Here is a 57567-nt window from a genome sequence, read left to right as displayed (position 1 = left end):
AATATGCCGACTACATTTTTGCAATGAAAAACGGAAAGCTTTTAGCCGAAGGCACCCCAAACGAAATCATCACCACCGATTCCGTCAAGCAAATATACGGCATCGACAGCGTAGTCATCGAAGACCCAATGTCCCTAAGCCCCTTCGTAATCCCAATAAGCGCCCACGACAACCTACAGAGGTCCTAGCTCGCCCCGCCCGCAGCACTGCCGCCCTCACTCTAGGGGTATCATTGGAGCAGATTTTTGGATTACCTTAATGTGTAAAGTCGCCCATATGTAGGTGTACTTACGAAGCTTTTACTATTCGAAGGTAATGTATGGGTGGGACGGACAATTGTAATATACGTAATCATCTAGTCTTAACTAGTCTTTGTATTATTACTTTTGCTACTACATTCACTAAGTAAAACTTAAAAAGAGATATTTGTATGTATTGGCACCGTGGCACATTCAACGTCCTGTTTCAAGTGACCACTGCTGCCGCCGTCCTAGCGGCAGCTGCCAATCCATATCAAATATCTCTTTTTGTTTTACTAACTTCATTCCAAAGCAAAGAGTAATAAATACAAAGCTAGTTTAAGACTGATGATTACTTAGTGTAGTGTTTGTCCGTCTCCCCCCATACCTTACCGATAGAATTGTAAAACTTTGTAAGAACACCTACTAATAAATATGGGCGACTACACATTTAGATAATCCAAAATCTGTGACGTACCCCCTAGAGTGAGGGCGGCAGCGCTGCGGGCGGGGCGGGCCAGGGCCGGGACAAATCTAGAGGGGCAGACCCTACACATAAACTATAAAAATGTGTAAATAGTAGGTTTGTGGGGCGTGATATGTGGTATTATAGTGGAGGTTGCGAAATTATATTTGTTGGGAAAGGACTTATACTATGTTGGAAATTGGGATGAAGAATACCGCTGAGACGGTTGTTACAATTGATAATACTGCAAAGGCTTTTACTAGTGGGGCTCTTGAGGTGTTTGCAACGCCTGCAATGATCGCTCTTATGGAGGAGACTTGCTGGAAAATGGTTCAGCCAGAGCTTGAGGAAGGCCTGGGTACTGTAGGCACAAAGGTAGATGTTAGCCATATGGCTCCTTCAGCTATTGGAAAAACTATTATTTGTGAGGCTACTCTTATTGAGATTGACGGCCGTAAGCTTTCTTTTGAGGTTGTATGTTCGGATGAAAGCGGTGTTGTTGGAATGGGTACTCATGAGAGATTTATCATCAATAACGAAAAGTTCCTTGCAAAGGCAAATAAGTAATAAAAACGGCTAGCCAAATGGCTAGCCGTTAGTTTTATTCTTCGTCTGCATTTAAAGCAGCATCAATGATTGACATTAATTCCATGGCACTGCGAAAGCTAAGCTTTTCATCCCGGTCAGCCCATGTGACCTGGCCCTGCCATGTGTCGTTTTCGCATTTATTAACATGTACTACAAATGTACCTTCTTTTTTATCTGCCATAATAAGCACCTCCCACTGATATACTCTATGATAGCATATTGCCTGCCTAATGCCTATTCAAAATCTAATTCTATTGGACAATGATCTGAGCCCATAACGTCTGTATGTATCTTGGCGTCCTTCATTCTGTCTTTTATATCCTCTGATACTATGAAATAGTCTATGCGCCAACCTGCATTCTTCTCTCTTGCATGGAATCGGTATGACCACCATGAATAGATTTCTGCCTGGTCTGGATAAAAGTGTCTGAAGCTGTCTACAAATCCAGAATCCAATAGCTCTGTCATCTTGCCACGCTCCTCGTCAGTGAAGCCTGCATTACGACGATTTGTCTTAGGATTCTTGATATCGATTTCCTCATGGGCAACATTTAAATCGCCACAAAGGATTACGCCCTTTTTCTTGTTAAGCTCGCACATGTAAGCTCTGAAATCGTCTTCCCATGTCATTCTGTAATCCAGACGCTTAAGCTCATTCTGAGAATTTGGTGTGTAGCATGTGATAAAGTAATAGTCCTCGAACTCGAGAGTAATAACTCTTCCTTCGTGGTCATGCTCTTCTATTCCTATACCGTAGCTTACAGAAATAGGCTCTTTCTTTGTAAAAATAGCTGTGCCTGAATAGCCTTTCTTTTCTGCATAATTCCAGTAGACGTGATATCCTTCCTTTTCGGAATCAAACTGTCCCTCAGAAAGCTTGATTTCCTGAAGGCAAAAGATATCTGCATCCACCTCATCAAAGTATTCCCAAAAGCCTTTTCCTACCACTGCTCTAAGGCCGTTTACATTCCATGAAATAAATTTGCTCATATAACCTCCGGGTCAAATTAGTTAGTTCTTAATGCATCAATAGGATTAAGATTTGCAGCCTGATGACTTGGTAAAATACCAAATACAATACCGATTACCATTGAAAATATCACCGCAATAAAAGCGGCTGGCCATGATATTGCAACAGGTGTGCCACTCATAATTGAAATGATTTGAGCAAGTCCAATACCACTGGCAACTCCAAGCACACCACCCATAGAAGTAAGTACGGCAGCTTCTGTAAGGAACTGTCCCATGATTTTTCCTTTTCTTGCTCCAATGGCTTTCTTCAGACCTATCTCTGCAGTACGCTCTGTAACTGATACTAGCATAATGTTCATTACACCGATACCACCAACTAAAAGAGAGATTGCTGCAATCCAAATAAGCATTGAATTTGTTGATGATGAAAGCTGCTGAAGCTGCTGTGCCTGCTCCAGCAAATCCTTTGATTGATACTTGATCGTGTCATCAGTTGGACTGATGTATGAATTCATAATATCTGCAGTCTTCTTTCCTGCAGCTGTCATATCATCAGTAGAATTAGCTCTAACTAAAACATTTTCTGGCTCGTCATATTTGTAGCTTATAGGCCAGGTTGAAAGTGGGATATAAACTGTTCCAGATTCATCCTGCATGTATGTTTCATAGTCAGAGATTGAGTTGATTGTAGGCTCAAAGTTTGAACGTGATGCAACAACTCCGATTACCACATATGAATCTCCCTGAATCTCAAGGATTTTTCCAATAGGCTCATCATTGTGAAGAAGATCTTCCACAACGCCATCATCAATTACACAAACCTTTTTATAATCTTTTAACTCATCTACTGTGAAAAGTCTACCTTCTTTAACTGTAAGGTTGGCTGTTGAAAAATAATCTGTTTCAACGCCTTTTACGTATCCACCATTCATTGAATTGTTCAAGTAATAAACTCCATCATAAATCTGTCTGTTGGCATATTTACTTGCAGATTTGACCTCATCCAAATCTCTGATTTCAGATAAAGCATCATCGCTTACCTGAGGAACTCCAAATGGTGCCTCGCTATAGCTTAAATCAAGTGGCCAATCATTTTGATAAAGCTGAATATCAACAGTGTTGGAGCCAGAGCCAATAAGATTTTCTTTAATCTGTTGGTTGGTTCCTTCGATAGTAGATACTATGGCGATAATAGCCGCAATACCAATAATGATACCCAGCATTGTCAAAAAGGATCTAAGCTTATGTGTCCATATGCCTCTAAAGGCCAATCGTAAATTTTCTAACATAAGTCCTCCCTTAATACGCAAAAGAATCCACTATTTTGCAATTCATACCTTCCACTGCTCCATTTCCATATGGGAATGCAAGGTAATCATCCATAGTGACACCGCTTTTAATCTCAATCATTGAACCCCAAAGGCTTTTTCCAACCTTTACATAAACTTTTTCAAGCTTATTGTCAGAGCCCATTTTCATAACATAATTACCGCTGGCATCCTTACGAACAAAATATGTAGAAATATAAAGTCCGGTATCTTCCTGTCCAGCCGGAGTAATTGTAATATCTACCCCAGAGCCAATTTCAATACCACTGCTTCTATCGAAACTAGCCTTAAATTCATAGTTACTGCTGTTTGTGTTTCCATCTCCAGAATAGAAATTGTTGTTATCTGTATTTGGAGTATCACTGATATAAGTAATAACAGCATCTGCTGTAAGTCCAGTATCCCAGGAAGAAATAGTAACTGTATCTCCAACATTAACACTATCAAGATAGAACTCTCCAATACTGCCTGAAATATAGTACTCATCAGTAGCGGTAACTATCATGAATGGTTGAGTGTTATTGTAATTGTCCTTGTTCTGAACCTTGGAAACTGTACCTGAAACCTTTGCCAGAATCTCACCATTGTCATTGGTGTTCTTCATAACCTCAAGCTCATTTTCCTTCTTTCTAAGATCAAGATCATGTTTCTTGAGGGTGTTGGAAACCTCTTCTATTTTATCTTTAAGCTGAGTAGGTGTATAACCTTCTGGAGCATTGTATCGTTCTACAACATTTCCTTCTCCATCAACACCTTCGTGGCCAATCATCTCTCCTGTTTCTGCATTGTAGTAGAAGGTACCTACAGTAACTTCTGTTGTTTCATAATTATCGTAACATTCGAAAAGAGAATGGTCCGCATTTACGATAGCATTAATCTTGTCTGTATCATCAGTTTCATCCAGGGAATTCCCCTTTTCATCATAATAGAGAGTAGATGTAAGATTTCCAGACTGATCATAGTATTCCTCGTAAACAAGATGGTCTTCCTTGTATTCACCAAAGGTAGAGCCCAGCTTTAATCTATACTCTTTACTAACAAGAAGCTCCCTTGTTCTGGTATCTGGTGAGCTTGAAATGTATTCAGGAATAGGTGTTGTATTCTGCAGTCTTTCAAGAGTAACTGTATCAGCAACGTAAGCTTGTCTAGCTTTTTCTACTTCAAGCTCTTTGCCTTTAATATCCTGTGTTTCTTTCTTGACTGTCATCAGCACATCGCCTTCGTTAACATGGTCGCCAGGCTGAACATTAACAGATAATATCTCTGTTCCTGATGAAAGGTAAGTGGTCTGAGACTTATCTGAGGTTACATCTCCGTAACTATTTATTGAATCACCCCAGTATCCATCCATGGCATACATGCTTACGGCAACAACCTCAGCAGTCTTTTTGCTTTGGCTGTATCTGTATCCTCCATACAAACCGCCACCAGCCAAGGCCACAATAATAACTATTATGAGGATAGGTTTAATTATCTTTTTCATTCCTTATCCTCCTCTAATCCATGGTAAAGCTTGCCGTCGACAATTCTGTATGTCTTTTTCGCATGGCTGGCAATATTGGCATCGTGAGTAATCATTATAATGGTTGTGCCTTCTTCATTGAGCTTTTCAAAAAGGTCCATGATAGCGGCGCCAGACTTTTGATCAAGGGCACCTGTAGGCTCATCCGCCAAAAGAACCTTTGGATTATTAACAATGGCTCTAGCTATAGCAACTCTTTGCTTCTGACCTCCGGAAAGCTGGTCAGGACGGAATTTTACTCTATCCGCAAGGCCAACCCTTGTAAGAGCTTCAATCGCTCTTCTTTCTCTTTCTTTTTTAGGAACTCCTGCATATGAAAGAGGAAGGGCTACATTTTCAATTGCATTCTCCTCGTTCATAAGATAGAAGCTTTGGAAAACGAAACCAATAGAGTGAAGTCTTAAATCAGACATCTGCCTATCTTTAAGCTTTAGAACATCCTTATCTTCAAAATAATAGACACCAGATGTAGGTTTATCCAGGCAACCAATAACATTCATCAAAGTACTCTTTCCAGAACCTGATGGCCCCATGATTGCCACGTATTCACCTTCGTTTACAGTAAGTGACACATCGTTCAAAGCTGGAACCGAGGTTTCTGTGCCAGATTCACCGTAAACCTTGTAAATGTTTTCAAGTTTTACAATCATTCTTATTCTCCCTCGTATTCGCTAACAGTCTTCATTCCCTCAGAGTAATCCTCCATTGGGAAAGCGATTAATGTGTCATTATCAATACCAGAAACAGAATATACCATCTGCTCCTCATAATAATCTCCAAGCTCGATAGGAACCTTTGTTAAACGTCCTTTATTGTCTGCCCATACAAATGGATTGCCCTCTTCATCATAGGCAATATAGTAATCATATAAATATGTGCCATCTGTAAAGTCCATCTCTGGTGCATCTGTCTGTCCAAGTTCGATGTATAGATGCTGTCCCATCATTAGACCTTCACTATCCTCAAGTGTGATATAAAAAGGATATTTTGTGGAACTAGAATCAGAAGAACCACCACCATAATATGACGAATCATTGTTTTCCTGCTTTGATTCAGTATCAATCTTGGTAATTGTTCCTTTCCATGTCTGACTGCTGTCCACACGAGAACGAAGTGTTACAGGCTCATCCACATTGATTGCCCATACGTTTTGCTCATTGATTTGTCCCTTAACTCTCATCTCCTTAGATGCAAGAATTGTGATAAAAGAACCATCTGTTGTGTATGGGTTTGTATCATCTGCAATCTTTGTGATTGTGCCATCAACTGTAGAAGTTACAGTAGAATTTGCTATTTTATTGTTGTTAGCTTCAATCTTTGCATTTACCATCTCGATATTATTCTGAGCAATGGCAATGTCTGTATTTAATGAATTAATCTGATTGGTAAGCTCTTCCTTTTTAGTTTTATCCTCATCTGTGTTGCCCTTGATTTTATCAAGCTCTGCCTGAGTCTTGGTAATATCGTTGTTGTAATCAGCAATACTAAGGTTGTAGCCTTCAATTTCAAAGCCATACTGAGTATTCTCTGATACCAGAGAATCAGTTTTATACGAAAAAAGAGGTGTTCCAACTGTAACAGTGTCGCCCTCAGATACAAAAAGCTGATCTAACTCTCTGTCAGAACTTTTTGTGATACCTGTAGACTCCTGACCTTCCACAACGCCCATAAAGACATTAGTAGAATATCCACTGTTAGTTCCCATGATATCAGACAAAGACATAACGTATACCTCCGCTGAATCATCAGAACCAGTTGCACCTCCTGATATAATTCCTGATTTCCACACGAAAATTCCTGCAGCCGCAATTATCGCTGCAAGCACAATAGCTATAACCTTTTTTTTCATATCATTCGTCCTTTCGATGAACATTAACTGTTCTATTTCCCTTAATACAGTTATAGCATTAATATAGGGCCATTGCAAGCAAATACAACGGCCCTAATATAATATATTCTTGATTTAATTTTTATCTGCAAAGCAGTGTTTCTCGGGTTGATACGCATTTATCAGCAATACATACAATCCATGCTGCTCTACTTTTGGGAACCTTGGTGATATTAAGTGGCCACATATGGCTTTCAATAACATCTTGAGTCCTTTTTCCTATCCCAAAGTCGTTAATGGCATTTTCTTTTGCAGTGTTTGAATGAGAAAAACCGTGAAGTCCATGTCCATCATCAGTAACATGCCAATCATATAAATAATAGTCGTGTAAAAAAGCTCCTATTGTAAGAACTCTATCATCTGCTCCTATATGAAGTCTTTTATTAATCCAAAAACTAAGTCTAGTGACACTTTCCACATGATCAAAAGTTGTTATTCTCCCATGTTGAATGTAGTTCTTCATTTTTTGAACTCTCAAGTCACTTCTAATTGGCGCCAAGATACTATTTAATCTTGCCTCTTCATCTGGTCTAAGTCTCATAAAAACCTCCGAGATAACCATATTCATTACAAATCGCAGTTGAAATAGTACCAAAGAATTATGTCCAGGCTGTGAATGTAATATGTAGAATATGATAATTCTATCTGAATTTGTAGAAGGAGTCTGTACGTCGTCCATCGTTAAACGAACCTTCTATCAAGATAGAACCTGCATGGTTTACCTCGGCAATCCCCACCTTTCCTGTATTCTCCTCTAAATATGAAATATAGAAAACATAAACATCTTCTTTAAAGAAATAATCGTATCTTTCTTCATCAGTAAGATTATCTTCTATTTCCAAACAACAGTCTCCAGGATTAAGCAAAAACCTTCCCACATAATCTGCATCCTCTCTGGAATATGTAACCGTGTATCCCTCCTCCTCAGGAAAATCCAGTAGCAGCTGAGCATAAGCATCATCTGCGGACTCCACAGGGACCACTTGATTTGAAGAAACCCTAGCTTCTTCAGTTGGATTATAGTCTGGAATAGAGAGCCATAATCCCAATATCCAAATCTGAATAAATAAAATCAAGGTTAAACAAAATACCAAAATACCTTGTACATAACGTTTTACTCTTCCAAGACTAATCCTGTCATGAACTTTTTCTTTAATTTCTTCTTTTGTTTTATCTTGTTTGCTAATAGACTTTATTTTATCTATTAGCTTCTTAAAATCCGGAATTCTAAGTTTTTTATTATTTTCTTTATTCTTGATTTTATTTTTAGCATAATCGCTTTCACCTATTGTTGAAAGACAATGCTGGCATATTACTTTATTATCAGCATGCTGTCCGCAAATAACACAATTCTCATCTACGGCTTGGCCAGCTGCTATATCAAATATTCTTGTTTTGAATCTCTTACCAAAAACAGAGCCTAGAATTTGTCTTTCATTTTCTAGCCTCAGTATACCTTCAACAACCTCCATACGACTGAAATCGTATTTAGAAGTAAGTCGAACCATATATAGTAGCTCTTGTCGTAACTTATCGTCTGCCATATAATTCGTCCCTATCGCTATCTATCTAACTTTTCGTCCATGCCTTTAAAGCATAGATACGCTAAAAGCTTATTATCTCTCTCTAAAATTTTACCAGCGTACAATATGCCATTGTTTTCAGCTTCAGCTCTATTTACACGAGCCTTTACTGCCAAGCTAAAATCTGAATTATGAGCATTATCAGCAAAGTTAACCTCTACAATGTCACCTATTGTGACTCTATTAGCATTACCAATAAAGGAAACTCCACTGTCGCTAATATCCAAAACTGAGATGGAGAAACGTCGACCATCTTCCATAAGAGCAGAGCCTGGCTTTTTCACATGCACTCTAACATCCTCTCTTCGTTCACTGGATGCTGCGATTTTACCAAAAGCCTTGGCATCTACGGCATAGTAATCCACACCTCTGAATTTAATAACGTTAACAGCTACATTTTTCCACACAACTCTACCGCCAGTGTGTGGATCTATGCAATGAAGTGAGAATGTCATGCTCTGTGGAGATCCATTTGTAAAATCCACAACCTGTCCGTTATACACGTATGGCTTAACCAATGCTCCTGTTTCAGCATTGGTACCAACCACCTCTGTCTTCAATTCAAATGATGAGCCACCAATAAGTACTTCTAGTGTGACCTCCTGTCCTGCCCTTAGCTGCTCAATAATCATAATTCGTCTCCCTTAACCACTTATAAAACTATTCTACATAATTAATCGGAGTTTTTGTATAAAAAATTCATACATTTTGAAAATTAAACAGTCTTTTTTGCTGCCGCTTCAACAACATGCTTTACAAGTATGCTTGTTGTAACACCTCCAACACCACCTGGCACTGGAGTAATAGCATCTACAATTGGTTCAGCTTCGTCAAACTTAACATCGCCGCAAAGCTTGCCTTTTTCATCATTCCAGCTAATACCAACATCAATTACAGTCTGGCCTTCTCTCAAATATTCCTTTCCAATGCTTTCCATCTGACCAGAAGCCACCACTACAATATCTGCATCCTTTGTAATAGAAGGAATATCAACTGTTCTTGTATGGCAAATTGTAACAGTTGCGTTTTCGTGCATAAGCATCATTGCAACTGGTCTACCAATAACAAGTGAGCGACCTATGACAGCAACCTTCTTGCCAGAAAGTGCAATATCATAATGCTTTAAGATTTCCATGGCTGCCTCAGCTGTACATGGTGCAAAACCAAGATTTGTGTTTGTAAATACACCGGCAAGAGATAAATCAGTGCATCCATCCACATCCTTTTCAGCCTTCAGCATATTTCTGGCTTTTTCACCATCGATATGCTTTGGAAGTGGTCTAAACATAAGAATTCCATGAACAGAGTCATCCTCGTTTAACTCAGTAAGCTTCTCAAAAAAGGCTTCTTCAGAAACATCCTCCGGAAGTGCCTCCACTCTAACTGTCACACCAACCTGCTGACAGCGTTTGATTGCGCCTCTTTCATAAGAAAGATCATCTGCTCTCTCCCCTACTCTAAGGATAGCAAGTGTAGGATTAACTTCCTTTTCTTTGAGCGCCTCTACCTGATTAGCCATTTTTATATTTAATGCATCAACTACTTCTTTACCTTTTAATAACTTTGCCATGATACCTCCAGTTTATAATCTTTCCATAACGCTTTTGTATATTTCATCAGCTTTGCTTACATACTCATCTACTAATGCTTCCACTTTAGAATCTAAATCTGAAGCATACTCTCTATCCTTCATAGATTTAGTATTTATCTTTACATTAACAGCTGCCCCTTTGATTGCTCCCTGAAGCATTGCAACACCTGTGGCCGCATCACTAATCATAAGCACTGAGCCTTTATCTGCAAATTCTCTTTGTAAATCCACTGCTTCACAGGCAAGCTGAAGAATCTGAAATGGAACCTGTGCAGCATCTTTCAAGCACTTTTCCATTATTTCGTCTCTGGTAGGATCTTCCTTTGGAATAGAGTAAGCCTTAGAAAGTGGTTCAAAGGCTATAGCATCATCATCGATGCATTTTAAGAGTTTAACTCTAATGTCCTGAGCTTTTTCCATTAAATCCTTTATTTCTGGCTCCACATCTGCGTATTTCTTTTTCCCAACAGTGAATTCGCCAACCATATCTCCAAGAGCGATTCCAATGCTTGCAACCATAGCGCTTGCACCGCCACCTCCTGGTACGGATGTCTTTGAAGCAAGCTTCTCTGTGAATTCCTGTAATGTTGAATTAGTTAAACTCATAGTATTCTCCTTTTATATAATGCAAAAAAGACCTTGGTAATCCAAGGTCTAATCAGTAATAAAGTCAAAAATAGTCATTTGGTCAGAATCAGCTACTAAATTGTCGTAGTTCTCCTGCTCCTCTGGTGTTAATTCTCTGTGATATACGTATGTCTCTTGCTTGATAACACCATCCATATCAAAATACATCTGTCTGTATTTTAGATTATCATTTTCTAACATTACTCTAGCCCAATCAATTATCCTAAATTATTCATGACTATTCTATCATACTTCTAAGCCGAACTCACTAGGTAAAAATCGTGGACATACATTATCTGAAGTAACAATAACAGATGCTGCTAAAGTAGATCCGATTTCACAAGCCTCTTCGATTGTTTTGCCATATGTAAGACCGATTGTTACACCGGCGAAGAATGAATCTCCTGCACCTGTAGTATCCTTTACATCTACCTTTCTAGCAGGTACAAATCCTGTATTTCCATCAATGTCTGCGTAAACAGCTCCCTGACCACCAAGAGTTACAATCATCTTTTTGATCTGCGCACCCTGGATTTTCTTTGCAAGGATTTCTTCCATCTCCTGAGGTGTTTTCTCTGAATAATCATCCATGAAAAGGATGCCCGCTTCCTGCTGATTGCATACAAAGCATTCTACATTCTTTAAGAAATCTCTGCGTTCAACAGCAATACTCATGTTTGATACAGCTGCATAAACCTTAAGGTTATATTTCTCTGCATATTTGAATACTCTTTTGATTGAATCCTTTTCCATATCAATCTCAAGAGCAATACTATCTGCATCTTTGAAGATTTCGTCTCCTTCTTCATCAAGAATATCATTGATTACAGAAAGATCAGGACGTTTTGAAATAGATGCAACTACGTCTCCGTGATTATCAAAAACTGCAAGCCACTTTCCCATTCCATCAGGAGTACGGCGAACAAATCTTGTATCGACCTTGTGATTATTAAGCTTCTCAAGTACGCCTGTACCAATACCGCTTTCATCTACAAGGCTAACAAATGTAGGACGAAGCTCAACATTTGCAATGTCCTCTACTACATTACGGCTAACACCACCGTGAACTTCCTCTACAGTACCAACATTTCTACCTGCTGGAATATAGCTTGCTGTAGAGTGACCTTTAATATCAATAAAAACTGCTCCTAGTACTACAATTCCCATTATTAATTACTCCTTTTTAAACAATGTATAAATACTATCACATGCTTTTAGAATTTTAAACAATAATTTACTACCAATGTGTTGTCCTTTATAATATACCTAAATTGTTACATAACTATGATACGAGGTATACCATGATTAAAGTAGACTTAATTACAGGATTCTTGGGTAGCGGCAAAACTACCTTTCTTAAAAAATATGCAAATTACTTCATTTCCCAGGGCAAACGAATTGGAATACTAGAAAACGATTACGGCGCTGTTAATGTTGATATGCTTCTTCTAAATGATTTGCGTGGAGACAATTGTGAGCTTGAAATGGTAGCCGGTGGATGTGACGCTGATTGTCATAAACGCCGTTTCAAAACAAAGCTTATTGCCATGGCTATGAGCGGTTATGACAGAGTCATCATTGAGCCATCTGGTATTTTTGATGTGGATGAGTTTTTTGATGTTCTTAGAGATGAGCCCCTTGATAGATGGTATGAAATCGGTACAGTTCTAACTATCGTTGATGCAAGACTTGAGGATAATCTTTCTGATGATTCCGATTTCTTCTTAGCCAGCCAGATAGCAAACGCCGGCCGCATAATTCTTAGTAGAACTCAGCTTACTGATTTAGATCATATCGCAAATACGAAGGCCCACTTAAAAGCTGCAGCAGAAAAGGCCAACTTAAATATAAATGTAGATTCTCTTGTCCTCGATAAAAACTGGGATGATTTTGATGATGGGGATTTTGAAATGATTTCAAATAGTAGCTATGCTACAAGATCTTACATAAAAAAATTAACCACTGATGACAGTGGTTATAAAACAGTTTATTTTCTTGAGCTTCCATTAAAAAAAGAATATCTAAAAGAAAGAATCGATACTCTTATGTCCGACTCTTCTTTTGGTGAAATCCTACGTGCAAAAGGCTTCTTTAATGAAGACGGCACTTGGTATCAGTTCAACGCCACTAAAAATGAATTTGAACTAACACCAATGTCCGTAGGTCAGCAGGTCTTCATTGTCATTGGTGAAAACCTTAATGAAAGTAAAATCCGTGAATTCATGGAAGCAAATAATTAAGCTTCTGTAATCTTGCCTGCAATTGCTGTAGCTGCAGCTGTTGCAGGGCTGGCAAGATATATCTGAACCTTGCTAGTTCCCATTCTTCCAAGGAAATTTCTATTGTTTGTGGCAACCACCACTTCGTTATCTGAAAGAATTCCTCCACCTCTTCCACAGCACAAACCACAACCTGGAGTAGTTATAATTGCGCCAGCGTCAGAAAGAATTTCAAGGGTGCCATCAGCTAAGGCCTCTCTATAAATCTTGCGGCTAGCAGGAGTGACAATCATTTTCACAAATGGTGCAACATGCTTTCCCTTTAAAATTGTAGCTGCCGTTCTAAGATCTTCTAATCTGCCATTTGTACATGAGCCAAGGAATACCTGATCCACCTTTGTCCCCTTAAGCTCAGAAACCGGATGAATGTTATCCACCAAAGATGGACAAGCCAAAACAGGAACCATATCCTCTGCTCTATATCTGAGTATTCTTGAATACTTAGCATCATTATCTGGCTTCAGTGCCTTGATACTATCGTCATATTGTATTTTGCAGTAATCACATGTCTTGTCATCTGGAACAAACAAACCGCATTTTGCCCCAGCTTCCACCGCCATATTAGACATAGTCATTCGGCTGGCTACACTCATAGCCTCTACTGTGCTTCCAGTAAATTCAATAGCCTGATATGTAGCTCCAGAGGCAGTCAAATCACCAATAATTCTAAGAATGATATCCTTTGATGTAACATTTCCAGGTAGCGTACCATCAATTTCTATTTTGATTGTCTCAGGAACTTTTATCCAAAGCTGACCTGTTCCAAGTATGCCTGCCATCTCCGTATATCCGATACCTGTTGAGAAGGCGCCAACGCAACCATATGTAACTGTATGGCTGTCTGTTCCAAAAGCAATATCACCAGGCTTTACGTATCCAGCCTCTGTCATAAGCTGATGACATATTCCATCTGTTCTGTGGACATTTTTGATGCCATATTTCTTTGCAAATTCATCACCTTCTCTGAAATGACGAGTGTCATCTACCTGAGTAGCAGGAAGGAAATGATCATATATAAGAACAACGCTGTCAGGATTTTTAACTTTTGAAAAGCCCATCTCCTCAAACTTCTGTACAGCAAAAGGAACCATGATGTCATCTATCATGCACCAGTCAACATCTACAGTGACAATGTCTCCCGGTTTTACATCATGCCCTACTTTATTTCCAATTATTTTCTCTACTAATGTCTTTCCCATTTTTCCACCATTAATCCAATCCATTACGCTTTCTCATAGCTTTTACCAAGCCGCCTGCTTCGAGTATTTCCAGAAGATTATCTGGAAGTGAGGCTATTTCGTAGGATTTACCATTTACAACGATTTCCTTGCCTGGTGTAACCTCAGCAATATCTCCTTCTTTAACCTCATCATACAAATCCTGATTTTCAATTAATAGCAGGCCATTGTTAATGGCATTTCTGAAAAAAATTCTGGCGTAAGATTTTGCAACAACACAGGATACTCCAAGAGCCTTTACAACCTCTGGAGCCTGTTCTCTTGAAGAACCGCAGCCAAAATTGTTGCCAGCTACAATCATATCTCCTGGCTGAATCTGTGATGCCAAATCAGGCCTAAGTGGACTAAAGGCGTAAGGCTTCATTTCCTCCACCGTCTTAAACGCCAAATACTCTGTAGGTAAGATTATATCTGTATCTATGTCATCCCCAAGGACCCAAATTTTCGCAGTAAATTTATCACTCATAAATTTTCTCCAATCTAGTCTATGCACATAATCTTACATTAACAATCATTAACTCTCTTCCTTCGACTACATGTCTCATACAGAGAGCAAATAGATTGTTAATTAGATTATGATCTATAGTTTATCTGCAGTAGTTATAAATCCTTCTACCGCGGATGCAGTTACAGTTGCCGCTGATGCAAGATATACAAATGAATCCTTGTGGCCAGCACGTCCTTTGAAGTTACGAGTGCCTGTAGAAATAAGTGTTTCACCTTCACCGATGACACCCTGGCATGCGCCCCAGCATACTGAACAATTAGGATTCATAACCATTGCTCCAGCTGCCATAAAAATATCAAGAAGCCCTTCCTTTAGTGCCTGCTTATATACTTCTCGACTGGCAGGTACCACTAAAAATCTAACTCCCTCTGCAACATGCTTTCCTTTGATTACTTCTGCACCAACTCTTAAATCCTCGATACGTCCGTTGTTGCAGCTACCAAGAAATGCCTCGTTAATCTTTGTACCTTCACATTCAGATGCTGGTACAACGCTATCTACAAAATGAGGCTTTGCAACTATTGGCTGAATCTCAGATAAATCAATATCAAAAACTTTCGCAAACACTGCATCTTCATCTGATGAGAACAGTGCTTTGGGCTCACGTCCATGGGCCTTTAAATACTCCATTGCAACATCATCAACCTCCATAAGAGCAGTCTTTGCACCTGCCTCAACACACAGATTGCAGATTGAAATTCTGTCAGCAATTGAAAGATCATGCAATCCCTCTCCTGCAAATTCCATTGCTTTATAGTTGGCTCCATTAGCAGAGATTCTACCAATGATGGTAAGAATTAAATCCCTTGCGTATACCCCCTTATTAAGCTTTCCATGAAGATTAAAGCGAATTGTCTCTGGAACCAATAACCATGAAGTTCCAGTAACCATAGCATACAGATAATCTGTGCAACCAACGCCCGTACCAAAAGCGCCTAACGCTCCATATGCACAAGTGTGAGAATCAGCACCAAAAATCAACTCTCCTGGACGTACGTGCTTTTCCATCATAACCTGATGGCACACTCCTTCTCCCTCATAAAAAGTAATTCCATGCTCTCTGGCAAAGTCTCTCATCTTTTTATGACTTGCTGCTGTTTTAGGGCTATCAGCAGGAATATTGTGATCAATAACCCACACAAGCTTATCCACATCCGCAATACGTGGATGCTTAAGGTTGTTATACATGTCTATTGTCAGATGAGTAGTTCCATCATTACTCATCAATCTATCAAGTGTAACTGTCTCAATATCGCCAGCCTTACAGCTCTCCTTGCCAGCTGCTGCGGCGATAATCTTTTCTGCCATTGTCATTCCCATATCTAATCCTCCTTATCCAAAGATGCTATAAGACCACCTTGATCCAAAATTTCCTGCATCTTTTCAGGTAGCTTAGTACAAGAATATTCTTTTCCATTTGCTTTGATGATGCCAGCATTCAAATCCAGTTCCATTTCATCTCCGTCTTTTACTACATCATAAAGCTCTTTACTGACAATAACCGGCATGCCAATGTTTATAGAGTTTCTATAAAAAATACGAGCGAATGATTTAGCTATAACAGCTTTCACACCTAGTGCTTTTAGTACGCTTGGCGCCTGCTCTCTTGATGAACCACAACCAAAGTTTTCATCAGCCACAACAAAATCACCAGGCTTAACCTGAGATGCAAAATCGCCATTTAGGGACTCAAATGTATGCACTTTCATTTCGTCTATTGTGGGAAAAAGTAGATACTGTGAAGCGATAATCTGATCTGTATCTACATCTTTGTGAAATCTAAATACCTTGCCCATATTTCCTCCTTTTACATGTTGTCACATTTTCTAGTTAATCTATTCTACCTTAATTCTTTAGCGATTTAAAGAGGTAAAAACTTTAAAAAATCATAAGATTGTTTTATTATATGTAAATATGATTTTTGATAGGAGTTAATAAATGAATTTAGTTTTAGTTGGACGAATCTTTTCAATTTTGGCTTGTATCCTTATGGTGTTAATCGGATACCTTAAGCACAAAAAAACAATCCTATGGGCACAGAACCTACAGTTTGTTCTTTTTTCTATATCCTACGCTTGCCTTGGTGGTATTGCAGCAGTTGTAGGAAACATGGTTAGCTTGCTTAGAAACCTTATCTGTCTTAAATGGAATCTTTCTGTTCCACTTCAGATTTTTTTCATTGGCTTTCAGGGAGTATTCACCTTCATAACTACTCAAAACAGATGGATTGATTGGCTTCCTTTTGCCGCAGCTACTATGATTACACTTTCACTTAGATCTAAAAAGGATTTAATGATAAAGCTTGGATGCATCGGCAGTATTCTTTGTTTTGGAACTTATGATTTCTTCCTTAAGAACTGGGTTGTATTTGCATTCGATGTTTTCTCACTTATCACAAGTTTAATTGGTGTATATAGAATTCTATTTGATAAAGAAAAAGAGGCCTTTTAAAAGGCCTCTTTCTTATTCTTCAACTTTTCTTGAAAAACCTATCATCAATACATCTTCCTTGTGTGGATGTTTCATAAGATGAATTATAGTTCTAAACTTTTGTGGAACACCTGCTACATTGTGCTCTACAACAACCTCTACCCTTGTTTTTCCTTTATTATAAGCTTTTAAAAGAGCAGGTCGTGTGAGATTTTCCTCATAGACTTTATATGACTCTCCTACACATATTGCTAATGCATTGTGAGTCATATCGTCAATAACACCTGCTGTAGGCGCATCAAAGAAAATCTCTGGGTTCTGGTACATCATATAATAGCTATTCTTATACAGATTTCCGAACATTATCATGTCATATTCTGTCTTCATAGCTCTTAAAAGCAGGCTGTGAGTACTGAATGTTCCCTGCTTCTTAAGGAAATCATCATCATCAACCATAGGAGCATTGTCTATCATTGCAAGAACCAGGAAATCCTCTTTTTTGAGTGGTCTAGAGAATAAATACCCCTGAACTCTATCACAATCCATATTCTGCAAAAACTTAAGCTGCTCCATGGTCTCTACGCCTTCAGCTATAGTCTTTAAGCTAAGACGTCTTGCAAAGAAAAATACAGTTTCAAGGGTACCACGTCCCCTTTCATCCTGACAATTATCTTCCAAGAATGCTTTATCAACTTTCAAAAAACTAACTGGCATATTCTTTACAAACTGTAAGGATGTAAAGCCTGCACCGAAATCATCTATAGCGATTTTAACACCGGTGTCTGCGATGTTTGTAGCCCACTCCTCTATGGATTTTAAATCCTCAACAGCAAGAGCAGATTCTGTAATCTCGACCTCAAACATCTCTGGCTTTACTTTATATGTTGTAAGAATGGCCTGTAACTTGCGATAGAAATCTTTTTCTTTTACATGCCATCTAGAAAAATTGACAGCAATTGGAACTGCCTTATCTCCCATTTCATGGATAGTTCGACAGGCTTCCTCTGCCATATACCAATCTAAGATATTTATATCATCTGTCTTTTCAAGTCTCGGTATGAATTTGTCTGGGCTAATTATTTCGCCATTAGGCTTCACCCATCTAACAAGTGCTTCTGCACTAACAATTCTACCAGTACTGGCATCATACTGTGGCTGATAATACGCTTTGATTTCTCGATTTTCAATAGCATTTACTACTTTATCTAAGAAAGAAGTACTCATATAATCCTCAATTACTACATCCTAAGCATTAACTCACGATCAATAACTTCCCCATTTCGATAATAAACACGAGGAACACGCTTGCTAACTGCACAAGTTAATTCGTAAGGAATAGTACCTGCACAAGCAGCTAAGTCATCAATACTGTTCTTCTCCCCAAATATTTCAACTTCACTTCCTACATCTACAGTAGGCATATCTGTAATATCAATCATACACATGTCCATGCAAATTTTACCCCTAAGCTTTGCAGGACCTTCCTTTGTGTAAAGTGAACATTTATTAGAAAGACTTCTAAGAAATCCATCTGCATAACCATATGGCAAAACACCAATACGAGTTGGCTTGTCTGTAACAAACATTCCGCCGTAGCTGACAGCAGTTCCTTCTGGATAAATCTTGATTGTGCTGACAGTTGTCTTCATGGTCATGGCTGGACGAAGTCCCATCTGATGAGCGAACTCACCATAACCATATAATAACAGGCCTGGACGCACCATGTCTAGATAAGTTTCTGGGAAACGAGCAACTGCTCCTGTGTTTGCGCAATGTCTAATTTTAAACTTGTGATTAAGCTGCTCTTCAACTGCAGAAATGACTCTGGTGAATAACTCAAACTGATGCTTTGTATAATCATCATTGGCCTGACCAAACTCATCTGCCTCAGCAAAATGAGTAAAGATTCCTTCTGCCTCAAGACCTGGCATCTGGCATGCTTCTACAATGCCGCTGACACCAGTATCAAAATAGCCATTGTCGCAAAGGTATCCTAAACGAGACATTCCTGTATCCACTTTGATATGAACTTTTAAAACGCCTCCGGCCTTTACTGCTTCTGCACTATACTCATCTGCTTTTGCCTTGCAAGTGATGGCCTGTGTGATTCCATATTCAATAAGACGTGGAACCTGCTCCTTTGGAGTATGCCCCAAAATAAGAATAGGCATCTTGATGCCGTTTACTCGTAATTCTAAAGCTTCATCTGCACTGCTGACAGCAAGATAATCAGCTCCTAATTCCTCAAGGAGCTGACTAACTTGAATACTTCCGTGTCCATATGCATCGGCTTTTACTACGCCAAGAAACTTGACATCACTGCCTATCTTTTCACGAATCTTTTTGTAATTATATGCGATGGCGTCGAGATTTACCTCGGCCCATGTACGTCTAAGTGTTGATTCCATAATCGTATTGCTCCATTATCATTTAATGTTCAATACTATTATAGTCATTTATCTTAAAAACTAAAGTACTTTTGACAAGAAGTCCTGTAATCTCTGAGACTTTGGAGAATCGAAAATTTCTGCTGGAGTTCCCTCTTCTTTGATTCCCATTTCGTCGAAGAAAAGTACTCTATCTGCTACTTCTCTTGCAAATCCCATTTCGTGTGTAACAACTACCATTGTCATACCATCATCAGCAAGCTCTTTCATAAGATTGAGGACCTCACCAACCATCTCTGGATCTAGTGCAGATGTAGGCTCATCAAATAAAATAACCTCTGGATTCATAGCAAGTGTACGGGCAATTGCAATACGCTGCTTTTGTCCACCTGAAAGGCTGTCAGGATATGCTGTCGCTTTATCTGCAAGACCAACTCTTTCAAGAAGCTCTGCTGCTTTCTTGTTTGCCTCTTCCTCGCTCATAAGTCCAAGCTTTACTGGAGCAAGTGTAAGATTCTTTTGAATTGTAAGATGAGGGAAAAGGTTGAAGTGCTGGAACACCATACCCACACGACGTCTTACATCATTTATATCTACTCCCTTTGCAGTGATATCCTCGCCATCAAGATAAATCTTTCCGTCTGTAAGATTCTCAAGCTGATTTAATGTACGAATGAATGTAGATTTACCACAGCCTGATGGTCCGATGATAGCAATAACCTCACCCTTTTCAATCTGCATATTTACATTTTTAAGAACTTCATTCTTTCCAAATGATTTTGATAAGTTTTCTACTTTAATTAATACTTCACTCATGCTATCTCTCCTTAATCAGCCTTTCTTTCTGTTTTGCGTAAGCTCTTTTCCCATTTACCAACAAGCACTGTAAGCAACTCTACGATAATAAGGTAAACGAATGCTACAGCAACAAGTGGAATGAAAGCTTCGTATGTCTGGCTTCGAATGATATCTCCACCACGAGTTAAATCTGTAAGACCGATGTATCCACAAATTGATGTCTCTTTGATAAGCATGATGAACTCGTTTGCCAAAGCTGGAAGTACATTCTTGATAGCCTGTGGAAGGATGATAGCGGTCATTGTCTGCTTGTGCGAAAGACCAAGGCTTCGTCCTGCTTCCATCTGACCATTGTCGATGGACATGATACCACCACGCATAATCTCTGCTACATAAGCACCTGAGTTAATAGCAAATGCAATAATTGCAACAAGTACCTTTGAAACATTAACTGACTTAAATACAACATAGTAAATAATCAAAAGCTGTACCATCATTGGTGTTCCACGAATGATAGTAAGATATACTTTACAAATTCCGTTAAGAATTACATGTGCTCCTGTTTTATCATATGAGACACGGATAATCGCTACAAAGAAACCTATAAGCACACCGATGATAACCGCACATAGAGCAATCACAAGTGTATTTCTAAGACCTGTTAAAAGATACTGATATCTTCCATCCTTTACAAAGTTTGCATAAAGCTTCTCTGTAAATGTCTGTCCGTCAGCTGCTGCATTAGCATCCTTAACAATCATAACCTGCTTTGATGTGATATATGATGTAGAGAAATTAATTGATTTCGCACGCTCTTCTGTCATTGTCATGCCTGCAATACCAACATCAGCCTTATGAGAGCTAACTGCGTTGATAATAGAATCGAACTCCATGTCCTCGATTTCAATGTTCATACCAAGCTTATCACCAATGGCATGCATAATATCCATATCGATACCTACAACTTCACCACTCTCATAGTATTCGTATGGCTTAAAAGTAGCATTAGTTGCAACTACGATTGTTCCATTGTCATATGTAACTCCCTCAGGTGACTCATATGGGAACTTACCTTTTGTATCATCTCCAATGTAGTTAGAAATGATTGCATCCAATGTGCCCTCTTCCTGAAGCTCAGCAATAGCGCCATTAACCTGCTCTAAAAGCTCGTCATTATCCTTAGCAATACAGATTGCATATTCTTCCAAAGCGAATGGCTCATCCAAAATAACTAGTGAACCTTCGTTTTCAACACTTGCAATTGCAGGCTGCTCATCAGCAATAACGCAATCAATCTTTCCCTGCTTTAAAGCCTGAACCGCATCAGTAATTTTATTGTAACGCTCAACTTCTGTTCCAGCCTCGTCTCCTTCGTAATCACTGGCATAAATATCACCAGTTGTTCCAAGTTGAACACCAATTTTTGAGCCTTCTAAATCATCGATAGATGAAATAGTTTTTGTGTTGTCAGCACTTCCACAGCCAATGAAAAGTGCGGCAAGCATACATGCAAGAATTGTAGCTTTCTTTTTCATATAATCCGTCTCTCTTTCGTATAATTATTCTTTAATAATGTATTTTTATACTAAAACATAATACCACATAATTATAAAAAATAAAGGGGAAATTAAATAAATATATAAAAAAATAGCCTCGATATTCATCGAAGCTATTAATAATATGCATGACTTCTTGCTGACAGAAAAATGAAATTGTCAGCAAGAATCCTGCTTTGCAGGACAAGAAAATAGATGAATCTATTTTCTTGGTATTTACGATTTCTGTTTTTCTGATGAAAAACAAAAATCTATAATATTCATTTTATTCGTATCTTAATGCATCAATCGGATTCATGTTTGCTGCATGCTTTGCTGGTGAATATCCAAAGAATACGCCTATGGCCATAGAGAATCCTACCGACATGTATATACTTGCAATTGAAACCTCAGGTGTATAACCCATAAAGTGAGCAGCTATATTTCCAAGTAATAGTCCTACCACTATTCCAATCAAGCCACCTATCAGACAAATAATAATAGCTTCGCTTATAAACTGAAGCATTATCATTCGATCAGGGGCACCTAAAGCTTTTCTTGTACCGATTTCTTTGGTTCGCTCAGTGATTGAAACTGTCATAATATTCATTACACCAATACCACCTACAATAAGGGCAATTGCCGCTATCATAGAGATAGCCAGTGTCATCTGATTCATAGTCTTTGTATTTTCCTGAATCATAGTTTGATTACTATATGCATCCACATAAAACTTATCACCTAATGTGTTTGCCATAACATCTGTCAAATATGTTTTAATCTCTGTAGACAAAGCTACCGGATCCTGTCCTTCTGCTGCAACCACAGTAGCATCAAAGATTGTTTCGTCATGAGAATAATTCCATGCAGTCTTAAGTGGAATATATACATTGGTGCTGATATTTTTATTGCTACCACGCATCATACTGCCTGACTGCTGATACTCATACACTCCTATTACTGTAATATTCATGTATTCATCATTAATATTGACTTCGAACTCTTTTCCAAGCACATCATCCAATGAATAATTAGCTCCAAAAAGCTGCTCTGCAAATTTGTCTGCCACAATAGCAGTATTCTTTCCCTGTTCATATGCAAACTCGTTAAATAGATTGCCGCCTTTAAGCTTTATGTTATTAGCTTTAAAATAACCAGCACTGACTCCTGTAATATCTACATTGGCCTTGTTTGCATCCTTGATGACTGTCCCCGAGCCTGCACTAGCCTCAACAGAGATTGCACTTATCTTACCCTTATACTGATTGGCAAGTTTATGAAGTGTTTCCGGAGTGATTTTCATAGTTTGATAATCTGCCTCTGAAAGCTCCTGGTTATAATCAATTGGATTAACATATATGGTAATGTTTTGAACGCCATAGCTTTCCAGCTGCTTTTGTACGCCCTTTGTCATCGAATTGCCCACTGTCATAATAGCAATAACTGCTGCAACACCAATGATGATACCAAGCATTGTAAGAAAAGCTCTCATTTTGTTAGCTTTTATACTAAGCAAAGCAAGCTTACAGTTTTCTTTAATCATATCTATTCCTTTCAAGCCACTTAGGCCATCTTTTTCTCAGCAATAATATTTCCGTCGCTAATAGTTACAATTCTCGGAGTCTCTGCTGCAAGTTCATTTGAATGAGTAATGAGCACAATAGTCTTTCCCTGTTTTTCATGAAGCTCGTGGAATATATCCATTACCAGTCTACCTGTTCCCGAATCGAGGGCACCTGTTGGCTCATCTGCCAGAATAATATCAGGGTCATTCGCCATAGCTCTTGCTATAGCTACACGCTGCTTCTGTCCACCTGATAGCTCGTCAGGAGTATGGTGCATACGCTCTTCCATTCCTACCATTTTCAAAAGCTCAATGGCTCTTTTTCTGCGTTGCTTTTCTGGAACACCTGCATAAAGCATTGGCATCTCCACATTTGCAATAGCATCTGTTCTAGCTATTAGATTATATGTCTGAAAAACAAATCCTATATGCTTGTTTCTAAGGGCAGATAAGGCCTTGTTTGGAGCCTTTGAAATATCAATCCCGTCAAGAATATATTCTCCCGAAGTCTGTCTATCCAAAATACCTAGAATATTCATCAGAGTACTTTTACCAGAACCTGATTGGCCAACAATGGAAACGAACTCTCCTTTGTGAATATCCAAATCTATTCCATGCAAAATCTCCAGCTCATTTGGAGTTCCAATATAATAGCTTTTTCTTATATTTTTTGCAGATAATAAAATATCATTACTCAAAATATATTCCTCCATCAGTTCCCATTGACTCTAATGTTGCATCGGCGCTGTTTTCATCCATATCAGACTCAACTATCATTTCACCTTCCTTAAGGTCGCCACCTGTAATCTCTGTATAGAAGTCATCTGAAATTCCTGTTGTCACTGTAACGTTCTTTGTGCTTCCGTCTTTTGTCTGAATCACCACATACTTGCTTCCATCATCTGAAGTCTTAATATCTGATGATGGCACAGCAATTGCATTTTCGGAAGATGCAGTAATAAATGTCATTTTGGCTGTCATACCAAGTCTCAGGTTTTCATTGGAATCATCTATCTGTACGTCTACTCTGTATGTAGCTCTGCTCTTTGATACAGAAGCTGTAGTAGATGTGGCGTCTGTAGTTTTAGTGCTGTTCTTTGTTGCTGTAGGTGAAACAAATACAACTGTACCGTTTAATACCTCATCTCCTGTAGCATCTGTTTTTATCTGTACCTTCTGGCCCGCCTGGATGCTTGGAATCTGTGCCTCATCAATATCAGCTGTTGCCTTTAAGCTTGTAACATTATCAATTACAACTGCATCTGTTCCACTGTATGTCTGGCCCTTTACTATATTTACATTAGTAACTGTTCCATCCTGTGATGCATATACTGTTGCCTTTGAAAGCTCTTCTTGGGATTTTTCAATCTCCTGCTTTGCAGATAAAGTATTTGACTGGGCACTAAGCTCATTGGATTTAGCAGCCTGTGCCTGTGTATATACATTTGAGTTAGCAGACTCTGTTGTGTTATTTAAGCTAGACTGCGCAGATTCTACAGAACGATTTGCAGAGTTTACAGAATCTGATGCAGACTGAACTGACTGTCTTGCCGACTCTGTAGCTGACACTGCACTATCATATGCACTCTTTTTACTATCATAATCACTTTGAGCTGTAGCAAGCTCTGTCTTAGCTGTCTCAAGATCTGTCTTTGCCTGAGTAAGCTGATTATTTAATTCTGTAGGATCTTCTGCACTGGCAATCTGAGTCTCTAAATCAGTAATCTTTGCATTTAAATCATCAACTTTCTTCTGTGCAGCTGCAAGTGTAGCACTGGCTGAATCCTTAGCTCTCTCTGCTTCATTTTCACTGTTGCTTGCAGTTGTAAGATTATTATCTGCGTTCTTTTTATTTCTGTTTGCAGTGTTCTGGTCCTGCTGCGCAGATTCAAGATTTCTATTTGAATCATTAATCTGAGTTGCTCCATTTCGTTGAGCATCAGTTAATGCTTGATTTGCATTCTGCTGAGCAATTTCATTCTGCTGATTCTGAATATTGAGAGCCTGCTGCTGATATGAAAGTGTCTGCTCCATAGTGGTCATATCAAGCTTGTAAAGAGGATCACCTTTTTTTACTACATCTCCTACCTTTACATATACTTCCTCTACGGGATAAGAACTTGTTGTAGTTGCAAACTGTCCACTTTCCTCTGCAGAAATAATTGTTCCTGTTGCACTAAGTGTCTTTTCAATATTCTGCTTTGTCACCTCAATTGTAATTGGTTCGCTGTCAGCTTCATTTCCCTTAGCCTTTACATATTTAAATCCAGCTACTCCTGCAACAGATGAAATAACAAGAGCTGCAATTATCATGCAAGTTACAACCTTTTTATTAAGTATCTCTTTAAGTTTCATTTTTTCCCTCCATGTGATTTCTATCAACAGATGCTATTGTGCCATTTGATTCTTAAGAAATATCTTAAGTAAATCTAAAGAAATCTAAAGAAATTTCTTTTTACTATTTATTCACAGCTTTTGTGTTACTATACAAACAGATAAAGCTATCTTTTTTATAGGAGTGAATATGGGAAATCAAAAGATACTGGTTGTTGATGACAACGAGGAAATAAGAAATATTCTACATATATTATTAGAAAGTGAAGGCTATCAGATTCTTGAAGCTTGCGATGGAGAAACTGCACTTTCTATGGTGGACGACTCTATCGATTTAATCATCCTTGATATTATGATGCCAGGCATTTCTGGTCTGGATGTGTGCAAGAAAATTCGAGAAACATATCAAATGCCAATACTCTTTCTTACAGCAAAGGGAACTGACTCTGATAAGTCTCTTGGCCTTCTTATAGGGGCCGATGATTATCTGTCAAAGCCTTTTTCACATAGTGAGCTTACTGCCCGTGTAAAATCCATGCTCCGTCGCTACTATGTATATCAGGGCAAAAAGGAAGCTATCTCAGACAACTACTACACTTATAACATTTTTAAAGTGGCAAAGGACAGAAATGAAGTCTTTGTTATCAGCCCGGATGGACAGGAAACATCTATTGATTTATCTGAGTTGGAATATCAGATTTTCAAGCTTTTAATAGAAAGCCCGGGGCGTGTTTTCCCAGCCCAGCTTATATACGAAACTATATGGAATGAGCCATACTTCTACAGTTCAAATGCTACTATCATGGTTCACATCAGAAATCTTCGAACCAAAATCGAGGATGATCCATCAAATCCTGTTCATCTTCTTACAGTATGGGGAAAGGGATATAAACTACAATGAAAAAATTAAAGAAGGTCTTTTCTAAATCCTTATATCTTGAACTATGGCTATCCATAGTTGTTTCCTTGGTGATTGGTGGAATAACATTCTTTTTACTACAGCAGGTCAACGACCTAATTTATTATTCAAAATGGGCAGATGAGGTCTATATACCATCTCGATTGGATTCATCAGTAGAAGATTTTCAGGAATATATTGATGAAAACCATGTATCTAGCGAAGATAAAACATTGATTTTTAAATGGTCGCAATCCCACCCTCTTATGTACTTTTATTTAGAGCGTGATGGTGTGATCATTTACAATTTCTATGTGGACTACTCTTATGACTCGGCCTCTGAAATTTCGGAAGCTGATGCTGAGCTAATAGAGGAATCATATGAATATAATCCTTATGTATACGACTATACAATTACGCTGATTGACGGCGAATGTCAGATGCATGTATTTGAAGACTTCAAATATGATTTGTACTCAAAAATTCAGCTTGCAAACATCGTAGTAAGTGCATTAATAATAATTATTATGATCACTATACTGGTACGTAAGAAAATCAAATATATTAATGAGGTTACTTCTGGTATTGAAATCCTTGCCGGTGGCGATTTAAGCTATCGTATTCCCGTTAAAGGAAACGATGAGATATCAAATGTTGCAGACAACATTAATTCAATGAGTATAGCTGTTGCAAACCAAATAGAAAATGAAAAGAAAGCAATACAGGCTAACAACAGCCTTGTCACAGCACTATCTCACGACTTGCGGACTCCTCTCACCACACAGATGGGCTATTTGGAAATATTAAAAGAACACCATTATCATTCAGAAGAAGAAATGGATAAGTATGTAAATACCGCATTGGATACTTGCTTTCAGATTAAAGAAATGTCAGATAGGCTTTTCGAGTACTTCCTTGCATTTGATCCTCATCCTGAGCGTTCAAAGGAAACACTTACCTGCTATGATGGAATTGATTTCCTGATGCAGATAATAAGTGAATTATCACTACCACTAATAGAACAAGGCTTCAGCTTTGAATACGGTGAGCCACCAGAGCCCTTTAAGATTAACGTAAATACGGATGATATCTTAAGAGTATTTAACAACGTATTTACGAACATAGACAAATATGCAGACGAAACCAAGCCTGTACATGTGGGACTGAAATGTGACAATGAGTTTGCTACACTATCAATCTCTAATAAAATTCGTTCAGTTCCAAGAAAAAATGAAAGTGCCAAAATCGGTCTTATCAGTATCAATAGCCTAATGAAAAGACAAGGTGGCTCTAGCGTAACTAAAACCACCTTGGATACCTTCACTATTGAATTGAAATTTCCTATTTACCAGCACGCCTAGTTCTTTTGATAGAGGTCCTTTTCTTAGGGCCTCTTCTTTTTGGAGAATGTGCTTTTCTAAAGGCTGCAATCTCAGCCAACAGCTTTTCATAATCTCTTTCAAATAAGAGCTCACTAATCTCATGACTAACATCTGCAGGGTCGACCTTGGTTTCAGGAATCACCGGTTCCACCCCCGCTTCCTTTGCAGCTCTTTTTATACGAGCCACCTCAGCTTTTGCAATTGGAGCTTTCGACCACTCTATAATCTTTTTGCGAACAGCCGGTTTACTCAACGCCTTGTATTCTGGCATTCCCAGTCTTTGTAAAAGGATTCCTAATTCAGGCCTCCATAGCAATTCCAGCTTTCTATTAAGCTTTACCTTTTTATTGTATTCAGGCTTTCTCAAAAAATAGAAATCAGGCTTTTCATCCACTTCATCAACTGTGATGATTCCCCAATAATCTGGAACATGCTCTTCCACATGCATTGCATGACTTGAGCCAACTACCACTATGTTGTAATCGAAGTATTTATCATAGTCTTTTATCTGACCGTCAAGCCTTGTATAGGTGTCCGCATCAGATTTTATTTCTATTCCTATAAGAGCATCGGTAATTATCATAATCACATCTGCCCTTGATTTTCCCATCATCTTTTCCTCGATGATTCGTGTTTTACCGTAGGATTCCTCTAAAAACTCGAATAGTGGCTCCCTTATATCTTTATCTTTTAACATTAAAGTGCCTCAATCTGTTCTAGTATTTGGGAGGCATCTGCATTAAACTCAGTGATTTCTTTGCCAAATGAGGAATCATAGTATTTACCAAACAGCTCATCATATTCATCCTGACTGGCCAATTCCTCTCCATTTATCTCCCAATAAGAAATTATCGCATTTCCGTTTTCATCAAAGCTATCCTCTGCCCATGGATCAAGTGGCCCCTGAGTACCATAAGCAATATTAATCCAATAACCATCCTTGATTGCCACCACACTGTTGTATGTATTGGCATCCACATGCTCTGTAGCTAATAACACATTGTCGCCTTCCACATATGAAACAGAATCAATCTGTCCACTCAGTAGGTTTACTGTAGAGCCAGTAAATGTGGCTATTACTATATCTGAATCATCAACCTTGTAGATAAGCTCTGGAACATCATCAGAATCTACATAAATCAGCGAAAAACTAACGCTATCCTCGCTACTCAAATCCTCTACTAAAGCCTTATAGCCTTCTTTCCAGGATGCAAACTCACTTACTTCAGATGCTCCTGCAGCTATATAGTTAGCCCCTACTCTATCATCAAGCTCAAAAGCTGCATTGTATTCATCGGAGTAATTGTATCCCTCTACTACCTCTATAGTTGGAAGATTTTCAGATTCTCCACTTGCAGAATCATCTTTATTTTCAGTTGCTTCACTTTCAGATTTACTCTCCTCAAGGGCATCAGCCAACTCTTCTGGCTCAACCTCTCCCGAAACATTATCTTTTCCACAGGCAATCATGCTGGCCACAATTGTAAGGCACAACGTAAATACGAAAAGTCTTTTTTTCATCTCTCAACCTCTATAATTTTTGTCTTTTTATAAATAACTCTATCTCTATCTACAAGAGATAATGTAACCTCAATTTGAATACTATTATACTCTATGTATAAGAATATTATAAGGGGATTCGATTCTCGCCTGCCGGCTCGGTCGGCTCGCAACCATGTGGTCCACCGGACCACGCTCGCCCCTCGACATCGCGGGAACCCCGCGGTTTGATTGAGTTGAATCCACATCGAGCTGAATAAAAATAAAAGCTAGACCATTTGGTCTAGCTTTTATTTTTAGTAGCGAGAGGGGGATTCGAACCCTCGACACCGCGGGTATGAACCGCGTGCTCTAGCCAACTGAGCTATCTCGCCATATTGTGAAACGAATATTTAGTTTAAATAAATGGGACCTACAGGGCTCGAACCTGTGACCCTCTGCTTGTAAGGCAGATGCTCTCCCAGCTGAGCTAAGATCCCAGAGCTATTAGCGTTTACCGCTTCAAGCGACTTCATAAAGATAACAAAACAAGCCCCCAATGTCAACATAATTATTAATTTTCGCAATATTTTTACTATTTAGAGGAATTACCTGAAATATGTACATCCATAAAATAAAAAAAGCAGACCTAAAAGTCTGCTTTTGTTTTAGAAATATGACATTGTACCTTCCAAATCAATATGCTTTGCCTGAAGGTCCTTTAATTCGAAAACGATTCCCTCACAGTATTTTTCATCATTAATTCTTGTGCGGCGGCCAATCATTCTGAAATGTGCTACTGGGAAGGATGTTTCGTAGCTCCAAGAGTAATCTGGATTTCCACCCTTTTCTCCCTTGCAAAGGCCCTTCCAAAATGCCTTGATTGTATTTGGGCTTTCATAGTCCACATACATCATCTCGCTTTCTTCAGAGAGATCATCACCCTCTTCGTATGTAGCACCCTCAAACTGGATAACAGTATTTAAACTGCCATAGCCAATAACAAGGCCATTCACTCTTGCCTCTTCAATAAGAGATTCCTCTACATCTGAAAGACCATAGTGACATCCCTGAAGCTTCTCAGCTAATTCTTCTTTTGTCATAGTCAAACTCCCTCACTTTGATTTTCACATATCACTAATAATACATTACTAGATTTTAGTTAAAAAATCTATGCCCATTTCTCCATAATATTTTGAACCAACTTTACACATTCTGCTGCATCAGCCGAATATCCATCTGCACTAATCTCATCCTTGAAGGATTCGTTTATACATGCTCCGCCAATAATAATCTTAGCTCTACAGCCCTTTTCCTTAGCGAGCTTAACCACATCATCCATTCGCATCATTGTGGTGGTCATAAGGGCAGACAGACCAATTATATCTGCATCAACCTCTACTGCCTTATCAATGATTGTGGCTGCTGGTACATCCTTGCCTAAATCAATTACGTTGAAGCCATAGTTTTTAAGCATAAGTGCAACCAAATTCTTTCCAATATCGTGAATATCACCCTCTACTGTGGCAATAACAACCGTCGCCTTTGCTTCAGTAGAATCGCTGGCAAGAAGTGGTTCTATATGCTTCATTCCCACTTCCATCGCATTTGCTCCCGCTATTAGCTGTGGCAAGAAATACTTTTTTTTATCATATAAATCACCTACTACGTTTATTCCCTTAATAAGGTGATTTTCGATGATTTCCTGTGGCTCCATTCCAGCATCTAAAAGTTTTTGTATCTCAGAAACTATCTGGTCCTTTTTTCCTTTTATAACACACTCAGCCACTGGACTTTCTGAAGATGTTGTGCTGGTTTCAGGCTTTGCCCCAGCTGCACTACCATTAGTGGCTCCTCCCGCTGTCATTGATAACACTGGCAGTGATGCATATTTTTCCAACGCCCCAGGCTTGTTCATAAGTGTATCTGCTGCTGCAGCCTGATACATAAGCATATCCTGGCTTGGATTTGCAATAGCCATAGTAAGGCCTTTGCTGACAGCTATGGTAAGATATGTGGCGTTTACAAACTGTCTATTAGGCATTCCAAATGATATGTTGGACAAACCGCATACTGTAGGAAGTCCCAACTCATTCTTGCAGTATTCTATGGTTTCAAAGCACTGTAATCCTGCTGTACCTTCAGCACCAACTGTCTGTACCAGCACGTCTACCACTGCTGCATCCCTATCTAGTCCAATAGCTTCTGCTGCATTAAGAACAGTGGCAATATGCTCTTTCTTTTCTTCCATATCCTTTGGAAGTCCCGCTCCCGACAATGGAAGTGTGATAAACATAGCTCCATATTTCTTTGCAAGCTTAAGCATAGGCTCCATCTTTTCTTTTTCAGCAGATATAGAGTTAATGAGAGCACGTCCTGGATATATGCGAAGCGCAGCCTCCATAACATCCACATGGCTAGTATCCAAACATAACGGTAAATCAACTGCTGATGTTACCTCATAAATACTATCAAGCATCATCTGCTTCTCATCGATGCCATTCATACCCATATTTACGTCGAGAATGTTGGCGCCCTTTTCTTCCTGCTCTCTTGCAAAATCCACAACCATGGATAGAGAGCCTGAAAGTAGGCTAGCCTGGAATTTCTTTTTGCCTGTAGGATTGATTCTTTCACCGATTACCATAAATGGTCCGTCTAAATCAATCCAGGTATTCATTCGCTCAGAAGTAACAACCCTCATAGGCTTCTTTTCAATCTGATGCTGTTTTTTATCCTTCAAACGAGAAACCAGAGCTGATATGTGTTCCGGTGTAGAACCGCAACATCCACCAAAGAGCCATGCTCCTGCTTCATAAAGCTTTTCGCAAGCATCTGCAAAAACATCAGGGCTCATCTTGTAAACAGTCTTACCATCCTCAAGCTCAGGCAAGCCAGCGTTTGGCTTTACAATAATAGGGATGTTTGCAACTGCCGCCATCTGCTGAACAAGCTCTAGCATAGCATCAGGGCCAGTGCTGCAATTCATTCCCACACAATCTACACCCATTGACTGAAGAACAATCATGGCTGTATCTGGTGATGTTCCGTACAGTGTCTTTCCATCTGGATTAAAGGTAAGTGAAACAATGATTGGTAAGTCACATGATTCCTTGATAGCAAGAACTGCTGCACGACACTCCTGAAGGCTCATCATAGTTTCAACTACGAAAAGATCTACACCTTCCTGAAGAATAGCCTCCACCTGCTCCTTATAGCAGTCTACTAAATCCTCAAACATAAGGTCTCCAAGAGGATAAAGCTGCTTACCTGTCATAGAAATATCTGCTGCAACAAGGCCTTTATCCCCTGCAACCTGCCTTGAGAGGCGGACAAGCTGTCTATTCATCTCCACAAGCTTGTCCTCTAACCCATATTCTGCTAGCTTGATTCTAGAGGCTGTGAAAGTAGGTGCCAACACAATATCTGAACCTGCATCAAAATAAGCCTTTTGCAATTCCTGAATAGCCCAAGGATTATCAATAATCCATTTTTCTGGACATACTCCTGCAGGCATTCCCCTTTTTTGAAGCTCAGTACCTGTAGCCCCATCAATAAATACAATTCTCTTTTCAAGTAACTCTCTAAAATCCGCTCTAGTCATTATTTCTCCTCTTAAAAACCCGCTTAACTCTAGTCTCTTAAAATTGTTCCACCACCAAGTACTACATCGCCATCATAGAAAACAGCTGCCTGTCCTGGTGTGATTGCTCGCTGTGGCTCATCAAAAACAACCTTTGCTGAAGTTGCATCAATACGCTCAACTGTGCATGGCTGCTCAGTCATACGATAGCGAACCTTGGCCTTGCATTTAAATGTAGGTCTGTCGTCTGTTGGATCAATCCAGTTGATGTTCTTAACAATAGTGGTTGTTGTAAATAAATCTTCGTTTTTACCAAGGATTACTCGATTGTTCTTTACATCAAGAGCTGTTACATAAAGAGGATGTTCTGCCGAAATACCAAGCCCCTTACGCTGTCCTATTGTGTATCCAACAATACCCTTGTGTGTACCCATAACATTGCCATCCTGGTCCACAAAATCACCTGGTGCATATTCCTTACCTGTAAATCTCTTCAAGGCTGAAACATAATCGCCATCTGGTACAAAGCAAATATCCTGACTGTCAGGCTTGTTTGCATTTATGAAGTCGTGGCTTTCAGCGATTTTTCTAACCTCATCCTTAGAAATCTCACCTAATGGGAATTCAGTGTGTGCTAATTCATTTTGAGTCATTGCATATAATACATAGCTCTGATCCTTGTTTGAATCCAGTCCCTTAAGAAGCTGATAACCATTATCAGTCTTTCTTATTCTTGCATAGTGTCCTGTAACTATTTTCTCACAGCCAAGAATCTCAGCCCTTCTATAAAGCTCATCAAACTTCATATGCTTGTTACATTCAATACAAGGATTAGGTGTCATACCATTTTCATAGCAATAGATAAAATCATCTATTACAGTTTCTCTGAATTTATCCTGAAAATTGAAGGTATGATGTGGCATACCTAATCTACGTGCTACGGATTTTGCATCCTCCACATCATCAAGGGAACAGCAAGTATGTGAGCCACACACCCCTATATCCTCATTGGCATACAGCTTCATTGTACAACCAATGCATTCATATCCTTTTTCCTTCATCATTAAAGCAGCGACACTACTATCTACTCCGCCACTCATTGCTATAAGTGCTTTCATTTTTCCTCCAAAACTATTCGTCTTTAATATTTCCTCGACTTATATTGTCGCTAATAATTGCATCAACCACTTCAAAAAGCTTTTTCGAACCTAAAGCTGTCTTGTCCTGTCTGCCATGTACCTGTGTAGCAGTGACTCCATGCTTGCGCCAATCTTCTCCACCATTGCTATTATTAAGCATTAGTGGCTGTACATTATCCATTGCTCGAGCAAACTTGGCCTCTGCTGTTTCATAGGCTTCGAATTCTTCAAAAAGAGACATTAATTCCTTTGCCTGATCTTCTGGAAGCATTCCGAATATACGATTCTTAGCAGCTTCCTCTCTGGCTGCTTGTGTCTTTTTATTTTCCTCATCATAGGCATAGGTATCACCTGCATCAATCTCCACAATATCGTGAATCAAGCACATCAGCATTACTTTGCCTATATCAACTGGTTCATTTGAATATTCTCTAAGAAGATACGCCATAATGGCCATATGCCAGGCGTGCTCAGCATCATTTTCATTTCTGCCATGGCCCGACAAATGAGTTTGTCTAAATATGTTCTTTTCTTTATCTATTTCTAATGCAAAATCTAATTGTTTTTTAAGTCTATCGTCCATTTTAATATATCTCCTATCAATTTAGTAGATAAATCTATTATGGGATAGAATAAAATAAAACTCTAGTCTTTTCAACATAAAATCATTTCAAAAAATACCACAATTTTCACAAAGTAGGCACAAATATTAAATAGAATAAATAATAATCCTTATACAATGTTATTTCTATAGGTAAGATATGGGTAACGATTTATATTCACTACTAAAACAAACAGCAAATCTATCTTCTCTTCCATGCACAATCATGTCTGTAGAGAAAAAATCTGATGGCACCTGTGGTGATATTCGTTTTTACGCCATAAACGATATCTTCAAAAGAAGCTACTACGACATGTTTATGGAGCAGGAAGGTAATAATAAAGTTGCCTTTGAAAATTTTGACGAGGTAATTGAAGGACAATTGTATACTGCTCATCTTCCAAAGGAACCAAAATTCGAAGACATATGCTTTAGAGCTGCCTGGGGAAATGAGCATATTCATACATATGTAGATACTACTAAAATCTATGGCTACTGGACTGAGGACATTTTGTTTCCTGTGAACTGTGCGCACGGAGAAAATGTTGCTTATTGCCAGTTCATGTACACTCTTAATAAGGAAATGGATACTGGAAAATTCAGTGCTGTATCACCTGATATTTCCAGCTTTGTAATTAAAGCTTGCCTGGAAATGAGAAATGAAAATGCATTCTCAACAAGCATGGACATAATTACAAAGGACTTGAGAGAATATGTGGATTCAGAGTCTGCTTGTATTCTGACTGTAGATTACGACCAAAAGAATTTTGAAATCATAAGCGAATCTGTAAGAGACAACGCTTACTGTATCAAGGAAATCTTTTCCCATTTTCCATTTGATATAGTTGGTTGTTGGCAAACTCTTCTTTCAGAAACCAACAATATAATTATTCAAAACGAGCAAGATATGAACCTCTACGAAGCGAAAGCTCCTGCCTGGCTAAAAACATATAAAGATGCAGGCGGTCAGGCTCTTTGCCTTATGCCATTTATTCATCATGGAAATATAATAGGCTATCTTTATATATCAAATTTTGACACTTCAGAAATGACTAGAATCAAAGAAACTTTGGAGCTCATTTCATTTTTCCTGACAGCTGAAGTTGCCAATCACATGATTCTAGAAAAGCTGGAATATCTCAGCAACGTAGATGTGCTTACAGGCGTTTTAAACAGAAACTGCATGAACGTTAATGTGGATGAGCTTTCCCTTAAGCTGAAGCTGGATCCCAAACCATTTGCAGTGGCCTTCTGTGATCTAAATGGTTTAAAAACAATAAACGACCATGGCGGACACAATTCAGGGGATGAATTATTAAAGGATGCTGCCAAGGTGCTTAAGGAAGTTTTTATAGGTGATCAAATATATCGAGCAGGCGGTGACGAATTCGCCATCATATCCCTTAATAGCACAGAAGGGGAATTTTTAGAAAAGCTTGCCCTATTACGACAAAAGGCCTGTGATCCTGATTGGTTAAATTTTGCTATAGGACATTATTACGATGCAAATAGCGGAAATCTTCGACTGGCAATGAGATATGCAGATGAAAACATGTACGAGGATAAAAATGCCTTTTACGAAGCCTATCCTGATAAACGTAGATAATATACGAAAGGTGACATACTATGAATACAAACAGAATTGTGAATGAAAACTTTTATGATGAATACCAGTACTTTGATTCCGTGTTGGCAAAGCGTTTTAAAATCGAGGAAAACGGTGTGGTCAGATATATAAAAGAAATGAAAAATGCCGTAATCGATGTACGAGATGTTTTACCAGAGTGGGATCCTACAATCGCCCGCTTACAGAAAATGAAAGTTCGCTACGACAGTCTCGATAATGCCGAAAGCAGTTTTGATGACTTCCAAGGAAAAGATGAGGATGTGGTTTGGATTAAGGTATTCCTTACCAAGCTAGAATCCCATGCAGATCCTCTTTCAAAATACAGCAAACTGGAATTTACCTATAAAAAACGTAAAAAAAGCTTTTTCCAAAAACTAAAAGCACTATTTAGCTAAAATAAAAACCAATCCCCATTGCAGGGATTGGTTTTATTATTATCTTCATTAAATTGTAAATGAATCTTTAATATCTCTAAGCTCGTTAGAGTTTTCTTCTGTCTCACCTACAACCTTTACAACACCGTCAGAAAGCATTGCAACATCAGTTGCTTTTTCTGCCACTGTTGTTACCGCTTCTGCCGCCTCACCTACAGTCTTAGAAATCTCATCAACTGAAATAGAAATTGCTGTGGTAGACTCCTGAAGTTCTCCAATCTTTTCTGATATATCGCCTAATACATCTGAGAAATTCTCTGCATCAAGCTTGTAGTTATCTGCCATTTTAAGGAAGCTATCATAATCGTTTGCAACATCTTTTTCTATATATCCAAGTGTTCTTGTAAGACACTCATTCATTAAGTCTACAGAATTCTGAACCTCAGATACGATTTCCATAATACCAGCAACTGTATCGCTAGACTGAGTTGCAAGTCCACCGATTTCTGTAGCTACAACTGCAAAGCCTTTTCCTGCCTCGCCTGCACGAGCTGCTTCAATTGATGCATTTAAAGCAAGCAGATTTGTCTGGCTGGCAATATCCTGAATTGCCGCTGCAAGAGAATTAACCTTCTCAACAGCTTTTGACTTTTCAAGTGCTTCCTGTCCCTGTGCATTAATCTCTTCGTACATTCTTTCAGTCTTTTCCTTGGCTGCAACAGTTTCATCATAGACTGCACTTGCTTTCTTTCTGGTCTCTTTTGCATTGTCTGCACCGACCCTAACTTCATCAGCAATAGCATCAGCATTCTCTTTGATTGCAACTGTTCTTTCGCTGATTACGTCCGTGGTAGCACTTGTTTCCTGCATACTAGCTGCAAGCTCCTCAGATGTGGCTGAATTGTCTGCATTAGCAGAATCGATTTCAGCGGTAATATCCTTAAGTCTAAGAGCATGTCCTTCCAAATCAACAGAAGTATGGGCAATACGCTCAACTATATTTCGAAGGCTCTCTTCCATCTCTCCTACAGCTCTAGCCATAGTTCCAGTTTCATCCTTCTTATGCTCAATAACTTCCAACTCACCACTTGAAGAGAAATCAAGCTTTGAAACACTACCAATAATATTTGTAATAATCTTGATTGGTCCAGTTATGCCTTTGGCAGCAACAATACCTATAATAAGCACAACCACACCAACTATACATGATAAGAGAATTCCAAGATTTCTAATCTGGTTAATCTCTGCCATAATCTCTGACTCATTTGCCACGCAAACTGTCACCCAGCCAGCAGACTCTATTACCTGATATGAACTATATTTAGCAACGCCATTTTCATCTACGTAATGAATAATACCGCTTGGAACATATGAACCGGTTGGTATTTGTGCCAGTATATTTTTCACATCCTCATTAAATACCTCTGTTCCGATTTTATCTTCCTTCTTGTGATACAAGAAAATGCCATCCTGATCTACAACATAAATAGAGCTAGAATCTATACCATTTAAGCCTCTACCTTCAAAAATAGGCTTAAGCACTTCATAATCTACTCCTTCAAGTCCCTTCGCTGCAATTTCCTGCTCTACAATTTCCGAGCATAGAGTGGACAAATCCTGCATATTGTTTTCGTTGACTTTCTGGATAGTAGCCTTTGCTCTTGGAATGATATAAGCAATGTTGAGTACGAAAAACGCAACAACACTTATAACTATCAGTGCAAGTATCTTCACATATATAGAATGAAGATTGAATCCTTTCTTTTTAGACTTTTCCATATAATACTCCTTTCAGTATATATAGTTATTTTCCAAATTATTTTTATGTTGCGAACAATACTATTATATATGGATACTGTATATATTTTGTGTTTTTTCTATAAAAAATGAGACATTCTTCCAAGAATGTCTCATTTTAATATCATTATTTATGATTTTACTGTATTTCTACCTCAACTTTATCAACTCCACCACAATCTGTTGGCCATAGTAGTAAGGATTTTATTTCAGAAATATCAATAACTCTATCAAAGCAACTTGCACATACTGCATATTCCTCAGTATCATCTGTAAATCCGCTAGAGCCTCCGTTTCCAACATAAGGAAGTCTAGTACCATCTTTCATAACAAAACCTGTAAATTCAGGTATTCCGGTGCCGTCCTCACTAGCCTCTACCTTTCCATTAACCTTATAGTTCACTGTTATTGATACAGGTGATATATCTATAGTTGTGATTGTAAAATTGCTTTCAGGTACATCTTTATTTACTGTTATTGTCTGGGCGTTGCTAGTGGTTGGAAGCTGTAATTCAAAGCTCCAATTACCTTTTACTTGCGCCTCATACTCGGCTTTACCAGGATATATTCCAAGTGAAGAAAATTCCACATGTAGGGTATTTCCTGGTATTGTATTTAATCCATCTACCGCCTGAATTTGGATTACGTATTCCAAATCTCCATTCTCATCCAAGTAATGACCAATAAATCCATCCTGCTCAAGTGGCGATCCATCCTCATAAACACCCATGCCATTATCATCAATTATAATTCCATCATAGAAGTAGCTGCTTCCACTTACCCATGAAGACTCTGAATCTTTCTCATCACCTAAATAATAATCTACATCTACCCCTGGCTCTTCTTTATCAGAAATGCTAAATCCCGAAACTTTAAATGATACATATGCAAATTTATCATCGGCAACTACTGTGTCGGGAGCTATAGTGATTCCCTGATCTGTCACTTGATATGAAGAATAATCAGCAAGCTCAGGATATACGATAGCCTGTCCCTGTTCAGTTAAAGTCTGCTGCTGCACATCAGAAGATTTTAGGGCACCACTCATTCCTCTTCCCCAGAAATGATGTATGGCTGCTGCAGCTGTGGCTGTTGCTAGAAGAGCAAAACAAATACATGCAACAAATGATAATCTCTTATGAAATTTTACAACCTTTTTTCCCTCTGAATATCTATATGCTTTTGCTAATACTGTATCGTCGATTCCAACCATACTTAAATACAAATCTCTACTTCTCATGATGCTAAATATCCCTCCCTTACTAATGTGCTCTGTAGCTTTCCTCTTAATCTACTAAGAGTCACTGATACGTTGTTCTGAGTCATTCCAAACTTTTTAGAAATTGTACTGATATCCTCTGTGTAAAAATATCTACATGAGAAAATATAAGCTTCCCTGTCTGGTAGATTATTTACAAAATCTCTGATAATACGCGAAAGCTCTGCCCCAAGAATTGAGCCTTCAACATCACTTGAATCTGGTATACATTCCTCAAGCTCATCAAGTACTTCCGCTATTTCTCCACCGCCTCTTTTTTTCGCTGTCATATTCTCGTATTTATTAAATGCAATGTTACGAGTAATCTTCCCTAAAAAGATTCTCAAAATCTGAGGTCTTGTTGGCGGAATTCTTTTCCATGCCTTCATATATGTATCATCTAAAGCTTCTTCCACATCCTCTGGACACTTTAAAATATTTCCTGCTATAGATGCCAGATAATTGCCATACTTAACATCTGTCTCTTCAATTGCACGTTCATTACGATCGAAATATAACTCTATTATCTCCTCGTCTCTCATATTTGCTCCCTTCGAATTGTTATTTGTAGGCCTTACATCTATATAGACAGGAATTAGATTTGTATCTTACAAAAAATAATAAAAAAAAATTACTCAACCTATTTTACTATAGGTTGAGTAATTATGACTCATTTTTTATTCAAAGGTAATTACTTCTTCTAAAGCTTTTACAAACTTTTCTAAGCCAAGCTTATCGTCCTCTGAAAATCTATTAAGTTTTGGACTATCAATATCAAGCACGCCCACCACTTTGCCATCCTTATGAATAGGAACAACAATCTCTGAATTAGAAGCGCAGTCGCATGCAATATGTCCTGGAAACTCATGTACATTTGGTACCACCAAAGTCTCATCATTACCTGCTGCAGTGCCGCACACACCTTTGCCAAGTGCTATTCTGATACATGCAACCTTTCCCTGGAAAGGTCCAAGTAAAAGTGAGCCTTTGTTCATCAAATAAAATCCTGCCCAGTTTAACTCCTCCATAGCATCATATATAAGTGCTGATGCATTTGAAAGAACAGGGATAAAGTTTGGCTCATCCTCTGCAAGTGATTTAATCTGGTCTGCTAGTAAATTATAATCTGTCATTTGTCCTCCTACATTACGCAGCTTCTGCCATCTCTGCCTTCCATGTTGTCATCCTTTACATATCTGGCATTGAATTCCATGTTAATCTCTCGAAGCTCCTTTTTTCCTTCTATGTAATCCTCGTACATCTCAGCAAGGCCTGCCATGCATCCATCACAGTTTGCTTCGATATTTCCAAGAGATTCCTTTACAATTTGCTCTCTTTCTTCTTTTGTAGTGTCTTTAATTAAATATGACATAGCGTATCTCCATTAGAATAAATTTAAATTTTGCACAATTATACATCATAAACATAAAAAGAGCCAGAAGCTTTAACTTCTGGCTCAAAGATTTTTACAAGAACTTTACTGCAGTTCCATAGGCAAGCACCTCTGCTGCTCCCTGCATAACAGATGACGAAGCATATCTCACTCCTACAATAGCATCTGCCCCAAGCTGCTCAGCCTCATCTACCATTCTCTTTGTAGCAATCTGTCTGGCTTCAACAAGCATATCTGTATAGCCTTTAATCTCACCACCAACAAGTGTCTTCATACCAGCCATGAAATCCTTACCAAAGTTTTTAGACTGTACGATAGTTCCCTTTACTACACCGATTACCTCAAACTCCTGTCCTGGAATTGTTTCAATACTTACGAGCTTCATTTATTTCTCCTCCTTCTATTTCCTTTAATCTTTCTTTTAAAGCAAGAAGTGTTCCCACAATCATTGCTATAAATAGCACAAACATAATAAGCACAAAGCCAATTGGCGTCTCAGGGTCGGCAATCTCAGCCCATCCAATAAATCCTAGCATAGCAACAAAAAATATAATGCATACTGTTGCAGCTATAATTGGGCCTCTCTTTGACTTCTTAATATCAATTTTATTAACATCCATAAACTTAACGCCCCCTTTCTCAAGTCTCCTCATATCCTCGAGATAAGAATCAGCCTGCAGATTATCAAACTGAACATTGGCTTCTATGATTTCTTTACACATCTCTTTCATGATATCCAGCTCTTTCTGACGATGCGTAAAAAGAGATATGTGGCTATCCAAACAATCTGTCATAGATACCTGTCCTGTTTCCAATTTACGAATATCCTCTATCGGAACATCTAAGCTTCTAAGCAGCTTTATCTTATTTAAAAGCTCCACATCCTTTAGGGAATACTCTCTATATCCATTATCCCTGTTTCGCTCTGGACTAATCAGTCCCTGGTCTTCATAAAAGCGAATATTCTTTTTTGTAATTCCAACTAGTTCTTCTACTTGATTAATCTTCATGCTGTCTCCAAAAACTCTTCTATTAGCCTGTTAATTTCGTCGGGCTTATCCGTATTTGCGTTATGCCCTGCACCTTCGATCCAATGCAAAGGCAATCCGGTGCGAGCATGCCAAGCTCTATTGTACCTTTTAGTAGAGCCTGCCATATCCTTTGTGCCACATATAAGCATGGCAGGGCAAGCAATCTCATAAGGAAGCTCTTCTTCCACAGCCTCTACCAAAATCCTATAGCCACCGCCTGCAAGACGTGAATATCTTTCCTGGTCACCATCATAGGTCATCATAAACTCCTTCATTAAGGCACGTCCATATTCAGAGGTTGCCACCCCATTTGTTCCCTGCCGTAAAAGAGTTTTCCATGGATAATAGCGATACACCGGAGTCATTCTATGAAGTAACCACAATTCAATTCCTGTATAATACTGCTTTTGCAATGGGGCGGAATCAATCGATACAAACCCGACCGCTTTATTAGGAAAAAGCTGCATAAACATCTGTCCCAAATATCCACCCATGGATTGTCCAATAATAACAGGCTTATCGAAACCATTTTCCACAAGGATTTCATTTAACCAAGTAGCCTTATCTGCCAAGGAAAAATCCATATCAAATGGATATGAAGTAGCATGAGCTGGTGCATCCCATACAAACACAGGATACTTCCCTTCAAAACACTCAATCTGCATATCAAATAATCTGTGATCTGCAGTTAACCCAGGTAAAAACACTAGCTGTTTATCCTGACACTCACCATTAGTATTTATCCAATAATGAATATTCCCACATCTGGTACTATAAACCTTTTCGACCATAAATTATTCTCCCAATTCAATTGTCTGCTCAGCAGAAAATTTCTTATAAACAAATACTGCAATAATAGAAACTATTACAATCAATATAATTTCCACTACTATAATCGGTGCATATCCTGCCACCAAAACAGTTACAAAATCTGCAAAGGCATGTAATGCAATTGATAAGAAAAGTAGCTGAATCTTTCCATCTTTGACTGCCCTATAAACAATATAGGAAAGTGACAGATGTAATGTAATGGCAACAACTCTCTCTACTCCAGCCATGTAAAAATCCACTGGGCTAGTAGTCCATAAAACTGTAAGCTGATCAATAGTCTGCTGTTTGATATCGCTATCAAATAACTCCAATGACTTCTCCATTAATCCAGTATTAATCATATATGCGCTAATCAGATTTGATACAGTAGTCAGTCCTACTATAATCATAGCCTCAATTCCACCGTGACCAACACCGTACATAAATGCATTTTCTTTATTAAGGAATCGCTTCATAAACAATTTCATTGATATGAAACGACCAACCTCTTCAAAGATTCCAGCTGCAAGTCCACCATAGATGGCTTTTATAAGAATATTTCCAGTTAAAGCTTCACCAAACTGATTAATCATTCCTATATGCAGCAGCTGTTCAAGCACAAGAGCAAATACTACAAATGTAGCAGCTCCTATCCAAAAGCTAATCATTTTTGCTTTTAGCTTGTTCATTGCATATAGCAATAATCCTATTGGCAAACCAAATGAAATTAATAGTGTAAAACACATCCCTATAATAGATGCTAAAGATACTGTTTCCATGTCATCCCTCCCGAGTTAATATTGAGACTTGGCCTTGTCTATGCTTGAAATATAAACCTTCCACAAGGTAGAAGGTCAACACTTTTTTTAAAATTTCCAAATAATCTACAGATATTTAAAATTATAGCATAGTAATATATGTAAATATATAAAAAAGCTACTCTTCTGCAAAATACAGAAAAGTAGCTTCTAAGTTTAATTATATAGTTGCGACATCTACCAGTGTATATTCTGTAGTTGCGCTTTCAAGTGATGTAGCAAGTGCTACTGCAGTATCGATTGCTGTGATACAGTTAACACCAGTCTCGATAGAATTTCGGCGAATGAGGAATCCGTCTCTTGTCTTATCTCCGTGTCCCTGTGTAGGTGTATCGATAACAAGGTCTATCTTGTGACCGAGGATAAGGTCCATTACGTTTGGAGATTCCTGTGAAATCTTGTTTACCTGAAGTGCATCTACTCCTCCATCCTGCAGATACTTTGCAGTTGAGCGTGTAGCGTAGATCTTGTATCCAAGCTTCTCAAATCTCTTTGCAACCTCAAGAGCCTCTGGCTTATCAGCATCCTTTACAGTAATAATCATCTGCTTATGCTTTGGAAGAACCACACCGGCCCCAAGGAATGCTTTGTATAAAGCTTCCTCAAATGTCTTTGCAATACCAAGGCACTCACCAGTTGACTTCATTTCTGGTCCAAGGCTTATCTCAGCTCCACGTAGCTTCTCGAATGAGAACACTGGCATCTTGATTGCAATGTAGTCAGCTTCAGGCTGGAGGCCTGGCTTGTATCCCATTTCTGTGATCTTGTGACCAAGAATTGCCTTTGCAGCAAGGTCTACGATTGGAATACCTGTTACCTTGCTGATGTATGGAACTGTACGTGAGCTTCGTGGGTTTACCTCGATTACATAAACCTCTCCGTCCATGGCGATAAACTGGATATTAATCATTCCAAGTACGTGAAGAGCCTTTGCAAGTCGCTCTGTATAGTCTACAATCTTGTCCTTAATATCCTGGCTGATTGTGTGAGCAGGATATACTGAGATACTATCACCTGAGTGTATACCAGTACGCTCAATATGCTCCATGATACCAGGGATTAAGATATTTTCACCGTCACAGATGGCATCAACCTCAATTTCCTTTCCCTGTAAGTACTTATCTACAAGGATTGGGTGATCCTGAGCAATCTGATTGATGATATCCATGAATTTCTCAATCTCATCATCATTAAAGGCAATCTGCATTCCCTGTCCACCAAGTACATAAGATGGGCGAACAAGTACTGGATAACCAAGTCTGTTTGCAACTTCCTTTGCTTCCTCAGCAGTAAATACTGTGCCGCCGGCAGCACGTGGAATCTGTGTCTGCTCAAGAATTTCATCAAAGAGCTCTCTATCCTCTGCTGCATCTACGTCCTCTGCCTTTGTTCCAAGGATTGGCACGCCGATTTTCATAAGATGCTCTGTAAGCTTGATAGCTGTCTGACCACCGAACTGTACGATAGCACCGTCTGGCTTCTCAAGATTTACGATTGACTCTACATCCTCATTTGTAAGAGGCTCGAAGTAAAGCTTATCTGCTATATCAAAGTCAGTTGAAACTGTCTCTGGGTTGTTATTTACGATGACTGTCTCCCAGCCTTCCTTTGCAAACGCCCATGTAGCATGAACTGAACAGTAGTCAAACTCAACACCCTGACCGATTCTGATAGGACCAGAACCAAGTACAAGTACCTTCTTTCTGTCCTTTGTCTCTACAGCTTCGTTTTCACTTCCATAAACACTGTAGTAGTAAGGTGTCATGGCATCGAACTCTGCTGCACATGTATCAACCATCTTGTAAGCAGCTACAATGCCGTTGTCATAACGCATCTGACGAACCTCGTCCTCAGTCATCTTGCCATTCAAGTGGGCAATTACGCTATCTGGGAACTCAATTCTCTTTGCTTCTTTAAGGAGTTCAACTGTAAGCTCTTCCTGCTGAAGTCTAAGCTCCATTTCAACAAGAATCTTAATCTTATCAATGAACCACATATCAATCTTTGTGATATTGTGAATGGTCTCGTAAGATGCTCCACGTCTGAGAGCTTCCGCGATGCAGTAAATTCTTCTATCGTCAACAACCTTAAGTGCTTCATTAAGTTCCTCATCTGTCATGTCGCAGAAATCGTAGCTAAGAAGTGAATCTACATGCTGCTCTAGTGAGCGGATTGCCTTCATAAGGGCACCCTCAAAGTTGTTGCATATAGACATTACTTCGCCAGTAGCCTTCATCTGTGTAGTAAGCTTACGCTGAGCTGTGATGAACTTATCAAATGGAAGTCTTGGAATCTTTACTACGCAGTAATCAAGCATTGGCTCAAATGATGCATAAGTCTTCTTTGTGATTGCATTTGGGATTTCATCAAGTGTATAACCAAGAGCAATCTTTGCTGCTACCTTTGCAATAGGGTATCCTGTTGCCTTTGATGCAAGTGCTGATGAACGAGATACACGTGGATTTACCTCGATTACACAGTACTCAAAGCTTTCTGGATGAAGCGCATACTGTACGTTACATCCACCTGTAATTCCAAGCTCATCTATAATACGAAGTGCAGATGTACGAAGCATCTGATATTCCTTGTCGCCAAGTGTCTGTGAAGGAGCAACTACGATTGAGTCACCTGTATGTACACCAACAGGATCGATGTTTTCCATGTTACATACTGTGATGCAGTTGCCGTTGGCATCACGCATTACCTCGTACTCGATTTCCTTCCATCCAGCGATACATCTTTCTACAAGAACTTCATGGACACGGGAAAGACGAAGACCGTTTGTAAGAATTTCTACAAGCTCCTGCTGATTGTTTGCAATACCACCGCCTGAACCACCAAGTGTATAAGCAGGTCTAAGTACTACTGGATAGCCGATTGTGTTAGTAAACTTGATACCATCCTCAACTGTGTTTACAACAAGTGATGCTGCAACAGGCTCACCAAGCTTTTCCATTGTGTCCTTGAATGCCTGTCTATCCTCAGCTCTAAAGATTGTCTCAGCTGTGGTACCGATAAGCTTAACTCCCTGCTCTTCTAAGAAACCTGACTCTGCAAGCTCCATACCAAGGTTAAGTCCAGCCTGTCCACCAAGTGTTGGAAGAAGTGAATCTGGCTTTTCCTTAATAATAATCTGCTTTAAAACGTCTACTGTAAGAGGCTCAATATAAACCTGATCTGCTATCTCTTTGTCTGTCATGATTGTGGCAGGGTTAGAGTTTACAAGGCAAACCTCAATTCCCTCTTCCTTAAGTGAACGACATGCCTGTGTTCCAGCATAATCGAACTCTGCCGCCTGTCCAATAACGATAGGACCTGAGCCAATCACCATTACTTTCTTAATGTCACTTCTCTTTGGCATTACTGCTCTCCTCCCATCATCTTAATAAATCTATCAAATAAATATCCGCTGTCCTGTGGTCCTGGGCATGCCTCAGGATGGAACTGAACAGTGAAAATGTTCTTTCCTGTATACTTAAGTCCCTCATTTGTTCCATCGTTTACATTCACAAATGCAGGTACCGCAATTTTCTCATCAAGTCCATCTGTATCAACTACATAACCGTGGTTTTGTGATGAAATGTATACTTTGCCAGTCTCCAAATCCTTTACAGGATGGTTGCCACCTCTGTGTCCGTACTTAAGCTTGTGAGTATCTAGACCAGTTGCAAGTGCCATAAGCTGATGTCCAAGGCAAATTGCAAAAATTGGTACATTGCTATCATAAAGCTTTTTAACCTCATCAATGATAGGTCCACAATCCTTTGGATCACCAGGTCCGTTTGAAAGCATAATACCGTCTGGCTCTGCTGCAAGGATTTCCTTTGCAGGAGTGTGAGCAGGATAAATAGTAACCTCACATCCTCTATCATTAAGAGACTTTGCAATATTTCTCTTTGCACCAAAATCTAATAGTGCCACCTTTTTTCCGTTTCCTGGTAGAACTGTCTTCTCCTGGCAAGTAACCTTTGAAACTACATCCCCAGTTCTATAAGCCTGAAGCTTTGGCTTGATTTCTTCGAAATTAAAATGCTCATTTGTAGTAATCATTCCGTTCATTGTTCCGCGGTCACGTAAGATTTTTGTAAGAGCACGTGTGTCGATACCTGAAATACCTGTGATATTGTGCTTAACCAAGAAATCCTGAATTGTGCCCTTGCAGCGGAAGTTTGATGGAATTCTACTAAGCTCTCTAACAATAAATCCATCAGGCCATGGTCTGCCACTTTCCATATCATCTGTAATACCATAATTACCAATAAGTGGATATGTCATGCATACGGCCTGGCCTGCATAAGAAGGATCTGTCAGAACTTCCAAATATCCAGTCATAGAAGTATTGAAAACAATCTCACTAACGACCTCTCTGGTAGATCCTATGCTTGTGCCTTCAAATACTGTGCCATCTTCCAAAATCAAAAATGCTTTCATCTTTCCTCTTTTCTACCCTTTTTATAGTCCGCTTTCCAAATAGTTCTATTATTTTTTCAATATCGTTATCACTATATTCATTGAAAAAATAAGAACTATTTTGTAAAGCTCATTTAAATTTTTATAAAAATCCAAGGTATAGAAGATACCTTGGATTTACGATTATTTTAGCGGAAGTAATCCACACCAGATTCGAAAATCTTCATGTCCTGATTACCATAAATGTTAAGTGCTACGCCACTACCTCTACGCTCTGCATGAGCCATCTTACCAAATACTCTACCATCTGGACTTGTAATACCTTCGATTGCATAGTAGCTTCCGTTGATATTCCATTCCTCATCCATTGTAGGGTTACCATTTTCATCTACGTACTGAGTAGCAACCTGTCCGTTTTCAAAGAGCTTCTTAATCCACTCTTCTGAAGCAACGAAACGTCCCTCACCGTGAGATGCTGGTGAACAATAAGTCTCTCCAAGCTGTGCACCTGCAAGCCAAGGTGACTTGTTGCTGACTACCTTTGTATAGGCAATCTTAGAAATATGACGTCCTATTGTGTTGTATGTAAGAGTTGGTGAATCTGCTGACTGTGTATGGATTTCACCGTAAGGTACAAGACCAAGCTTGATAAGAGCCTGGAATCCATTACAGATACCTAACATCAAACCATCTCTATTTTCTAAAAGATTTGTTATAGCTTCCTTCATCTTTGCATTTCTAAATGCAGTTGCGAAGAATTTAGCTGAACCCTCCGGCTCATCACCAGCTGAGAATCCACCAGGGAACATAACAATCTGAGACTGAGCAATTGCTCTTGTAAACTCATCTACTGATTCTCTGATGTCCTCGGCATTCTGATTCTTGAATACCTTTACATTTGTGATTGCGCCTGCCTTTTCAAAGGCACGAGCTGAATCGTATTCGCAGTTTGTTCCTGGGAATACTGGAATAAATACTCTTGGCTTTGCAATCTTGTTTTTACTGATGTAGAAATTCTTTGCCTTGTAAAGCTCTGTATTTACAAGAGATGTATCTTCATGACTGCGTGTCTTGAATACCTTTTCAAGTGTTCCTGTCCATGCTCCAAGAGCCTCGTCCATAGAAATCTTTACATCCTTGTATGTGAATGTTGCATCATCTGTAACTTCACCAACTTCGTAGCCACAATCAGAGAGGCCTCTCTTTTCAAGCTCCTGAATGATAGCAAGTGCGCCATCCTCTGAAACTTCAACTACGATATCTCCTATTACACATCCGAATAATAATCCGTTCTGGCATTCATCAACCAGCTTTACACCAAGCTTGTTACCAAAGGCCATCTTAGAAACAGCTGGTACTAATCCGTATGCATCAAGAGCATATGCTGCCTTGATGTTTCCAAGCTCTACCATCTGTCTGATTACTTCATAAACAACCTTTGCCTGACTGTAATTTGGCTGGTCATAATTGTCACGAAGAATTCTAAGTAAGAAGAGCTTATCTCCTGCTTCCTTTAACTCTGGAGTAACAATCTCCTGTTGTTTTGCCACATCAACTGCAAATGATACAAGTGTTGGAGGAACATCGATTTCATTGAATGTTCCTGACATAGAGTCCTTACCGCCTATAGAAGGAAGACCGAACTCCATCTGAGCCTTGTATGCACCAAGAAGTGCTGCAAATGGCTGGCTCCATCTCTTTGGATCTTCGCTCATTCTGCGGAAGTATTCCTGGAATGTGAATCTGATTTTCTTGTAATCACCACCAGTAGCTACGATACGTGAGATTGACTCAAGTACAGCTAACTGTGAACCATGGTAAGGTGACCAAGAGCTTACATATGGATTAAAGCCATAAGCCATCATTGTAACAGCATCTGTATTTCCATCTGCAACAGGAACCTTAGCAACCATTGACTGAGTTTCTGTAAGCTGATATCTACCACCGAAAGGCATAAGTGTTGAGCCAGCTCCAATTGAGCCATCAAACATCTCAACAAGTCCCTTCTGTGAGCAAACATTAAGATCAGCAAGTGTATCAAGCCAAGCAGCCTTTAAATCATTATTCTCAATGTCCTTTGCTACCTTTTCGATACCAATTCTATCGATGTATTTATCATTGCTATCAGGAAGTTCTACATATACATCTGTCTCCTGATGAGCACCATTCGTATCAAGGAATGCTCTTGAAAGGTTAACAATTTCCTTACCTCTCCAGTTGAGAACAAGTCTAGGCTCCTCAGTAACAACTGCAACCTCAATTGCTTCAAGGTTTTCCTCTGCAGCATACTGCAAGAACTTATTAACATCAGCTGGTGATACAACTACAGCCATTCTCTCCTGTGATTCTGAAATAGCAAGTTCTGTTCCATCAAGACCTGCATACTTCTTTGGGACCTTGTCAAGATCAACTGTAAGTCCTGGAGCAAGCTCGCCGATTGCTACTGATACACCGCCGGCACCAAAGTCGTTACACTTTTTGATAATATATGAAACTTCTTCTCTTCTGAAAAGTCTCTGAATCTTTCTTTCTGTAGGTGGGTTACCCTTTTGAACCTCAGCACCACATACTGCAGTAGATTCTGTATTGTGAGCCTTTGAAGAACCTGTAGCACCACCGATTCCATCACGTCCTGTACGTCCACCAAGAAGAATGATTTTATCTCCTGGATCTGAATTCAATCTCTGAACTGCGCGTCTTGGAGCAGCACCCATAACAGCACCAATCTCCATACGCTTTGCAACATAATCTGGATGATATATTTCCTTTACATATCCTGTAGCAAGACCAATCTGGTTACCATATGAGCTGTATCCATGAGCAGCTTCACGAACAAGCTTCTTCTGTGGAAGCTTTCCTTCGATTGTATCCTTTACTGAAACTGTTGGATCAGCAGCACCTGTAACACGCATTGCCTGATATACATAAGTACGTCCTGAAAGTGGATCTCTAATTGCACCGCCAAGACATGTTGCAGCACCACCAAATGGTTCGATTTCTGTAGGATGGTTATGTGTCTCATTCTTAAAGTTAATAAGCCACTCTTCATCTGTTCCATCTACATTAATAGGTACAACGATTGAGCATGCATTAATCTCATCAGATTCTTCCTGATCATCAAGCTTGCCATCTGCTTTAAGACGCTTCATAGCAAGAAGTGCCAAATCCATTAAGCATACAAACTTATCATCTCTATCCTTATAAAGAATCTTGAAGTTATCAAGATAATCATCAAAAGTTGCCTGAATAGGAGCTTTGTAATAACCATCTTCGATAGTAACGTTCTTTAACTCTGTAGAGAATGTTGTATGTCTACAATGATCAGACCAATATGTATCTAATACCCTGATTTCTGTAACAGTAGGGTCTCTGTGTTCTTCATTGGAAAAATAGTTCTGAATGTGAAGGAAATCCTTAAATGTCATAGCAAGATTTAAGGAATCATATAAATTACGTAAATCATTTTCAGCCATAGAAATGAATCCGTCAAAAGTCTTGACGTCGGCTGGCTCATCGAAATTATTAGATAGAGACTCTGGCTTTTCAAGTGAAGTCTCTCTAGAATCAACTGGATTAATACAATGTGATTTTATAGCATTAAATTCATCGTCAGAAATGCTACCCTCAATAACATAGGTAGTTGCTGTATGAATAGTAGGATTCTCATCCTCATTTAGAAGTTTAAGACACTGCTCCGCAGAATCAGCTCTCTGGTCAAACTGACCTGGTAAAAACTCAACAGAAAAAACTCTGCCATTGTAATCAAATGTTTCTTCATAAACATCATCAACAGGTGGCTCCGAAAATACCGTCTTTACCGCTTTTTTAAAGACCTCATCAGAAACATCCTGAATGTCGTACCGAATCAGAACCCTGACTCCTGTAACACCCTTGATGCCTAAGTAACTTCCTATTTCGGAATACAGTGACTTAGCAGATACTGCAAACTGTGGTTTTTTCTCAACGTAAACTCTTCTTACCTTGCCCACTTTACACCTCCGTGATATTTATTTTGTATCGCAGGGTGTACAAAACCTCGCACACCCCACAGTTGTAGATAGTATATCACAATTTGTTCACATGTCCTAATACTTTTTCAGTCTATTTTTTTAATTAAATTTGTTACTTTTTAACGAAAGTTTTATTCCTTATCTTTCCAGAATCCTTTAACCTGCTCTTCCACACTTTCTACAGATGCGAATGTAGCATCATTCCATTCTCGTGGAAATGTTTTTCTATAGCTTCCAAACCTAAAGCGTTCATCAAGCAACGCAATAACTCCCACATCGTCTTTGGTTCTGATAAGACGTCCTGCCGCCTGGATTACTTTATTCATACCAGGATACAAATAGGCATACTCAAATCCATTTTTGCCATTCTCATCAAAAAAATCAGACATAAGCTTTCGCTCGTTGCCCACCTGTGGAAGCCCTGCCCCAAGTATTATAGAACCAATAAGCTTTCCGCCAACTAAATCTATACCTTCTGAAAAAATCCCTCCAAGAGTACAAAACGCTACCATTGATTTGTCTCTTTTCTTTTCAAATTCCAGCAGAAAGTCTTCTCGTTCTTGTTCTGTCATATTTTGCTGTTGAACTATTACGTCAACATCACCCATTATGTCACTATATTTGCTTTGTATATCCTCCAAAAACTTGTAAGAAGGACCAAAAACCATATAGTTTCCCTGCTTCGCTTTTACGATAGTATTGATGTAAGTTGCAAATTTCAGATACTCATCATCACCTCGTCTTGTGTATTTGCTGGTCACATCTGTACCTAGCATCAAAAGACGGTTCTTTTGATCAAAAACCGAATCCACATATATGGCATACACATCTTTATCATTACAAAGCAAATCCTTGTAATAATCGATAGGAAGTAATGTCGCGCTAAAGTATACTGTTGCCCTGGCCATTCTGAGCCTGTCCTGCAATTGTGCCGATGGATCAATACAATATAAATGAAGATTGAAGTTTTTACCCTCATCGAAATCACAGTATATACGATAGTGATCACTATCCTGTTGATACGCCAAGGCCGTAAAGTTTCTCAATCTGAAATAGAAATCTAATACTTCATCCTGATATATTCCAAATTTGATTTCTTTTTTAAATAGTTGTTCCAATATCATTTGAAGATTGTCACAAGCATTTAAAAGCATATCAACATCATCCAGCACTGTTATATCGTGATCACACTCACGCTTGTATTCAAGCATAATCCTATTGCATTTTTCCAATGCATTAACTAATTTCTTGCTGACAGGTTTAGCATACCTTTTTATAGAAAGAATTTCTTCCTTGATGAGAGTTTCAGAGTACATCTCTCTTGCTCTATCAACCATGTTGTGAGCTTCATCAATAAGAAAAATGTGCTCACCACCTTTGCCTTCAGCAAAAAATCTCTTCAAATATACATTTGGATCAAACACGTAGTTGTAATCACAGATAATGCCTTCACACCACGTACTAACATCTAGTGCCAGTTCAAATGGACAAACTACGTATTCTTCGGCATAGCCAAGAATAACATCTCTTGTTATTACCGTTTCCTTAGTAATTACTTCATATATAACGTCGTTAATTCTATCAAAATGTCCCCTGGCATAAGGACAATAATCCGGATTACAATCAGTCTCATCACAAAGGCACATTTTCTCCTTTGCTGTCAACATGATTGTTTTGCCTTCATATCCCTTTTCCACTAAAAGACTATATGCATCCCTAGCTGCGATTGCAGTAGCCGTTTTAGCTGTAAGATAAAAAACACGCTCTGCAAGATTTTGTCCAAGGGCCATTACTGCAGGATAAACGTTAGCGATAGTCTTTCCTGTGCCTGTAGGAGCCTGCATAAACAAAATTTTTCTTCTATATATACTTCTGTATACATCACTAACAAGTTTCTTTTGTCCATCTCTGTATTCATAAGGGAATTCCAAACCTTGGACAGATTCTAGAAGCTCCATCTTATGATAATATTGAAAATCAGACCATTTCTTAAATATTCCAACAATGGTCAAAAACCACTCTTCTATTTCTTCATAAGTATAGACATGATTAAAATACTTAACCTCTTCTGTCTCCAAGCTAACATAAGTCATCTGCACTTCGATTGTCTCAAGATTATATTCAGAAGCAACCATATATGCATAACATTTAGCTTGAGCTTCATGAACAAGTACAGGCTTTTCAAATGTCATTACATCCATATACATTCCTTTTATTTCATCAACTGTGGCTGTAACAACATTTCCAGATTCGTCTCTATCTAAAACAAGACCGTCGGCTCTCCCTTCCAGTCCAAGAATATAGTCTTCATATTCAATCTGGAATTTAAGTGGAACTTCAGCACTATAAAATGGACCCATAGAACTTTGAATTTTTCTATGGATCCTACTTCCTGCTTGCATCGCCTCAAAAGGATCTACAGACCCTTTTCTGTCATCGATATCTCCTTCTCTAAGAAGAAACTCGACTAAGTTGCGAACCGAAATATTTATTTGTGCTTTTTCTCCCTCTGGAGCTATTAATCTCGATACTTTCATAAATAAAAAACCCTGTGATAATCACAGGGTTATTATACCTTATTCTATTCTATGCAACAACGAACTTCTTAACAGCGTTTTTAAAAGATGGTTCGATGTGATCTGCAACATAGACATCCATGTCTCTCTTGATACCCATTGCAAGTACTCCAAGAAGGGACTTACCATCGATATAAACTACTCCGCTATGAAGGTCGACATCGCCGCCACACTTAGCAGCTGCTGTAACAAACTCTTCTGCATCCTGTGTGTTCTCAAGTCTAATTTTAAACTTCATAAACTAAATCAACTCCTATAAAAACCAAAATCCATTTACTACAATACGTCTTCCGTAACGTACTTGATATTTTATAACATCATTTATAAATACTGTCAATGCAATTTTTGTCACACACTTATCAATTCGTGCAGTAACTTTTTGATTTTTATAAAAAATTGCTATGTGAAGATTATCTGAACACTTTTTTAAATTTTAGTTTCCATAAAAAGCCTTATTATCGGTGTTTGTGCGATATTTTTACAAGCAAGTTTCCATGTTGACAAATTATATTGATTTAGTGTCCAAATTATTAAATTTTTGTAAATTTGTATTTAAATGAGTACAAAGTCACTAAATAAACATATTGCCATACCATTTCAAGGCTTCCACGTATGCATCGTACACATCATGCATCTCAATATCATGAAGAACCATTAATCTGGAAACTTCCTGCCAATCACCAGCTTCATAGCTAAGTAAGAATTCAAGCTGAGGTGAAAAGATGCCATCATCTTCTACTAAAGCCTTCTTTATCTCATTACTAACGCCAACTTGCTCTAATGCCTTTTCCATAGGCATATCTAGTATCAAATTAAGTAGAGAAAACAGTCCCATTAGGAAAAGCTCATCTTTTCTCATAGCATAATCGAATACAGGTGCCAGATTTTCTGCAAATCTTGCTCTAACTAATGATAGTCGTGTAATCTCATTTGGCTTACCAGCTGCTAAACCATTAAATAATGTTGTATTTAGCCAACGTCTAATCTCGCGTTGTCCTAAAAGTGCTGTAGCTTGAGCAATGGATCTAATATTAGAATTTACTGTAAGCTTATTAGCAATTTTCAATAACTCAATAGAAAGAGCTGGATCTTGTCCAATAACATTCGATACATCGCTAAGATTAAAATCTGGCTGATTAATAACTGTCATCAACTTCATGTAATTAATCTTAATAGGCGAAACCTCTGTATCTTGTTCATTAATTGGAACTCTAAAGAAAGTACCTTCGAAAATTTTGAATAGACCAGATTCTTTAGCAGCATCAAATTCTTCCTTGCTATGAAGATTCTCTGCGCAAAAGTCCATATCAGGAATAACTTTTCTAAACTCCTTAGCCTGAGCAACAACATCTCCAGCTTCGCTATTAATAAGGAATAGATCAAAATCGTTTAGCATAAACTTAAAGTCATCAATGTTAGCAAGAGGCAAATCCTTCATAGCCAACTTGAAACCTTTACTTTTCAAATCAAGTAAACGTTTATTATATGATTCTTCTGGCTTAATAGTCTGATCAACCAGTAAAACTATTCTTCCATCAAAGCCAGTCAACTGTTGTTCTATATTAGAAAATAATGAAATATTATTAATAGGAATAATTATGCTGCAGTTAGCAACAAGATCATCCTCCGAAACACTATCAAAAACTTCAATTCCTACGATAGCGCCAGCACCATCATATTTTCCTGCGCCTAGTAAATGGGGATGTTGATATAAGTTCTCCTTCTGCGCATATAAGCAATATGATGCAACTGACATATCTTCGTAAAACAGTGGTACCAATGTAGCAAGCATAATCCCTTCTCCTTTGCACGTAATATAGTAAAAACCCTTAAGAAAATTATAAATTGAATTTTCTGACTATTTTAGTTTATTATATCATTTTGTTTTTACACATTCAATTAATTAAGTAGTGTATTTATCACTGTTTTATATACGAAAAAAGCCCTGGAAGTATATCTTCCAAGGCTTTTAGTAACAGGGGATGAGAGAATCGAACTCCCACCAAAGGTTTTGGAGACCCCTATCATACCATTTGACCAATCCCCTAAATCGTAAGCGAAAAACCCAAAATTGATTTGAGTCCCTCACCCACGCGACTAGTAAATATTAACACAATATCTAGTCGCTTTCAATAGAAAAATCACAAAATTTTCACATTATTTTTTCTATCTTAGGCAAACAAAAAGTTCTTGCATTTAGCAAGAACTTTAGTGGAGACGGAGAGATTCGAACTCTTGACCCCCTGCTTGCAAGGCAGGTGCTCTCCCAACTGAGCTACGCCCCCAAATAGTGGTTTCTCTACGAAAAAAGCAAGCTCTTGCTTGCTACTTCTCTTATAGCAACCTCAAAACTTCACACAGTAAAACTTAGTGTCCGAAAATTCGCTACACATCTTCCTTTTAGAATAAACCTTCGATCTATTAGTATTCATCAGCTGAATGCGTTACCGCACTTACACCTTGAACCTATCTACCTTATCGTCTATAAGGGATCTTATTTCCTT

52 protein-coding genes, 4 tRNA genes, 1 rRNA gene and 1 pseudogene are annotated in these 57567 nt (G+C 38.7%); 8 read left to right on the top strand and 50 right to left on the bottom strand.

The window, feature by feature from the left end; genetic code table 11:
* Positions 1 to 188, top strand: a pseudogene (locus tag BMY66_RS13895) (ABC transporter ATP-binding protein); the annotation flags it as partial.
* A 706-nt stretch (positions 189 to 894) separates the two neighbouring features.
* A complete protein-coding gene (locus BMY66_RS13580; protein ID WP_033154376.1) occupies positions 895 to 1272 on the top strand; it encodes a thioesterase family protein in 378 nt (125 codons plus the stop codon).
* 34 nt (positions 1273 to 1306) lie between these two features.
* Here the strand turns inward: BMY66_RS13580 and BMY66_RS13870 are convergent, their stop codons facing one another.
* From BMY66_RS13870 to BMY66_RS13525, 13 genes are all read right to left on the bottom strand, one after another.
* Positions 1307 to 1474, bottom strand: coding sequence for a hypothetical protein (locus BMY66_RS13870; RefSeq protein WP_167541227.1), 168 nt, complete (start codon positions 1472 to 1474; stop codon positions 1307 to 1309).
* A 53-nt stretch (positions 1475 to 1527) separates the two neighbouring features.
* Positions 1528 to 2283 (bottom strand): exodeoxyribonuclease III, encoded by a 756-nt coding sequence (locus BMY66_RS13575; protein WP_090395507.1) that lies wholly within the window; start codon positions 2281 to 2283, stop codon positions 1528 to 1530.
* 17 nt (positions 2284 to 2300) lie between these two features.
* Positions 2301 to 3554, bottom strand: coding sequence for an ABC transporter permease (locus tag BMY66_RS13570; protein WP_090395506.1), 1254 nt, complete (start codon positions 3552 to 3554; stop codon positions 2301 to 2303).
* Between the two features lie 10 nt (positions 3555 to 3564).
* The gene (locus BMY66_RS13565; RefSeq protein ID WP_090395505.1) at positions 3565 to 5076 is read right to left on the bottom strand and encodes an HlyD family efflux transporter periplasmic adaptor subunit; all 1512 of its coding nucleotides are present in this window, start codon (positions 5074 to 5076) and stop codon (positions 3565 to 3567) included.
* The gene (locus BMY66_RS13560; RefSeq protein ID WP_033154381.1) at positions 5073 to 5765 is read right to left on the bottom strand and encodes an ABC transporter ATP-binding protein; all 693 of its coding nucleotides are present in this window, start codon (positions 5763 to 5765) and stop codon (positions 5073 to 5075) included. Before BMY66_RS13560 ends, BMY66_RS13565 begins: the two co-directional genes overlap by 4 nt.
* Before the next feature lie 2 nt (positions 5766 to 5767).
* Positions 5768 to 6964 (bottom strand): efflux RND transporter periplasmic adaptor subunit, encoded by a 1197-nt coding sequence (locus BMY66_RS13555; protein ID WP_044937644.1) that lies wholly within the window; start codon positions 6962 to 6964, stop codon positions 5768 to 5770.
* 121 nt (positions 6965 to 7085) lie between these two features.
* Entirely contained in the window at positions 7086 to 7544 is a 459-nt protein-coding gene (locus tag BMY66_RS13550; protein WP_074792024.1) for an HD domain-containing protein, read from the bottom strand.
* Positions 7545 to 7644: 100 nt separating this feature from the next.
* Positions 7645 to 8547, bottom strand: a complete 903-nt coding sequence (locus BMY66_RS13545) for a hypothetical protein (RefSeq protein ID WP_143064542.1) — start codon at positions 8545 to 8547, stop codon at positions 7645 to 7647.
* Between the two features lie 17 nt (positions 8548 to 8564).
* Positions 8565 to 9218 (bottom strand): PilZ domain-containing protein, encoded by a 654-nt coding sequence (locus tag BMY66_RS13540; RefSeq protein WP_044937641.1) that lies wholly within the window; start codon positions 9216 to 9218, stop codon positions 8565 to 8567.
* A gap of 83 nt (positions 9219 to 9301) precedes the next feature.
* Positions 9302 to 10156 (bottom strand): bifunctional 5,10-methylenetetrahydrofolate dehydrogenase/5,10-methenyltetrahydrofolate cyclohydrolase, encoded by an 855-nt coding sequence (locus tag BMY66_RS13535; RefSeq protein WP_090395503.1) that lies wholly within the window; start codon positions 10154 to 10156, stop codon positions 9302 to 9304.
* 12 nt (positions 10157 to 10168) lie between these two features.
* A complete protein-coding gene (locus tag BMY66_RS13530) occupies positions 10169 to 10783 on the bottom strand; it encodes a cyclodeaminase/cyclohydrolase family protein (protein WP_090395502.1) in 615 nt (204 codons plus the stop codon).
* A 48-nt stretch (positions 10784 to 10831) separates the two neighbouring features.
* Entirely contained in the window at positions 10832 to 11005 is a 174-nt protein-coding gene (locus BMY66_RS13865; RefSeq protein WP_155952487.1) for a hypothetical protein, read from the bottom strand.
* 45 nt (positions 11006 to 11050) lie between these two features.
* A complete protein-coding gene (locus BMY66_RS13525) occupies positions 11051 to 11971 on the bottom strand; it encodes a carbohydrate kinase family protein (protein WP_090395501.1) in 921 nt (306 codons plus the stop codon).
* Between the two features lie 134 nt (positions 11972 to 12105).
* Here BMY66_RS13525 and BMY66_RS13520 point away from each other — a divergent pair, with 134 nt between their 5' ends.
* Positions 12106 to 13044, top strand: a complete 939-nt coding sequence (locus BMY66_RS13520; protein ID WP_044937634.1) for a CobW family GTP-binding protein — start codon at positions 12106 to 12108, stop codon at positions 13042 to 13044.
* On the opposite strand, the gene BMY66_RS13515 is transcribed toward BMY66_RS13520, so the two are convergent.
* The 4 genes from BMY66_RS13515 to BMY66_RS13500 form a co-directional block, all read right to left on the bottom strand.
* The gene (locus tag BMY66_RS13515; RefSeq protein WP_090395508.1) at positions 13041 to 14282 is read right to left on the bottom strand and encodes a 3-isopropylmalate dehydratase large subunit; all 1242 of its coding nucleotides are present in this window, start codon (positions 14280 to 14282) and stop codon (positions 13041 to 13043) included. The genes BMY66_RS13520 and BMY66_RS13515 overlap by 4 nt on opposite strands.
* A 10-nt stretch (positions 14283 to 14292) precedes the next feature.
* Positions 14293 to 14787, bottom strand: a complete 495-nt coding sequence (locus BMY66_RS13510) for a LeuD/DmdB family oxidoreductase small subunit (protein WP_090395500.1) — start codon at positions 14785 to 14787, stop codon at positions 14293 to 14295.
* A 114-nt stretch (positions 14788 to 14901) separates the two neighbouring features.
* The gene (locus tag BMY66_RS13505; RefSeq protein ID WP_090395499.1) at positions 14902 to 16149 is read right to left on the bottom strand and encodes a 3-isopropylmalate dehydratase large subunit; all 1248 of its coding nucleotides are present in this window, start codon (positions 16147 to 16149) and stop codon (positions 14902 to 14904) included.
* A 2-nt stretch (positions 16150 to 16151) separates the two neighbouring features.
* Positions 16152 to 16625 carry a LeuD/DmdB family oxidoreductase small subunit gene (locus BMY66_RS13500; protein WP_044937629.1) on the bottom strand — a complete coding sequence of 158 codons (474 nt, stop codon included), beginning with the start codon at positions 16623 to 16625 and terminating at the stop codon, positions 16152 to 16154.
* Positions 16626 to 16767: 142 nt separating this feature from the next.
* On the opposite strand from BMY66_RS13500, the gene BMY66_RS13495 reads away from it, so the two are divergent.
* Positions 16768 to 17280 carry a YgjV family protein gene (locus BMY66_RS13495; RefSeq protein WP_044937627.1) on the top strand — a complete coding sequence of 171 codons (513 nt, stop codon included), beginning with the start codon at positions 16768 to 16770 and terminating at the stop codon, positions 17278 to 17280.
* 12 nt (positions 17281 to 17292) lie between these two features.
* Here BMY66_RS13495 and BMY66_RS13490 read toward each other — a convergent pair whose 3' ends face one another.
* From BMY66_RS13490 to BMY66_RS13460, 7 genes are all read right to left on the bottom strand, one after another.
* Positions 17293 to 18483 carry an EAL domain-containing protein gene (locus BMY66_RS13490; protein WP_090395498.1) on the bottom strand — a complete coding sequence of 397 codons (1191 nt, stop codon included), beginning with the start codon at positions 18481 to 18483 and terminating at the stop codon, positions 17293 to 17295.
* Positions 18484 to 18497: 14 nt separating this feature from the next.
* A complete protein-coding gene (gene alr, locus BMY66_RS13485) occupies positions 18498 to 19667 on the bottom strand; it encodes an alanine racemase (RefSeq protein ID WP_044937626.1) in 1170 nt (389 codons plus the stop codon).
* Positions 19668 to 19727: 60 nt separating this feature from the next.
* On the bottom strand, positions 19728 to 20462 hold the full coding sequence (locus BMY66_RS13480) for an amino acid ABC transporter ATP-binding protein (protein ID WP_090395497.1): 735 nt from the start codon (positions 20460 to 20462) through the stop codon (positions 19728 to 19730).
* A gap of 11 nt (positions 20463 to 20473) precedes the next feature.
* Positions 20474 to 21979: an ABC transporter substrate-binding protein/permease gene (locus BMY66_RS13475; protein WP_090395496.1), complete on the bottom strand. Its 1506-nt coding sequence runs from the start codon at positions 21977 to 21979 to the stop codon at positions 20474 to 20476.
* 286 nt (positions 21980 to 22265) lie between these two features.
* Positions 22266 to 23522, bottom strand: coding sequence for an ABC transporter permease (locus BMY66_RS13470; protein ID WP_090395495.1), 1257 nt, complete (start codon positions 23520 to 23522; stop codon positions 22266 to 22268).
* A gap of 20 nt (positions 23523 to 23542) precedes the next feature.
* Positions 23543 to 24256 carry an ABC transporter ATP-binding protein gene (locus BMY66_RS13465; protein ID WP_044937620.1) on the bottom strand — a complete coding sequence of 238 codons (714 nt, stop codon included), beginning with the start codon at positions 24254 to 24256 and terminating at the stop codon, positions 23543 to 23545.
* Positions 24234 to 25898: an efflux RND transporter periplasmic adaptor subunit gene (locus BMY66_RS13460; RefSeq protein WP_090395494.1), complete on the bottom strand. Its 1665-nt coding sequence runs from the start codon at positions 25896 to 25898 to the stop codon at positions 24234 to 24236. The genes BMY66_RS13465 and BMY66_RS13460 overlap by 23 nt, the downstream gene beginning before the upstream one ends.
* A gap of 169 nt (positions 25899 to 26067) precedes the next feature.
* Between BMY66_RS13460 and BMY66_RS13455 the strand changes: the two genes are divergently transcribed.
* Positions 26068 to 26778: a response regulator transcription factor gene (locus tag BMY66_RS13455; RefSeq protein ID WP_090395493.1), complete on the top strand. Its 711-nt coding sequence runs from the start codon at positions 26068 to 26070 to the stop codon at positions 26776 to 26778.
* Positions 26775 to 28136 (top strand): HAMP domain-containing sensor histidine kinase, encoded by a 1362-nt coding sequence (locus BMY66_RS13450; protein WP_090395492.1) that lies wholly within the window; start codon positions 26775 to 26777, stop codon positions 28134 to 28136. The genes BMY66_RS13455 and BMY66_RS13450 overlap by 4 nt, the downstream gene beginning before the upstream one ends.
* Here the strand turns inward: BMY66_RS13450 and BMY66_RS13445 are convergent.
* The 8 genes from BMY66_RS13445 to BMY66_RS13410 form a co-directional block, all read right to left on the bottom strand.
* Entirely contained in the window at positions 28117 to 28854 is a 738-nt protein-coding gene (locus BMY66_RS13445; protein ID WP_090395491.1) for a sce7726 family protein, read from the bottom strand. The genes BMY66_RS13450 and BMY66_RS13445 overlap by 20 nt on opposite strands.
* The gene (locus BMY66_RS13440) at positions 28854 to 29678 is read right to left on the bottom strand and encodes a hypothetical protein (protein WP_090395490.1); all 825 of its coding nucleotides are present in this window, start codon (positions 29676 to 29678) and stop codon (positions 28854 to 28856) included. Before BMY66_RS13440 ends, BMY66_RS13445 begins: the two co-directional genes overlap by 1 nt.
* A 279-nt stretch (positions 29679 to 29957) precedes the next feature.
* A tRNA-Met gene (locus BMY66_RS13435) sits at positions 29958 to 30031 on the bottom strand.
* 32 nt (positions 30032 to 30063) lie between these two features.
* A tRNA-Val gene (locus BMY66_RS13430) sits at positions 30064 to 30136 on the bottom strand.
* Positions 30137 to 30304: 168 nt separating this feature from the next.
* Positions 30305 to 30739: a hypothetical protein gene (locus BMY66_RS13425; protein ID WP_090395489.1), complete on the bottom strand. Its 435-nt coding sequence runs from the start codon at positions 30737 to 30739 to the stop codon at positions 30305 to 30307.
* A gap of 68 nt (positions 30740 to 30807) precedes the next feature.
* Positions 30808 to 33240 (bottom strand): homocysteine S-methyltransferase family protein, encoded by a 2433-nt coding sequence (locus BMY66_RS13420; protein WP_090395488.1) that lies wholly within the window; start codon positions 33238 to 33240, stop codon positions 30808 to 30810.
* A gap of 29 nt (positions 33241 to 33269) precedes the next feature.
* A complete protein-coding gene (mnmA, locus tag BMY66_RS13415) occupies positions 33270 to 34337 on the bottom strand; it encodes a tRNA 2-thiouridine(34) synthase MnmA (protein ID WP_090395487.1) in 1068 nt (355 codons plus the stop codon).
* Positions 34338 to 34350: 13 nt separating this feature from the next.
* Positions 34351 to 34941: an HD domain-containing protein gene (locus BMY66_RS13410; protein WP_090395486.1), complete on the bottom strand. Its 591-nt coding sequence runs from the start codon at positions 34939 to 34941 to the stop codon at positions 34351 to 34353.
* Positions 34942 to 35119: 178 nt separating this feature from the next.
* Here BMY66_RS13410 and BMY66_RS13405 point away from each other — a divergent pair, with 178 nt between their 5' ends.
* Positions 35120 to 36565, top strand: coding sequence for a GGDEF domain-containing protein (locus BMY66_RS13405; RefSeq protein WP_090395485.1), 1446 nt, complete (start codon positions 35120 to 35122; stop codon positions 36563 to 36565).
* A 20-nt stretch (positions 36566 to 36585) separates the two neighbouring features.
* Entirely contained in the window at positions 36586 to 36981 is a 396-nt protein-coding gene (locus BMY66_RS13400; protein ID WP_074791981.1) for a DUF6548 family protein, read from the top strand.
* 48 nt (positions 36982 to 37029) lie between these two features.
* Here BMY66_RS13400 and BMY66_RS13395 read toward each other — a convergent pair whose 3' ends face one another.
* From BMY66_RS13395 to BMY66_RS13310, 18 genes are all read right to left on the bottom strand, one after another.
* Positions 37030 to 38739, bottom strand: coding sequence for a methyl-accepting chemotaxis protein (locus tag BMY66_RS13395; protein ID WP_044937598.1), 1710 nt, complete (start codon positions 38737 to 38739; stop codon positions 37030 to 37032).
* Positions 38740 to 38896: 157 nt separating this feature from the next.
* Positions 38897 to 39997, bottom strand: a complete 1101-nt coding sequence (locus BMY66_RS13390; protein WP_090395484.1) for a DUF4179 domain-containing protein — start codon at positions 39995 to 39997, stop codon at positions 38897 to 38899.
* On the bottom strand, positions 39994 to 40557 hold the full coding sequence (locus tag BMY66_RS13385) for an RNA polymerase sigma factor (protein WP_090395483.1): 564 nt from the start codon (positions 40555 to 40557) through the stop codon (positions 39994 to 39996). The genes BMY66_RS13390 and BMY66_RS13385 overlap by 4 nt, the downstream gene beginning before the upstream one ends.
* Positions 40558 to 40692: 135 nt before the next feature.
* Positions 40693 to 41148, bottom strand: a complete 456-nt coding sequence (locus BMY66_RS13380) for a GAF domain-containing protein (RefSeq protein ID WP_090395482.1) — start codon at positions 41146 to 41148, stop codon at positions 40693 to 40695.
* Between the two features lie 8 nt (positions 41149 to 41156).
* The gene (locus BMY66_RS13375) at positions 41157 to 41387 is read right to left on the bottom strand and encodes a hypothetical protein (RefSeq protein WP_015550048.1); all 231 of its coding nucleotides are present in this window, start codon (positions 41385 to 41387) and stop codon (positions 41157 to 41159) included.
* A gap of 94 nt (positions 41388 to 41481) precedes the next feature.
* Positions 41482 to 41793 carry a YbjQ family protein gene (locus tag BMY66_RS13370; protein ID WP_074791971.1) on the bottom strand — a complete coding sequence of 104 codons (312 nt, stop codon included), beginning with the start codon at positions 41791 to 41793 and terminating at the stop codon, positions 41482 to 41484.
* Positions 41774 to 42418 carry a MerR family transcriptional regulator gene (locus tag BMY66_RS13365; RefSeq protein WP_090395481.1) on the bottom strand — a complete coding sequence of 215 codons (645 nt, stop codon included), beginning with the start codon at positions 42416 to 42418 and terminating at the stop codon, positions 41774 to 41776. Before BMY66_RS13365 ends, BMY66_RS13370 begins: the two co-directional genes overlap by 20 nt.
* Positions 42415 to 43230 (bottom strand): alpha/beta fold hydrolase, encoded by an 816-nt coding sequence (locus BMY66_RS13360; RefSeq protein ID WP_090395480.1) that lies wholly within the window; start codon positions 43228 to 43230, stop codon positions 42415 to 42417. Before BMY66_RS13360 ends, BMY66_RS13365 begins: the two co-directional genes overlap by 4 nt.
* 3 nt (positions 43231 to 43233) lie before the next feature.
* A complete protein-coding gene (locus tag BMY66_RS13355) occupies positions 43234 to 44028 on the bottom strand; it encodes a YhfC family intramembrane metalloprotease (RefSeq protein WP_090395479.1) in 795 nt (264 codons plus the stop codon).
* Between the two features lie 199 nt (positions 44029 to 44227).
* A complete protein-coding gene (carB, locus tag BMY66_RS13350) occupies positions 44228 to 47428 on the bottom strand; it encodes a carbamoyl-phosphate synthase large subunit (protein WP_090395478.1) in 3201 nt (1066 codons plus the stop codon).
* Positions 47428 to 48498 (bottom strand): carbamoyl phosphate synthase small subunit, encoded by a 1071-nt coding sequence (locus BMY66_RS13345; protein WP_090395477.1) that lies wholly within the window; start codon positions 48496 to 48498, stop codon positions 47428 to 47430. Before BMY66_RS13345 ends, carB begins: the two co-directional genes overlap by 1 nt.
* Before the next feature lie 167 nt (positions 48499 to 48665).
* The gene (locus tag BMY66_RS13340) at positions 48666 to 52466 is read right to left on the bottom strand and encodes a phosphoribosylformylglycinamidine synthase (protein ID WP_090395476.1); all 3801 of its coding nucleotides are present in this window, start codon (positions 52464 to 52466) and stop codon (positions 48666 to 48668) included.
* Between the two features lie 152 nt (positions 52467 to 52618).
* The gene (locus BMY66_RS13335) at positions 52619 to 55024 is read right to left on the bottom strand and encodes an ATP-dependent DNA helicase (protein ID WP_090395475.1); all 2406 of its coding nucleotides are present in this window, start codon (positions 55022 to 55024) and stop codon (positions 52619 to 52621) included.
* Between the two features lie 49 nt (positions 55025 to 55073).
* The gene (locus BMY66_RS13330; protein WP_044937573.1) at positions 55074 to 55301 is read right to left on the bottom strand and encodes an HPr family phosphocarrier protein; all 228 of its coding nucleotides are present in this window, start codon (positions 55299 to 55301) and stop codon (positions 55074 to 55076) included.
* 333 nt (positions 55302 to 55634) lie between these two features.
* Entirely contained in the window at positions 55635 to 56855 is a 1221-nt protein-coding gene (locus tag BMY66_RS13325) for an EAL and HDOD domain-containing protein (protein WP_090395474.1), read from the bottom strand.
* A gap of 184 nt (positions 56856 to 57039) precedes the next feature.
* A tRNA-Trp gene (locus tag BMY66_RS13320) sits at positions 57040 to 57110 on the bottom strand.
* A 165-nt stretch (positions 57111 to 57275) separates the two neighbouring features.
* A tRNA-Ala gene (locus BMY66_RS13315) sits at positions 57276 to 57348 on the bottom strand.
* 116 nt (positions 57349 to 57464) lie between these two features.
* Positions 57465 to 57567 (bottom strand): 23S ribosomal RNA (locus BMY66_RS13310); the annotation flags it as partial.

The organism is Pseudobutyrivibrio sp. C4, assembly GCF_900111635.1.
GTDB classification, from domain to species: domain Bacteria; phylum Bacillota; class Clostridia; order Lachnospirales; family Lachnospiraceae; genus Pseudobutyrivibrio; species Pseudobutyrivibrio ruminis.
This window is presented reverse-complemented; position numbering and strand designations above follow the sequence as displayed.

Excerpts from the sequence above, each read along its gene's own strand:
- BMY66_RS13580 (WP_033154376.1), top strand. The coding sequence starts at position 895 with ATGTTGGAAATTGGGATGAAGAATACCGCTGAGACGGTTGTTACAATT.
- BMY66_RS13870 (WP_167541227.1), bottom strand. The coding sequence starts at position 1,474 with ATGGCAGATAAAAAAGAAGGTACATTTGTAGTACATGTTAATAAATGC.
- BMY66_RS13575 (WP_090395507.1), bottom strand. The coding sequence starts at position 2,283 with ATGAGCAAATTTATTTCATGGAATGTAAACGGCCTTAGAGCAGTGGTA.
- BMY66_RS13570 (WP_090395506.1), bottom strand. The coding sequence starts at position 3,554 with ATGTTAGAAAATTTACGATTGGCCTTTAGAGGCATATGGACACATAAG.
- BMY66_RS13565 (WP_090395505.1), bottom strand. The coding sequence starts at position 5,076 with ATGAAAAAGATAATTAAACCTATCCTCATAATAGTTATTATTGTGGCC.
- BMY66_RS13560 (WP_033154381.1), bottom strand. The coding sequence starts at position 5,765 with ATGATTGTAAAACTTGAAAACATTTACAAGGTTTACGGTGAATCTGGC.
- BMY66_RS13555 (WP_044937644.1), bottom strand. The coding sequence starts at position 6,964 with ATGAAAAAAAAGGTTATAGCTATTGTGCTTGCAGCGATAATTGCGGCT.
- BMY66_RS13550 (WP_074792024.1), bottom strand. The coding sequence starts at position 7,544 with ATGAGACTTAGACCAGATGAAGAGGCAAGATTAAATAGTATCTTGGCG.
- BMY66_RS13545 (WP_143064542.1), bottom strand. The coding sequence starts at position 8,547 with ATGGCAGACGATAAGTTACGACAAGAGCTACTATATATGGTTCGACTT.
- BMY66_RS13540 (WP_044937641.1), bottom strand. The coding sequence starts at position 9,218 with ATGATTATTGAGCAGCTAAGGGCAGGACAGGAGGTCACACTAGAAGTA.
- BMY66_RS13535 (WP_090395503.1), bottom strand. The coding sequence starts at position 10,156 with ATGGCAAAGTTATTAAAAGGTAAAGAAGTAGTTGATGCATTAAATATA.
- BMY66_RS13530 (WP_090395502.1), bottom strand. The coding sequence starts at position 10,783 with ATGAGTTTAACTAATTCAACATTACAGGAATTCACAGAGAAGCTTGCT.
- BMY66_RS13865 (WP_155952487.1), bottom strand. The coding sequence starts at position 11,005 with ATGTTAGAAAATGATAATCTAAAATACAGACAGATGTATTTTGATATG.
- BMY66_RS13525 (WP_090395501.1), bottom strand. The coding sequence starts at position 11,971 with ATGGGAATTGTAGTACTAGGAGCAGTTTTTATTGATATTAAAGGTCAC.
- BMY66_RS13520 (WP_044937634.1), top strand. The coding sequence starts at position 12,106 with ATGATTAAAGTAGACTTAATTACAGGATTCTTGGGTAGCGGCAAAACT.
- BMY66_RS13515 (WP_090395508.1), bottom strand. The coding sequence starts at position 14,282 with ATGGGAAAGACATTAGTAGAGAAAATAATTGGAAATAAAGTAGGGCAT.
- BMY66_RS13510 (WP_090395500.1), bottom strand. The coding sequence starts at position 14,787 with ATGAGTGATAAATTTACTGCGAAAATTTGGGTCCTTGGGGATGACATA.
- BMY66_RS13505 (WP_090395499.1), bottom strand. The coding sequence starts at position 16,149 with ATGGGAATGACAATGGCAGAAAAGATTATCGCCGCAGCAGCTGGCAAG.
- BMY66_RS13500 (WP_044937629.1), bottom strand. The coding sequence starts at position 16,625 with ATGGGCAAGGTATTTAGATTTCACAAAGATGTAGATACAGATCAGATT.
- BMY66_RS13495 (WP_044937627.1), top strand. The coding sequence starts at position 16,768 with ATGAATTTAGTTTTAGTTGGACGAATCTTTTCAATTTTGGCTTGTATC.
- BMY66_RS13490 (WP_090395498.1), bottom strand. The coding sequence starts at position 18,483 with ATGAGTACTTCTTTCTTAGATAAAGTAGTAAATGCTATTGAAAATCGA.
- alr (WP_044937626.1), bottom strand. The coding sequence starts at position 19,667 with ATGGAATCAACACTTAGACGTACATGGGCCGAGGTAAATCTCGACGCC.
- BMY66_RS13480 (WP_090395497.1), bottom strand. The coding sequence starts at position 20,462 with ATGAGTGAAGTATTAATTAAAGTAGAAAACTTATCAAAATCATTTGGA.
- BMY66_RS13475 (WP_090395496.1), bottom strand. The coding sequence starts at position 21,979 with ATGAAAAAGAAAGCTACAATTCTTGCATGTATGCTTGCCGCACTTTTC.
- BMY66_RS13470 (WP_090395495.1), bottom strand. The coding sequence starts at position 23,522 with ATGATTAAAGAAAACTGTAAGCTTGCTTTGCTTAGTATAAAAGCTAAC.
- BMY66_RS13465 (WP_044937620.1), bottom strand. The coding sequence starts at position 24,256 with ATGGAGGAATATATTTTGAGTAATGATATTTTATTATCTGCAAAAAAT.
- BMY66_RS13460 (WP_090395494.1), bottom strand. The coding sequence starts at position 25,898 with ATGAAACTTAAAGAGATACTTAATAAAAAGGTTGTAACTTGCATGATA.
- BMY66_RS13455 (WP_090395493.1), top strand. The coding sequence starts at position 26,068 with ATGGGAAATCAAAAGATACTGGTTGTTGATGACAACGAGGAAATAAGA.
- BMY66_RS13450 (WP_090395492.1), top strand. The coding sequence starts at position 26,775 with ATGAAAAAATTAAAGAAGGTCTTTTCTAAATCCTTATATCTTGAACTA.
- BMY66_RS13445 (WP_090395491.1), bottom strand. The coding sequence starts at position 28,854 with ATGTTAAAAGATAAAGATATAAGGGAGCCACTATTCGAGTTTTTAGAG.
- BMY66_RS13440 (WP_090395490.1), bottom strand. The coding sequence starts at position 29,678 with ATGAAAAAAAGACTTTTCGTATTTACGTTGTGCCTTACAATTGTGGCC.
- BMY66_RS13425 (WP_090395489.1), bottom strand. The coding sequence starts at position 30,739 with ATGACAAAAGAAGAATTAGCTGAGAAGCTTCAGGGATGTCACTATGGT.
- BMY66_RS13420 (WP_090395488.1), bottom strand. The coding sequence starts at position 33,240 with ATGACTAGAGCGGATTTTAGAGAGTTACTTGAAAAGAGAATTGTATTT.
- mnmA (WP_090395487.1), bottom strand. The coding sequence starts at position 34,337 with ATGAAAGCACTTATAGCAATGAGTGGCGGAGTAGATAGTAGTGTCGCT.
- BMY66_RS13410 (WP_090395486.1), bottom strand. The coding sequence starts at position 34,941 with ATGGACGATAGACTTAAAAAACAATTAGATTTTGCATTAGAAATAGAT.
- BMY66_RS13405 (WP_090395485.1), top strand. The coding sequence starts at position 35,120 with ATGGGTAACGATTTATATTCACTACTAAAACAAACAGCAAATCTATCT.
- BMY66_RS13400 (WP_074791981.1), top strand. The coding sequence starts at position 36,586 with ATGAATACAAACAGAATTGTGAATGAAAACTTTTATGATGAATACCAG.
- BMY66_RS13395 (WP_044937598.1), bottom strand. The coding sequence starts at position 38,739 with ATGGAAAAGTCTAAAAAGAAAGGATTCAATCTTCATTCTATATATGTG.
- BMY66_RS13390 (WP_090395484.1), bottom strand. The coding sequence starts at position 39,997 with ATGAGAAGTAGAGATTTGTATTTAAGTATGGTTGGAATCGACGATACA.
- BMY66_RS13385 (WP_090395483.1), bottom strand. The coding sequence starts at position 40,557 with ATGAGAGACGAGGAGATAATAGAGTTATATTTCGATCGTAATGAACGT.
- BMY66_RS13380 (WP_090395482.1), bottom strand. The coding sequence starts at position 41,148 with ATGACAGATTATAATTTACTAGCAGACCAGATTAAATCACTTGCAGAG.
- BMY66_RS13375 (WP_015550048.1), bottom strand. The coding sequence starts at position 41,387 with ATGTCATATTTAATTAAAGACACTACAAAAGAAGAAAGAGAGCAAATT.
- BMY66_RS13370 (WP_074791971.1), bottom strand. The coding sequence starts at position 41,793 with ATGAAGCTCGTAAGTATTGAAACAATTCCAGGACAGGAGTTTGAGGTA.
- BMY66_RS13365 (WP_090395481.1), bottom strand. The coding sequence starts at position 42,418 with ATGAAGATTAATCAAGTAGAAGAACTAGTTGGAATTACAAAAAAGAAT.
- BMY66_RS13360 (WP_090395480.1), bottom strand. The coding sequence starts at position 43,230 with ATGGTCGAAAAGGTTTATAGTACCAGATGTGGGAATATTCATTATTGG.
- BMY66_RS13355 (WP_090395479.1), bottom strand. The coding sequence starts at position 44,028 with ATGGAAACAGTATCTTTAGCATCTATTATAGGGATGTGTTTTACACTA.
- carB (WP_090395478.1), bottom strand. The coding sequence starts at position 47,428 with ATGCCAAAGAGAAGTGACATTAAGAAAGTAATGGTGATTGGCTCAGGT.
- BMY66_RS13345 (WP_090395477.1), bottom strand. The coding sequence starts at position 48,498 with ATGAAAGCATTTTTGATTTTGGAAGATGGCACAGTATTTGAAGGCACA.
- BMY66_RS13335 (WP_090395475.1), bottom strand. The coding sequence starts at position 55,024 with ATGAAAGTATCGAGATTAATAGCTCCAGAGGGAGAAAAAGCACAAATA.
- BMY66_RS13330 (WP_044937573.1), bottom strand. The coding sequence starts at position 55,301 with ATGAAGTTTAAAATTAGACTTGAGAACACACAGGATGCAGAAGAGTTT.
- BMY66_RS13325 (WP_090395474.1), bottom strand. The coding sequence starts at position 56,855 with ATGCTTGCTACATTGGTACCACTGTTTTACGAAGATATGTCAGTTGCA.